Here is a 55978-nt window from a genome sequence, read left to right on the forward strand (position 1 = left end):
AGCCGGCCTGGATAGTACGCGACTGATGATGATCGGCTGGCTATCTGCTTATTGGCTAGATCCGTTCCTGAACTTTCTACGGCCGATGTTCACATACAACGCCTACGCCTTTAACTACGGATGTTGGTGCGAATTTATTCCTGGCTGGCAGACCCCTAACGGTTCTCGCATTGCAGAACCGCTGCTGATTGACGCTCCATCCTACTTTTACTCATTCGCGGGAACAGCGCTGATTGGCCTAGCAGTCATGAAGAAAGCCAAAGCTCGCTTTCCTGGTATTGGCGTCGTCGGACTCACGCTCGCTGGCTTCGTGGGTGTATGGATCTCAATGGGGCTGCTAGACATCGTCGCCACTCGTTATCTTCACTTCGATGCTTGGCCTGGCGCCTTCCAGCAGTGGTCGTTCTGGGGCGGTCACTTCTACCAGTTCCCAATCTACGAATTCGTGCTCTTCCCTTCTACCTTCATCGCTTGCGCTTTCTTGCTCATGCATGCGGACTCCAATGGTCACACGGCTATAGAACGAGGAATCGAGAGCTTTTCGTCGGCACCTTGGCTCGGCACCCTGCTGAGAATCCTCGCCTACATCGCCTTCTGCAATTTGCTGAACCTGGCCTACACGAGCGCCATGGGCGTTCATGCGCTCTACGTCGATGCCTGGCCGGTGGACATGCCCAGCTGGCTGAGCAATGAACAGGTGCCCATCGGCGCCCAATGAACCCCGAGCATGCTTGTCACCTTTACCGGTGATCTTTCCGCCGCCTGTCGCAAACCAGGCGGCTTTTTTTTAGGAGTGCCGGCCATGAAAACGCAACCTTCCCTCGCATTCGACGAAGCGACGCAGGCGGTCCTGCCGGAACTTCGCCCGTCCATCACCTTTCCGGTGCGCTGGTTGTCGCTGCGCCCTTTGAATCCACGCAAGGTGCGCGCTATGCGCCTGCTGGACTCCCTGGCGGCCCTGCCGACCCGTCTGCGCGCCACGCGCCGACGCATCCCGGGCCTCCCCGGCCGCCCAGAGGTGAACATCCACCTGATCGACCGCCGGCCAGGCCGGCCACAAGCCACGCCGGCTTTGCTGTACCTGCACGGCGGCGGCTACGTGATGGGCTCGGCGGCGATGCGCGCCGAAAGCCTGGCGCAACTATCTGCCCGGCTCGGCTGCCTGGTCGTTTCGGTCGACTACCGCCTGGCCCCGGAGACGCCCTTCCCAGGCGCCCTCGACGACAACTACGCGGCACTGCGCTGGCTACTGCTGAGCGCCGACGAGTTGGGGGTCGATCCGGCGCGCGTCGCAGTGATGGGCGACAGCGCTGGTGGCGGACATGCCGCTGTCCTGGCCCTGGCGGTTCGCGACCGCGGCGATGCGCAGCTGTGCTGCCAGGTGCTGATTTACCCGATGCTGGACGACCGGACTGCCTCGGACGCTGGGCCGGAATGGTCCGGGCACTTCGCCTGGAACGCCGCTTCGAACCGCTTCGGCTGGGCTGCTCTGCTGGGCTGCCCGCCTGGCTCGGCAAACGTGCCGGCGGGCGCAGTGGCGGCGCGCGCCGAACGTCTCGACGGCTTGCCGCCCACCTGGATCGGCGTCGGCAGCCTCGATCTGTTTCAAGCCGAAGACCTTGCCTATGCAGCGCGTCTGGAGCAGGCGGGAATACCGGTACGGCTGCATGTCCAGCAGGGTGCCTACCACGGCTTCGATTACTTCGCCCCACACAGCGATGCGGCGCGTGAATTCACCCAATCCTGGATGCAGGCGCTGAGCGAGGCTTTCGCAGCCGGCTGATCAGCGCCACCTGGTAAAACCCTCAAAATATCGCCACAACCCCCGCCCCGCCTGGGCTTTGACAATGTTTAGCTACCTAACAGAATCTTCGCTGCGCACTTGACCGAAGCTGTCGAGCGTTTATATTATCGACCGTCGTTCAAAAAAATGCATGGAGATAAGATGAACAAGCACCTCCGCAGCTCGGACTATCTGCTGTTCAATGTCGAGAACCGGGTTGCCCGCATTACTCTGAACCGCCCGGACAAGCGTAATGCGTTGCACCCTGCCCTGCTGGCCGAATTGCGCGATGCGCTGCTCGAAGCCGATGACCGTAATGACGTCAACGTAGTGATCCTGGAGGGCGCCGGCAAGGACTTCTGCGCGGGCTACGACCTTGCCGGGGCCTACGCCGGTTTCAAGGATGGCACCCCGCCGTGGGACGAGTCCCGCTACCGCACTATCAACAAGTCGGTCGACGATGACTGCTGGAACATGGAACAGACCCAGAAGCTGAACATGGTTCTGTTCGACATGCACAAGCCGGTCATCGCCAAGGTCCAGGGCAACTGCCTGGCCGGCGGCACCGATCTGGCGCTGATGTGTGACTTCATCATCTGTGCCGAGAACGCGAAGATCGGCTTCCCTGCCGCCCGCGCCAATGGCACCCCGCCGATCCAGATGTGGATGTACCACGTCGGTCCGCAGTGGGCCAAACGTATGATGATGACCGGTGACAACCTTTGGGGCCACGAAGCCGTGCGCATCGGCCTGGTGCTCGACGCGGTACCGGTCGAGCAGCTCGACGACGCGGTCAACGAGCTGGCTCGGCGGATCAGCTTCGTCGACGCCGAGCTGCTCTCCTCGCACAAGCGCATCATCAACGCCGCGCTGGAACTGCAAGGCGCCCGCACCCTGCAACGCTTCGCCGTCGAGATGGACGCCCGCGCTCACCTCAGCCAGGGCCCCCGCCGCACCCAGTTCAAGGCCGACATGGCGGAGATGGGTCTGAAGGACGCGCTGCGCAAGCGCGACGAACCCTACGGCGACGGCATGGTCAAGGCGCACTGGCTCAACGGCGAGAAAGGAGCGGAATGATGAGCGAGAATTTTCTGATCGATGAACCGATCGAGGGCGTCAAACGCATCACCATTAATCGTCCGGAGTCGACCAACTCCTTCCAGTTCGAGATGTACACCGAGCTGGCCGACCTGTTCAAACAGATCAAGTACGACCCGAAGACCCGCGTGGTTATCCTGACCGCCGCGGGGAACAGGCACTTCTGCACCGGCCATGACCTGAAGAACCCGGGCAAGGCCGATTGGATTGCCGAAGGCCTGGGCAAGCCCTTCTTCTCGCGCTACTCGATCGATGTCATCGCTTCGCTTCCGGTACTGATGCGCAACCTGCCGCAGCCGGTGATCTGCGCCGTCAATGGCACAGTCGCGGGGATGGCGCTGGCCTTTCCGCTGGCGGCGGACATTACCCTCGCGGCGAAGTCTGCCAAGTTCGTCAACGCGATCCACAACGCCGGCTCTGGCGCCGAGCTGGGCATCAGCTACCTGCTGCCTCGCGCCGTGGGCGCGCAGCGCGCCGCCGAGATCCTCTACACCTCGCGCCCGGTGCTGGCGGACGAAGCCGAGCGCATCGGCATGGTGCTCAAGGCCGTGCCGGACGAGGAACTGCAGGACGCCTGCCTGGAAATCGCCAGGAACATCGTGGCTAACGTGCCGATGGGCATCTGGGTCACCAAGCAGTCGCTGTGGCAGAACATGAACGCCGGCAGCCTGGAGCAGGCCATCGAGTTCGAGAGCCGTGGCGTGTACGTGGCGCAGTCCACCGAGGACAAGGTCGAGAAACAGAAGGCGTTCTTCGAAAAGCGCGCCCCGAACTTCTCCTTCAAGTAACCGGCCCGTACCGGGGCCCGCATGTGGGCCCCTTCCCCAACGCAGTCAGGCAGTGACGACGGATCGCTGCCCAGGAGACGATCCCGTGAATTTCGAGACGATTCGCTACGAGGTCAAGGACCGCATCGCGACGGTGACCCTCAACCGTCCTGAAGTCTTCAACGCTATGAACCCGCTGATGATGAACGAGCTCATCGCTGTGTTCGACGAGACCGACCGCGACGACAATGTCCGCGTCGTCGTCGTGACCGGTGAAGGCAAAGGCTTCTGCGGCGGAGCCGACCTGACCAAGGGCGCCGACATTTTCGACAAGAACAAGAACGGCAGCGCGGAAACGGACAGCCCGATTCGCGCCGACGGCAGCTTCGACTACAGCAAGGAATCGGCGCGTGACGGCGGTGGCAAGCTTGCCCTGCGCATCTTCGACAGCCTCAAGCCTGTGATCGGCGCCATCAACGGCGCCGGCGTCGGCATCGGTGCCTCGATGCTGCTGCCCATGGACATCCGCATCGCCAGCGAAAAGGCCCGCCTGGGCTTCGTCTACGCCCGTCGCGGAATCGTCTTCGAATGCTGTTCGTCCTGGTTCCTGCCGCGCCTGGTCGGCATCACCAAGGCGCTGGAGTGGAGCTTCAGCGGCCGCGTCATGCCTGCCGAGGAACTCAAGGCCGGCGGCCTGGTGAGCGAAGTAGTCCCCCATGAGCAGCTGCTGCCTCGCGCCTACGAGATCGCCCGCGAAATCGCCGACAACACCGCGCCGGTGTCTATCGCGCTGATGCGCCAGATGGCCTGGCGCGGCCTGGGCATGTCCCATCCGATGGAAGCGCATCGTATCGAGAGCCGTGGCATCTGCACCCGTGGACGCAGCCCGGACGCGAAGGAAGGCGTGAAGTCCTTCGTCGAGAAGCGCCTGCCGGAGTTCGCCTGCAGCGTGTCGCAGGACATGCCTGACTATTTCCCCTGGTGGGAACAGCCGACCTACTCTTGACCCCTTAATAACAAGACCGGCCCGCGCGCCGGCGCCCAAGGACTCAGCGCATGAACACATCGATTACCGAATTGTTTGGCATCCAGTACCCGATCCTCAACGCGGGCATGGGCCGGGTGGCCTTTCCCAACATGGTCGCGGCGGTGTCGAACGCCGGAGGCCTGGGCGTCTACGGCGCCGGTTCGAACCCGCCGGAAGTCACCCGCGCGGCGATCCGTGAGATCCGCTCTCTGACCGACAAACCTTTCGGCGCCAACGCCCCTCTGGCGCTGCCCAACGGCATGGCCAACGCCAAGGTCCTGCTCGAGGAAAAGGTCCCGGTAATCAACTACTCGATGGGCAAGGGCGACTGGATCGTCAAGGCCGCCCATGCTTACGGCGGCAAGGTGGTTGCCTCGGTCAACGACGTGAAGCTGGCCCTGCGTGCCGAAGCCCACGGTTGCGATGCGGTGATCGCTGCGGGCCACGAGGCGGCGGGACACGCTGGCGAGGTCACAACCTTCGTGCTGATCCCGCGCCTGGCCGAACTCCTGAAGATTCCGGTGATAGCCGCCGGCGGCGTGGCCAATGGCGCCGGACTGGTCGCCGCGCTCGCCCTGGGCGCCGGCGGTGTGTCGATGGGCACCCGTTTCTGGACCACCCAGGAAGGCCCGATGCATGAGAACTTCAAGAATAAGGCAGTCGAGCTGGACGTGCAGGACACCATTTTCTCCGACCGCTTCGACGGTATTCCATGCCGGCAGATGAAGACCGCGGCGGCCGAGCGAATGGTCAACGCAAAGATGCTCAACGTTCTGGAAATCTTCCTCAACTCGTTCACCATCGCCAAGGAACTGAATATCCCCTGGCTGAAACTGGCGACCTCCACTCTGTCGATGGGACCGCGGCACGTCGAGTCGATGATGCGCATGTCGCAGATGCTCAAGATGCACGGCCTGACCATGTCCAGCGGCGACCTGGACAAGGGCATGACCGCCTCCGGCCAGTCAGTAGGGCTGGTGCACGATCTGCCGAGCATCGCGCAACTGATGCAGGCCATAATCGCAGAGGCGGAAGCCGTGCAGCGCCGCCTAGCCGGCCAGGTACCGACTCCCGTTCAGGGAGGCTCGGCAGACAGCCGCGTACACATGAGCAGTCAGCACCAGGCGTAATGGTGCCGACAAACCAAGGGGAGGCATGGCCTCCCCTTTCTATTTCCACGTAAATGCTCAGCCACGCCTCGCCGTGCTTCAGCCCGCGAGATAGCCGCCATCGGCGTACAACACCTGGGCGGTGATATAGCTCGCGGCCGGGCTCGCCAGGAACAGCACCGCACGGGCGATTTCGTCCGGATCAGCGGGCTCGTCCCTCAGAGGAACCCGGGAGAACCACTCCTCCCCCAGTTTGCGCAGCGCCTCAGGCGATAAGCCGTTCTGGGTAACGCCAGGTGTTCCCGGTGTACGGGTGCCGCCGGGGCCAACAGCGTTGACGCGGATCTGGTGCGGCCCCAGCTCCACAGCCAGCGATTGGGTCATCATGGCTACGCCCGCTTTGGCGGTGTTGTAGTCGACCTTGAAGCGCACCGGATGTGCCGCCGCTGTGGAAGCGATATTGACGATGGCGCCGCCGCGTTTCTGCGCGATCATCTGCCGGGCCACCGCCTGGGACAGAAAGAACACGGCTTTGGTGTTCACCGACATGAATCGGTCCCAGTCGGATTCAGTAAGGGTTTCCCAGGTCGCCCAACCACGCAGGGCGGCGTTGTTCACCAAGATGTCGATCCCGCCGTAGGCCCCCAAGGTTCGCTCGACAATAAGCCGTATGCCAGCGGCATCGGCCACGTCCGCACCCACGGTGGTGCAACGCCCGCCCCGCCGGTGAATCAGCTCCAGGGTTTCGGCGCAGCCGTCGTCCATGAGATCGACGGCGACGACACTGGCACCGGCATCGGCCAGGCGCTGAGCGATGGCTTGGCCGATGCCCCGCGCCGCGCCGGTTACGACGGCAACTTGGCCGGAAAGATCGAACAGCTGGGTAGTTGGCACGAAACTCATTCACCCTCCTCTTTCGATTTACCGTGCGTTGGATTCGCAGCGGACCGGCGACCCGCCCTGCTCCCAGCCTTCAGGCCAGCAGCGACAAGGTGTCGTGGCACAGCGCGGCATCGGCGAAACGCGCGCAATAGGCGGTATTCACTGCCTCGGTCTGGAAGCGGGTCTCGTTGATGATGAAAACGAACAGCCCCCAAGCAATTTCCTTGCGATAACAGTCCCACGCCTCGTCGAAATCCGGCGCCGCCACACCTTCGGCAGCCAGACAGTCGAGGTAGTACTGCAAAAGCGGACGCTCCCACTCGCGGCGGTCCATGAGATCCAGGGCGCAGATCAGGTGATAGGTGACGTCGGCGAACCAGGGCGCACGGTTGACCTGCATGTCGAAGAAGCCCGGGGTACCGTCGGCCTCTTCGTAAAGGTTGCCCAGGTGAGTATCGCCGTGGCTCAGAGTAAGAGGATGATTGCCATGCAGCTCGGCGAGCTTGCCGAAGGCGGCGCGCATCCAGTCGAGGTCGTGCAGGCGGCGGGAGATCGCCGCACCACGCGGAGAACCGATGTAGTGCTGCCAGGTTTCCGGTTGCAGATAGCGGTCAGCATACATCAGCGTGTCGCCGGTCATCCGCGGCTCGATCCAGGCGAGCACCCCGCCCTCCTCGAACGCCTGGTGCCGCCACATCTGTGCGTGGTACCTGGCCATAGCCTGCAGACGACGCTTCACTTGCGCGAAGCCCTGCGGCATTTGCGCATGGCAGAAACTCGCCCCGCGAGCGACGAGATCTTCCATGAGGATGATCGACTGGTAGCCGTGTTCGTCACTACCGGCGAAATAGCACCGGGGAGTGCGGATATCCCAGAGCGGCAAGACTTCACCGTAGGTACGCGCTTCCTTGGCGTACATGAAACCCATGCCCGGACTGTGCGCCTCGAAGCCACCCTTGACGATCATCGTTCGTGGCAGCTCCAGGGCCTGTCCGCCGCGGTCGTAATTCAGCTCAATGCGGATCTTGGTCGAGGTACCGAGCATCACGTCAGCGACCCGGCAACCCTCGACAATGATATTCGGGAAGCGGACCCTTAGGGCCTGCTGTACCCATTCGGCGGTGATCTCTTCGACTTTCAGGGGCAATTGCATGAGCAACTCCTGGAAGTGAGGTGCCCGCCCCGGAACGGGTCAGGCACCAGGTCGCGTCAGCGGATGCCTGCGCCGGCCATAGCCGTAGGAGACAGGGCGTTAGGCGAGAAGGCCTCGCTAGCGAACCAGCTGCTGCGCGTGCCGCCGGCCATGGACGCAAGCGCGTAGTTGCCCTTGGAATGGTCATACATAATCACCGCCTCGGAGCGCATCTGAGGCACGTTCTCGTACGCCACGAACGTCACAAAGTTCTGCGAGCGATGAAGCTTGTTGGCGGCGTCGTAGGAGTCGTAGAGCGCCATGCTCCAGCTGTCTTCGTCGAGGTAGAACATCTTGCGCGGGTTGGCGTGGCGTTGGCCCGGCTTCAAGGACGCCTCGACTACCCACACACGGTGCAGCTCCCAGCGAACCAGGTCGGGATTGGCGTACCCCTGGCGGATCAGCTGATCGGTGGGTGCGCCGGAGGTGCGGTAGGTGTTGTAGGGAATGTACATCTCCCGCTTACCCACCAGTTTGAAGTCGAAGCGGTCCATCTTGCCGTCGAACCCGTTGATCTCGTCGAAGGTGATGAGGCCGCCATACTGAGCCGAGACAGTGTCGTACTTGAACTCTGGCGCCAGCCGTACGCGGCGCTGACCCGGTGTGTAGGACCAGGCACTGTCCGACTTCTGGTCCAGGCGCAGCGGGGTGTAGCGCATGTCCTTTGACCCTGACTTCGCGGCCGGCGCCTTGTTGGTATTCAGCAGGCGGTTGCTGAACTCGGAGCTCGACTTGCTGTTATCCCAGTACTCATGTTCGTAGATGACCGAAGAATCAGTCACCAGCGTTTTCTGGCCGGCGGTGTCGATCAGGTAGGTGGCGAAGTTCCCCGACTCGTAGGGGCGGAAGAAACGCGTATTGAAGTTCCACATCGCCTCGGCGCCGGACTTCGGGATTGGGAACGGCACCTGAGCATGGGCGTCTGCCAACCCCAGACCATTGGTCTCAAGGCGTGGTTTGGCGATGTTGTTCAGAGTGTTGTCGCGCGCCCACTGCGGCAGCGGCGGCGCGCTACGGTGCGTCGGATAGACGTCGATGCGGTACTCCGGGTAGCGCGTCAGCAGGGCCTTGTTGCCGTCGTCCAGCTTGTCGGCGTACTGCGCCATGTTGCTGGATGTAATCGAGAACAGAGGTTTCTCACCGGCATACGGGTCCACGTAGGGGAACCCGCCGCGCGGGTCCTGCGGCGCGTAACCGGCCGGCGCCTTGGTCAGCGCCTTGGCCGGATCGTAGGCCGGGATGCTGCCATCGGCGTTGCCGGCGACGGTGGCACCGAACTCGGTGAGGGTCTTGCCGAGCTGGGCTGCTTCCTCCGCGCTGGGTGCCGCCAGGGCCTGACCAGCCAGAACAGTGCTTACTGCAAGAGGCAGCAGGTACTTCACGTGCATCATCGATCTCTCCTGAGCTTCACATTGATGCCGACCGCGTCGAGATCACCTGCCGGCTCTGCGGCACGCAATTCGGCGCTGGGCACCGACAACGTCGCCACTCGCATGGCGTCTTTCGGAACAACGGATGCCTCCTTCTGGACGGGCGTCTCGGCTTGCGCCGAATCGCCCAAGCCGCGCAAGAGGAAATAGGACAAGGCGGGAATCAGGATCAGCGCACCGATCATGTTGCCGATGAACATGAAGGTCAGCAGGATGCCCATGTCGGCCTGGAACTTGATCGGCGACCAAACCCAGGTGACCACCCCGGCGGCCAGAGTCATGCCGACCAGCGCTACCACTCGGCCGGTAAAGCGCAGGGCGTAGCGGTAGGCCTCACCCAGGCTGCGCCCAGCCTTCTGCTGCTGTAATTGCACGCTGAGCAGGTAAAGCGCATAGTCGACGCCGATGCCGACGCCCAAAGTAATGGCCGGCAAGGTGGCGACTTTCATACCAATGCCCAGCAACACCATTAACGCCTCGCACAGCACCGTACTGATGAACAGTGGCAGCACCGCGATGAAGGTCGCACGCCAGTTGCGGAACGCCACGAAACACAGCAGGGTCACGGCGCCGTAGAGCGCCAGCAGCATCTTGCCATTGGCACTCTCCACCACGATGTTGGTTACCGCCTCGATACCAGCGCTGCCGGCCGCCAGGAGAAAATGCCGATTTTCATCGTTGTGCGCCGCCGCGAAGGTCTCGGCCGCTTTCACCACATGGCTGAGGGTGTCGGCCTTGTGGTCCTCCAGATAGGCGACGATAGGTGTCACCGAACAGGTACGATCCACCAACTCAGGCTTGTCGACCTGCACCTGCTCGATCGCCGAGTTGAGGTTGCTGGCGTTACGCGGCACCGACATCCACTTCGGGTTTCCCTCGTTCTGCCCAGCGAAGACCATGCGCACCGAGTCCGGCGCGGAGACCGTCATCTGCACGCCCGGTACCTGGCGCAGCTGATTGCTCAGGCGATCGGCCTCGACCAGCGAGGGGTATTCCAGGCAACCGCCTTCGGCGGTCTTCATCATCACGACGAACAGGTCACTGGAGAGCGCGTAGTGGCCGGTGAGATAGGCGATGTCGCGGTTGTACCTAGAGTCTGAGCGCAGCTCCGGCGCACCGGCGTCGAGGTCGCCGATCTTCACGTGGGAACCGACCAGCACGCCGCCCACGGTGACCGCCGCCGCCACTGCCACGGCGATGCTTGCCCGACCGCGCTGGGTGAAGCTGGCGAAGAACTCCCAGAGGCGCCCGGCTGCCTGCCCCTTTTCCTGGGCAATGCTACGCTGCGCCGCCTTGGCGCTGACGCCGACATAGGAGAGGGACACCGGCACAAGAACGAGGATGGTGAAGATCAGGATGCCGACGCCGATGGACATGCTGACGGCCATCTCCTTGATCACCGGAATGTCGATGATGATCAGCACGGCGAAGCCGACCACGTTGGCCAGAAGCGCGGTGATGCCGGCGCGGAATAGACGGCGGAAGGTGTAGCGCGCGGCGACGTACTTGTGCGTCCCGCGGCCGACGTCCTGCATGATCCCGTTCATCTTCTGCGCGCCATGGGATAAGCCAATGGCGAAGATCAGGAACGGCACCAGGATCAGGTAGGGGTCGAGCACATAGCCGATCAGACTGAGGATGCCCAGCAGCCAGACCACCCCGAGCGCCGCGTAAAAGACCAGCAGCAGGGTGCTGCGGATGCAGCGGGTATAAAGGAACACGAAGAGCGCGGCGATCGCGGCGGCGATCGCGAAGAACTCTGCGACCTGCCACAGGCCATCGATCAGATCACCCACAAGCTTGGCGAAACCGACGATGTGAATTTTGATCTTCGGCGTTTCCAGCGAGCGCACCTTGCTTTCCAGCTGGTGCGAGAAGTCGCGGTAGTCCAGCGCCTGGCCGGTGTCCTGGTTCCGCTCCATCAGGGGCACGACGATCAGGCTGGACTTGAAGTCCGAGGCCACGAAACTGCCGACAATACCGGCCTGGAGAATGTTGTTGCGCAGGGCCCCCATGGCCGCTTGTGACCAGTCGAAGGGATCCGGCATCACCGGACCGCCGCGGTAGCCTTCTTCGGTGACCTCGGTCCAACGCAGGCTGGAGGTCCAAAGGCTGCGCAGCGCCGAGCGATCCACCCCGGGCATTAGGAACAGGGTGTCGTTGGCCTTTTGCAGGACCTCCAGAGCGTCCTTGTCGAAGATGCTACCCTGGGTATTTTCCACCACCACCCGAACCGAGTTACCCATCCCACGGAGGGCGTCCTTATTCTGGAAGTAGTTCTGAATGTAGGGATGTGATTGCGGGATCATCTTCTCGAAGCTGGCGTTGACCGGCAGCTTCGCCGCCTGCCACGCCCAGAAGAAGGTGCTCAACAGGCAGATGAGCAGGATCGCCAGGCGATGGTTGAAGATGAACCGCTCGAGCCAGACACCGCTGTTTCGATCAAAGTCCTTGGGATCGCGGATGACCTGCATGTCATCCTGTTCGCCGACAGGAATAGCCATAAATGTCTTCTCGATTGTTATTGTTCAGACGGGATTGCACGCACTGGCCAGTGCGGTCGTTCAACTCATTGCGCCGGGGCTATTTGCACCCCCGACATGCCGACGATCGCCACCCTATCGCCATCCACTTGGCTCAACCCAGCGAATAGGTAGGGGCGCACCGACTCGAGAGCACTGAAACTCCGGCCCAGATCATCGCTGCGCAGGACAGCGCCGGCCTGGCTGGCCACCAGCAGGGTACCCTTGTCGCTGATTGCGCTGGCCACCAGCCCCGCCGCGTTTCCGGTCTCCACACGACTCCAGGTCTGGCCGCCGTCGGTAGAGCGGAAGGCGTTGCCGCGGAGCCCGTGCGCCAGAATGAACCGCTGGTCCCCCACGACGCCGAAGAAGCTGCCGGCATAGCCGGTGCTCAGGGGGACAAAGCGCTGCTGGTTACGGTCGAGCTTGAACACCGTTCCCTGTTCACTGGCGATGTACAGCTCGCCGGCGATACCGGTAATGGCGTTGAGATGGAAACTGTTGGGGTTGTCGATCTTCTCGATCCACGACTCCCAGCTCTTGCCGCCATCGTGGGTGGCCATGAGAGTACCGAAGGCGCCTACAGCGAACCCGTCGCGCTCGTTCTCGAACCAAACCCCCAGAAAAGGTTGCTCGGGACCGTTGCCGAAATTCAGCTTGACCAGGTCCAGGTACTGGCTGGCCCGCTCGTCGCCCTTTTCCGCCTGCGCTTGGAAGTGCGCGGTCAATAACTTGAGCAGATCGCGCCCGTCGAGCTGCTTGCTCCAGCTCTCCCCGCCGTCGGCACTGTGCAGGATAACGCCATCATGGCCCACGGCCCATCCGAGCGAGGCGTCCGGAAATTGCACGGCCACCAGGTCCGAACTCACCGGCACTTTAGCCTGCTTCCAATGCTGGCCGGCATCATCCGACAGCAGCACGACACCGCGAGCGCCCACCGCGACCAATCGAGCTCCTGCCTGGGTAATGGCAGTCAGCTGGGACTGGGCCGCCAGCCGATTGATTTCGGCCGGGGCATCGAGGGGGTCCGCGTAGGGTTGCGCCATCGCCACAGAAATCGGCAACAGGCCGGCCAGCAGAACGGCGGTGAAGGATAGACGCGGCAAGAGAACCTCCAGAACTACGGTCGCCGGTAAATAGATGCCATCGGCAGGTGCCGGGCTTCGTTGCGGAAGCCCGGCGCGCTCAGGCGGTTCCTAGCGAATACCCGCGCCAGCCATCGCCGAGGGCGACAGGAGGTTCGGGGAGAAAGGTGGTACTGCGTACCAGCCCGTGCGGGTGTCAAACGGCAGCGACGCCAGTGCGTAGTTACGCTTGGAGTGGTCGTAGATCAGCACGCCCTCGCTGCGCATCATCGGCACATCGTCATAGCCAACGAACAGGACGAAGTTCTGCGAGTGGTGGAGTTTGCCCGCCGCGTCGTAGGAGTTGTACATGGCCATGTTCCAACTGTCCTCGTCCAGATAGAAGCGCTTCTTCGGGTTGGTATGGCGCTGCCCGGACTTCAGGGTCGCCTCCACTTCCCATACGCGGTGAAGCTCCCAGCGGACCTTGTCCGGGTTGACGAAGCCGCTCTTCACCAGCTCATCCAGCTTCGCCGAAGCCGTACGGTAGGTGTTGTACGGAACGTACATTTCCTTCTTGCCGATCAGCTTGAATTCGAACCGATCCTGCTTGCCATCGAAACCGGTGATTTCGTCGAAGGTGATCAAGCCGCCGTATTGCGCGGAAACGGTGTCGTACTTGAACTCAGGTGCAAGGCGCACGCGACGTTGACCAGGCGAGTAGGACCAGGCGCTGTCGCTTTTGATGTCAAGTCGCAGCGGCGTGTAGCGCATGTCCTTGGAACCCGACTTGGCCGCCGGCGCCTTGTTGTTGTTGACCAGGCGGTTGGCGTAGTCGGAGCTGGTCTTGGACGGGTCCCAGTACTCATGCTCGTAGAAGACCGTCGAGTCGGTCACCAGAGTCTTCTCGCCGGCGCTGTCGATCAGGTAGGTGGCGAAGTTGCCGGACTCGTACGGCCGGAAGAAGCGCACAACAAAGTTCCACATGGCCTCGTTGCCGGTCTTGGGTATCGGGAACGGTACTTGCGCGTGGGCATCAGCCAGGCCGGTACCCTCGCCTTCCAGGTGCGGCTTGGCGATGTTATTGAGGGTGTTGTCGTGAGCAAACTTCGGCAGCGGCGGCGCGCTGCGATGAGTCGGGTACACGTCCAGGCGGTAGTCCGGATACTGCGCCAGCAGCGCCTTGTTGCCGTCATCTACCTTGTCCGCGTACTGCGCCAGGTTTTTCGAGGTAATGGAGAACAGCGGCTTCTCGCCGGCATACGGATCCACGTAAGGGAAGCCGCCTGCGGCCTGCCGCGGCGAATACCCGGCCGGCGGTTTGGTGAGCGCCTTGGCCGGATCGTAGGCCGGAATGCTGCCATCGCTGTTGCCGGCGATGGTGGCACCGAACTCGGTTAGGGTACTGCCGATCTGCTTGATTTCATCAGCGGAGGGGGCAGCGAAGCCCTGTCCGGCGAAGGCATAGGAAACAGCGATGGAAAGTAGGTATTTCTTGTAATTCATTTTTTCACCCATCCATTCGTGCAGTTTGCGTTAGTCAGAAGGCGGTCTTCAAGCTCAGCGAGAGCCAACCGTGATCGTTCTGCCACCAGGTGCCGCCACCGGTCACGCCCTGCGCCCCGGTTGAGGTGTAAGTGTTGTGGTTAGGCGACCAGCTGTCGTTCCAAGCGAGCTTGACGGTGTGGGTCTGATAGATATCGGCCTGAACGCCGAACGAATAGCTGACCTGATCCTCCGCGCCGATCAGGCCGCCGGTGGCAGCATTGCCCTGCACACCCCAGGAAACGAACACCGGCGCGCTCAGGTCGACACCCGGTAGCACCTGCAGCCAACGAGGGGTGAAGTTGGTGGAAAAGACCGTCGAGTTTCGCGTAGCACAACCATATGACTCATCACCGCTACCCGGCTGGTGGCTACCATCGCTGCAAAGAGGCGAGCTGGACCCTTTCATTGGGAAGTTGTTGCCGCCCAATGCGGTGAAGTCGCCATTAATGGAATAGCCGAAGGCGGGGTCGTAGGTAACCTTGTCTAGGTGCTGGAAAGCCAGCTCCGCTGCAATCTCACCGGCATCCCACAGAGGCGTCTCAGGTAACAACTTCACAGCGTTGAGTACGATGCCGTAAACATCGCCGCGCGGAGCATTTTGCGAGTCGAAGCCTACAATTGCCGGCCCGACTTGTTGCAGGCGGCCAGTAACCGTTGTGTAAAGCTGAGCGTTTTTGCGATAGGTCAGCTCTAGGCCCCAGTTGACACTGGCAATGTTCTGCTCCATGGCAAAGCCGAACAGCTGGTTCTTCTTCGGGTTGTAGACTCTGTCCAGCAGGCCGTCGTCAGCGGTGGCGAAGGGGTTGGGGGTCTTCTCGCGGAACTCGCGGAATACCAGGCTCATGTTCCCGCCGTCCATGAAGTCCGGCTGCCACTTGGCCATGACGCCCCAGTCGTGCTGGCCGCTGCCAGGCTTGTTCTTGGTTTCGCCGATGATCGGACCGTCGGCGCCGTAGAAGGCCGGGCCGGCGTATTCGAAGAAGGTACCACCTTCCGGGTAACGATCGCGGCGCCACTCCAGGGAGTACTGCCAAGCCAGCGAAAATTCGGGGTTCAGTTGAAGGGTGCCGGTAAACTGGGTCTGCGGCAGGAACAGCTCCTTGGCCTCCAGGCCCGGACTGTAGGCTGCCTTCTGCAGGTCCAGGGCGGCCTGGCTGTATGCGATGGACGCCTGCTTGGACTGCGGGAACAGCGAGTTGCCCCAGTAGATGTTGTGGCGACCGAACTTCAGCGAGGTAGTGGTGGTACCGACATCGAAGGTTCCGAAGACGAAACCGTCCAGCAACTCGGCGTAGGGACCGGTGGTGTAGTTGCGGGTGTAGTCGGAATACTTGCCATTCTTGAAGAACTCGCGAGAGATGGCATCGCCATAGCTGGGGTCGTCCACGCCACCGTCGTAGGTGGGGTCGTACCAGGCAGCGGCGCTCATGCGGAAACCGTAGTTGTCGCGGAAAATGAAGTCGAATTCCGAGAGAATGTCGAGGCGGTTGAGGATCACGTCCCCCTTGTCGAAGCGGTTGTTCCCCAGCGCGACGGCATTGTTGTTTGGGTCGGGAGTCCCCGCCGGTCCCATCTTCAGTCGGGAGTCGGTGTTTTCACCACGAATGCCGATGTTGTAGCGCACGGTGGTGTCCAGACGACTCTGGATGTCTGAATTGCCGAAGTCCAGATCCACGGCGTATGCGTTACCCGCTGCAGCGGCCACCGCCATGGCCAGCAGGGACGCTTGTGCGTGCAGGCGCTTGGAGGAGGCGAAGCGAGGCTGAGTGAAGCGAGGCATCATTATTGTTTTTCTCCATCTCTTATGCCGAGCCGGTTAAGGCCACAGGGAGGTTCAGGTGAGGTGTATCAGCTCCCGACGTGTTTTCCGAGCGCTCCAGATCAGGCAAAGGTGAGCGTCGGTCGTTTACATTTTGGTGAACGACGTTCGTATAGTTGTACATGGTTCAGGGCTTGTCAATCGCTAATCTGACGCTACCTGCAACGAATTTTTGCGACCATGCCAATGCCAGAAACGGCTCTACGGCGGCCATTGCGAATGGCCACCGTGAGTTCGAAATCAGCAAATACGGAGGGGATCAGTCGTACAGGATGTCTTCGCTCACCTTGCGCCAAGTATCCAGTTGTTCCAGAGTCTGCTGCAGTACTGACCGATAGGTGTTCCAAGCGCTGGGGTGAACCGGCAGGTGCAAGGGCGGCTGCTCCGCATCCACTGCGGCGATGATCGCCAGCGCCGCCTTCGCCGGGTCGCCATCCTGATGACCATCCATTTGTTCCAGCCCGCCGCGCACCGCGCCGGCGGTCTTCTGGTAGTCCTCGATTACGCGCTCGGAGCGCACGATGGCGTTGCTTGACGCCCAGCGAGTACGCAGCGCACCGGGCTCAACATTAGTAACTCGAATGCCCAGTGCCCCGCCTTCAGCGGCCAAGGCCGCGCCCAGCCCTTCCAGGGCGAACTTGGAAGCGCTGTAGATCGGCATGCCGGGAATGCCCATGAAACCGGCCATCGAGGTGATGTTCACGACATGCCCCCAACGTTTGGCGCGCATCGACGGAAGCACCGCCTGGGTCGCGGCTAGGGCACCGAAGAAGTTGGTTTCCATCTGGTCGCGGGCCTCGCGCTCGCTGACCTCTTCCAAGGCGCCGGCCAGGCCGTAGCCGGCGTTGTTCACCAGCACGTCGATGCCGCCATGCCGTTGCGCTGCGGCGGTCACCACGTCGAGCACCCGCGGGTAGTCGCGCAGGTCCAGCTCCAGCGCGTGGGCACGCCCCGGTGCCAGCGCCTCGAAAGCGGCCAGTTGCTCGGGCTTGCGCAACGTGCCGATCACCACTTCACCGCGCGACAGCACGGCCTTGGCCAGCGCTTCGCCGAGGCCACTGGAAACACCGGTGATCAACCACTTTCGTACTGCTGCAGACATCGGGAACCTCCTTCTTGTTGTTGGGAACTGGCTCCGCTATCGCTCGCAAGTCCACCTCGCGGGGGGTAGCGCTTTCCCGGATAGCCGACAGCTGACCAGTGCGGCTCCGAGAGAAAACACCATACACAAAAAGGAACGTCATTCACAATAGCGCACACAATATAGGTCTCTTCGAGCCAGGTGGCGGCTTTCTCCACCTTGCATCGAACAGCCGGCACACGTCTGGGAGCGGACTCAACGGTAGGCGACACGCAAGCGAGCGATGAAGTTGTCCAATTCCGACGTGGGCAGGTGGTTGATCCCGGCCGCCGCCGCGCGCCCACCCCCAGTCAGGAACTGCCGGCACAAGTCTGCCGCGCCGACCTTGTTCGCGAGCGGTGCGCGCACGCTAACCACATAGCCGCCATCCACATTCGGGGTCAGTACAGCGTGGGCTCTTTCGGGATAGCGGTTGCTCAGTTGGTTGCCGTACACACCACTGACGCGCCGCGCCCAGGGTTGATCGGGAAGTATGTAAACGGCCGTTCGCCCGTCAGAGGACAGCGGCACCAGCGCTTCGACGCAACGCATGTCCTCATGGTAACCATCGTGCAGACGTTCGAAGTGTTCGCGGTCGTCGCGGATGAAGTCGAGCGGGTCTGCGTAATGACTGACCCTCAAGAAGAGCTCATCCGGTGCGTAATGCAGGTCCTCCACCCGTTCGCCATAACCGTTGTAGTTGATGCAGGTGCCAAGCTCCTCCAGCAAGGCCAGCTCCGCCGACGTCAGGTCGAGTTGCCGAGCCGCCGCCTGCGCGCTTTGCCGGAGGTTGTCGCCGTAGGCGCCGACCACCGCCCAGCGCGCGAAGCGCCCCTGCAGGTGGCCATTGACCAGAAGGCTGGTGCAGACATCCGGCGCCTCGTTGATCAATGTGCGCAGGCGCGGCGCCGCAGGTATCTCGCCAGCGAAATGATGATCGACGTAGAACACCTCGGCTCCAGCCGCGAGCTGCCGGTCGAGTGAGGCACGATTCTTGTCCATGGAGACATCGAGCACCGTGACCTGATCGCCGGCTGCGGCCCACACCCGGTCAAGCAACTGGATGTCGCGCTTGACGCCAGTGACCAGAACCGCCTCGCGCGGCGAGGCCAGACGCAGCTGGGTGAGTGCGCAGATGCCATCGGCGTCCCCGTTGAAGACATCGAAACTCGTCATGTGCCAGATCCATCTATTGAAGGGCGCGGGTGACCCGTCGAGCGGGCCACCCGCAGTAGCGGCAAGTCCATCGCCTGGGCTCAGATGATTCCCAGCGCCTTAAGCTCCGCGATCACCCGCTGGGCCGCGTCCTCGGCGGAAAGCCCTACGGTATCGAGCCGCAATTCGGGACTTTGCGGCGCCTCGTAGGGCGAATCGATGCCCGTGAAATGCTTCAGCTCGCCACGCCTGGCCTTCTTGTACAGCCCCTTCGGATCGCGCTCCTCGGCAATCGCCAGCGGGGTATCGACGAAGATCTCGATGAACTCGTCCCCTTCCAGCAGTTCGCGCGCCATCCTCCGCTCCGCGCAGAACGGAGAGATGAAAGCGGTAATGACGAGCAGACCGGCATCGACCATCAGTTTGGCCACCTCAGCAACTCGCCGGATGTTCTCGACGCGATCGGCCTCGGTAAAGCCCAGGTCCCGGTTGAGCCCGTGCCGGACGTTATCGCCATCGAGCAGGTAGGTGTGTCGCCCCATGGCATCGAGCGTCTTCTCCACCAGGTTGGCGATGGTCGACTTGCCCGCCCCCGACAGGCCGGTGAACCACAGAACGCAAGGTTTCTGGCTCTTGAGACGGGCGCGCGCGGCCTTGTCCACATCCAGGGACTGCAAGTGGATATTGTGGGCGCGCCGCAAGGCGAAGTGCAGCATCCCGGCGCCTACCGTGTTGTTGGTCAGGCGGTCGATGACGACGAAGCTGCCCAGGTCGCGGTTGTCACGGTAGGCGTCGAAGGCCAGCGGCCGGTCCAGCGCCAGGTTGACGATGCCAATCTCGTTGAGCTCCAGGGCCTTGGCCGCCAGGTGTTCCAGCGTGTTCACATTGACCTTGTGCTTGAGCTGGCTGACCTGGACGTTCGCGGTACGCGTGCCGCATTTCAGCAGGTAGGGGCGCCCAGGGAACAGAGGCTCCTCGGTCATCCAGACCAGGGTTGCCTCGAACTGATCCGCCACTTCCGCAGGGTTCTCGGCGATGGAAATGACGTCCCCCCGGGAGATATCTATCTCGTCCCGCAATGTGAGCGTTATCGACTGGCCCGCCACGGCTAGCGGCAGGTCACCGTCACGGGTGACGATGCGTTCGACGCCGCTTTCCTTGCCCGAGGGTTGTACGCGAATGCGATCGCCAGGGCGAACCTCTCCAGAAGCGATGGTGCCGGCGAAGCCACGGAAATCCAGGCTGGGCCGATTCACCCACTGCACAGGCAACCGGAACGGCTGGCGCTGCATCCGCTCGTCGTCGATCTCGACGGACTCCAGGTGGGCCATCAGAGTGGTGCCCTGGTACCAGGGCATGGCCGCGCCGGGGGCGACGATGTTGTCCCCCTTGAAGGCCGACATTGGTATGAAGGTCACGTTTTCCAGGCCGATTCGCCTGGCGAACTCGCGGTAGTCCTCCACGATGCGGCGGAACACCTGCTCCGAGTAGTCGACCAGGTCCATTTTGTTGATCGCCACCACGATGTGCTGGATGCCGAGGAGCTTCACCAGGTAGCTGTGGCGCCGGGTCTGGGTCAGCAGGCCCTTGCGCGCGTCGACCATCAGCACGGCTGCATCCGCGGTCGAGGCGCCGGTGACCATGTTACGGGTGTATTGCTCGTGGCCCGGGGTGTCGGCAACGATGAACTTGCGCCTGTCGGTGGAAAAGAAGCGGTAGGCTACGTCGATGGTGATGCCCTGCTCGCGCTCGGCGGCCAGCCCGTCGACCAGCAGGGCGAAGTCGATCTGGTCACCCTGCGTGCCCCATTTCTTCGAGTCCGCCTTGACGGCGGCGAGTTGGTCCTCGAAGAGCATCTTCGATTCGTAGAGCAGGCGCCCGATGAGCGTGCTCTTGCCGTCATCCACGCTACCGCAGGTGATGAAGCGCAGCAGGCTCTTGTGCTGGTGGTTCCTGAGGTACTGCTCGATGTCCGTGGCGATGAGGTCGGAAACATGTGCCATCAGAAGTACCCCTCTTGCTTCTTGAGTTCCATGGAGGCGGCGGAGTCATGGTCGATGACCCGCCCCTGGCGCTCCGAGGTACGCGTCAGCAGCATTTCCTGGATGATCGCCTGCAGTGTGTCGGCTTCGGACTCGATGGCGCCGGTCAGGGGGTAGCACCCCAGAGTACGGAAGCGCACATTCTTCATCATCGGCGTCTCGCCCTGGCGCAAGGGCATGCGCTCGTCGTCGACCATGATCAAGGTGCCGTCGCGCTCCACCACCGGGCGGAGCGCCGCGTAGTAGAGAGGCACGATGGGGATGTTCTCGAGGTAGATGTATTGCCAGATGTCGAGCTCGGTCCAGTTCGACAGCGGAAACACGCGAATCGACTCCCCCTTGCGCTTTCGGGCGTTGTACAGCTTCCACAGTTCCGGGCGCTGGCTCTTCGGGTCCCAGCGGTGCTGGTCGGAGCGGAAGGAAAATACCCGTTCCTTGGCGCGTGACTTCTCTTCGTCGCGTCGCGCGCCACCGAAGGCGGCGTCGAAACCGTACTTGTCCAGGGCCTGTTTCAGGCCCTGGGTTTTCATGACGTCGGTATGGATGGCCGAGCCATGGGTGAAGGGGTTGATGTCCTTCTCGACGCCCTCGGGGTTGATGTGGACCAGCAGTTCCATGCCCGTCTCGCGAACCATGCGCTCGCGAAAGTCGTACATATCGCGGAATTTCCAGCGCGTGTCGACATGCAGCAGTGGGAAAGGCGGAATGGCGGGATAGAAGGCTTTCATCGCCAGGTGCAGCATCACCGCGCTGTCCTTGCCGATGGAATAGAGCATCACCGGGTTCTCCGCCTCGGCGACCACCTCCCGCAGAATCTGGATGCTCTCTGCTTCGAGCCGCTGCAGATGGGTAAGCGTCATGAACCTGCCCTCCATCTAGTTGCGCGGCGCCTGGTTGAGAAACTCCAGACCGACGGGAGTGCAATGGATGTACTCCAGGTAATGCCCGAGCACGTCGCGGGTATCGATGTACACGGCCTTCAGGACACCCCCCATTCCACCCTCGTAGGCAATAGCCTGGCCCTTTCGCGTAGCAAGCTGCACGGCCTGCTTCAAATCTTCTTCGCGCTGGAACAGGTGCCCCATGTGATGGTGGCGAATGGCGAAGTCGCCATCTTGGGGCAGCAACAGCTCATAGATACTGCCGCCCTCCCCCTTGGGTTCGATGAGCTCGATCATCACGTCGCCGGCATAGGCGGTGGCGATGGAAACACGGGTGCGCTCGTCATAGGCGACATCGCGCAGTTCGAAGTAGCGCTTCACGCCGTATTGCTCGTCGAAGGTACGCATGGCCTGCTCCAGGTCGGTGGTGACGTAGGCGATCTGGAAGAACCCCGGTAGGAAATGGCAGCCGTTGTGCAGCGAAGCAGTATTCATGGCCTTGTCCTCGTTTTTGTTGTTCTGATGCTGTTCTTCGCGGCGTCACCAGCGGCGGCGCAATTGCGCCCCGCGACGCCGATCCGCGAGCGCGGTCCGCCGCTGCTCTGCTGTCAGCATTGAAGTACTCGCCGGCAACCGCTCGCGCAGGGCGCTCAGCGGGACGCGGGTCAGGGTCGGCAGCGGATGGGAACTGGCTTCGTACCAGCGGCCGATCAGGGTGCCCTGGGAATAGCCGCCGGTATCCAACCAGTTGGCGACGCCAGGGTCGCGCTGTGCAATCACAGCGCGGAAGCAACCATCCGCATCGACGCTCACCTGGCTCCCATTCAAGCTGCTTTGATGACGCAAGTAGTCGATGGCGTTGAACAGCGGATCGTTGAGCTGAACGTTCCAGTAGCGACACGTCTCTGGCAACCGGACCTCAAGAATCAGGGCATCGTCGGGCCCCACCTCGAAGACCGACTGCCAGTAGGACTGACCGCTGACGGCGCCACCGAAGGTCGTCAGCTCCAGGCGGTTGACCTGGCCACGGTCGCGCAGGCCATTCTGGTGCCGCAGCCACATCCGCGTCAGCCGCTGGGTGAAGCCGCCAAGCAGCTCGCGCATGCGTCGATCCACTTCGGCCGGCTCCAGGCGGGCGTCGGCCGCCGGCGCGTCCAGGCGCTCGATGGCGAGCCGCGCGTCCCGTTCGACGCCCCACCGGTAGGAGCGCTGGCGGACCATGACGTAGGTGGCCTCGGGGTCCAGCGCCCACCAGTCCCCCGCATGGCCGTCGGGGCGCTCGCGGCTCAGGAGCACCTCGAAGGCGCCCCCTTCGGCCAGGCTCAGAGTTTCGGCATCGTGGTTGGCGAAGGTCGCCCCCGGCTGCTCGCTTAGACCCATCATGTCCTTGCCGATGGAGAACAGCAGCAGGTGTACGCTGCCCCGCTCCCCACTGATCCGGTAGGTGCCCTCGCCGCAGATCGGCGCCAGGTAGTAAGTGTCGTCCGGGTTTGGCTGCAGCAGGAACACCGAGTTTAGGAACGGCGCCCAGTCCGGATGGGCAGGGTCGGCCTGGAAGTACAGGAAGTACCCAAGCGCCAGATTCATCAACTGCTGGCGGTACAGGTCCGCGCGCATCTGCTCGTCGCCCGGCGCCCAAGTCAGTTCGAGGAGTTCCTCGGCCGGCTGCAGCAATTCCAGGTAGTGGTTCCACGAAAGCAACGTCATGCCTGCACTTCCCCTTCTCGAGTGTCATCGGTGACGCCGGCCAGGCCAAATCGGCGGGAATAGCCGCCGAACTCGCGGCGGATCGCCTCTTGCTCCAAGCCGAAGCGTTGCGGCGTGTAGCGATGCTCGCCGTGCCGAGTAGTGGGGCTCTCGGCGATCCAGCGATCCATTCGCTGTTCCACCTCGGCGTCTAGGGTGAACCCGAAGTGGCCGTACAGCGCCTTGACTACCCCCAGCGGGTCACTGTGGAAGCGCCGGTGATCGACATCGAAAACCCGCCCGCCGAGCGACTCGCGCAGTTCCACGGCGCGATCGAGAGCCTGCCGCCAATAGGCGCTTTCGCGGCCACCAATCCCGAGGAGCTGCACGCCCTCGCCTTCCACCACGCGCCGGGCCATGCTCAGGACGCTGCACAGTGACGGCAGCGCCTGCGCCGGATCGCGATGGGTCTGCACCACGCAGGCGTCCGGGAATACCTGGAGAAGCGCCTCGAGCTGGGCGATATGCCCTGGGTTCTTCAGCAGCCAAGGCTTGTCCGGTTCGTCCGCGCCGATCAAACGCAGAACATCGGCGTAGCGGCGGTAGGAAGGCAGCTCCGACTGGCCAAGGAACCAGGCGTCATAGCTCGGCACGCCGAGGCTGCCGACGAACCAGTTGCTGACGAAGGACTGCTTGAGAATCTCAAGGCATTCGTCCACCTCATCCACCACGATCTCGTGGCCAGCGCGCAGCTCCGGAACTATCGCGAAGAACTGCTCGAGGTTCCTCCGGGAACGCTGGAAGTGGATATTGCCCTCCCAGCTCGCCCGTGGCGGCCGCACCATGGGCGTCTCGCTGAGCCAGTGCTCCAGCCCCTGGAACTGCGTGTCCAAGGCCAGCAACTTGTGCAGGGCGGTGGTGCCGCTGCGAGGCATGCCTGTGATGACCAGCGGGCGGCGTATGTGATGGCCAAGGCAGTCCGGGCGACGGCGCCAGCCTTCCTGGGTATGCAGGCGGGCGCTCATAACCCCGACCAGCATGCCCCAGGCGATTTCCCGCCCCATCGCGGTCGGTTGCAGGTCGGTATCCAGGGCTTTCAAAAGGACACCGAGGCCGTCCAGGTAGTCGTCGCGGCCGAAATCCTCCAGGCCGGTGGCGAGCGAAGCCGATTCATGCAGAAGGGCCTCGCTGCCGGTGAAGCGCGCGGGTGCTGCCACAATATTCTCCTCAGGGTCAGCTGGTGATAGCGATTCGCGTGGGTTCGACGCTCAGCGCCAGGGGTCGAGCAGGACCTTGCATTGCGCGGTGCGTTCGCGGAGCGCCTCGAAGGTGGCCGGCAGGGCCTGCAGGCCGACGGTGTCGGTGACCATCGCACGCGGCTCCAGATGGCCGGCATCGAGCGTCCGCGCCACGTGCTCGAACTGCGCCACGCTGTAGGTGTTGGCGAACTGCAGTCGGACCTCCTTGAATAGGCCCGCTGCCGGGACGAAGGTGTCCGGCACGCTGCAGCAACCGAGTACGACCACCGTTCCCCGACTGCGCACGGCGCCGACTGCCTGGGCGATCAGCCCGGGGGCGCCTGCGCACTCGAACACAAGGTCCGGCGCGCCGCCGAGTGCCGCCTGCGCGGCCTGCTCCGGTGCTAGCTCGGGATCGAGGAAAGCGTCCGCGCCCATCTCCCTGGCCAGAGGCTCGCGGCGCCGGGAAGCGGCACTGACGGCGATGGCTCCGGCGCCCAAGCGGCGCGCCCAGAACACGGTCGCCAGCCCGATCGGCCCCGCCCCCAGCACCAGCACTCGCGCGCCGGGTGCCATCTGTGCCAAAGCCACGCCATGCAGCCCCACAGCGAGCGGCTCCACTAAGGCGCCGTCGGCCAGGCTCAGGCTGGTGGGCAGCTTCACACTCTCACGCTCGGTCGCTAGGGTGTACTGCGCGAAGGCCCCCGGAAGCCCGCGCATGCTTTGGCTGCAGAAGAACGGCGTACCCTCCTGGCAAGCGATGCATGCCCCGCACCCAGTCATCGGCAGGGACGCGACCCTGTCGCCCACCTTGAGCTTGCGCACCCCCCCGCCGATCGCCACCACCTCGCCCGCGAACTCGTGGCCGGGGGTGGTTCCCGCCGGATAGGTGTAACCATGACCACTGGTCATGTGCAGATCGGTGCCGCAAATGCCACAACGCCCCACCTGCACCACGATCTCGCCTGGCCCCGGAGTCGGGTCGGGAACGTCCTCAACTGCCAGGGGTTGTCCTGCCTGCCTGAAGATTGCTGCTTTCATGGAACGCGTGCCTCCCGGTTATTGTTCTGCAGGCGGCCTTTGGCTACCTTTTTGTTTAGGAATTCGCATCTCGTTCCGAATAATGAACTCACGCAGCGTGCAAACCCATTCCCATTTGGGGAGAGAGTTATGATTTCGAGAGTCGCCACCCCGCCCGCGCCACAATCGCCTGCCGACGGCGCGCAGCGGGTCACCGACGACGCCCTGCTGCAGTCGCTCTACGAAGGGCCGATCGAGGCGGCGCCCTGGCGCGGTTTCCTGCGCGCGCTGCGGGACCGGCTGGATAGCGGTTATGCGAATCTCGCCTTCCATGGCCTGGCCGGAGCGCCGCAACACAGGCAGGCCATCCAGGACGCCGACTGGGATTGCGGGCGGCACGAACGTCCCTATCGCGATACCTACGCCCGGCTCGACCCCATCGACTACTTGGATATGCAGCCCGGCACGCTTTACCGGCTGGATGACATCCTGGCCCAGGCCGGCCCGGAGGGGCGGCGCTTCCATCGCGAGTTCCTCAGGCCGGCGGGAATGGACCAGTTGGTGATCCTGCACGTTGCCGAACCCGGCGGCCTGCGCGCCTGGCTCACCCTCGCCCGGCGCCATCCAGCGCGCGCATACGAACCCGCGGAGCTGGCCCTGATGCGGGCGCTAGCACCGCATCTGTCCAGCGCGCTGAAAGTGTTCGCCGTGCTCGCCAAGGGCAGCGTCCAGCAGAGCGTCTATCGCGACGCACTGGGGCACTACGGTATCGGCAGCCTGCTGCTCGACGGCCGCTGCGAAGTGCTAGAAATAGATGAATCGGCGCGACGCATCATCGCCGAGCACCCAGCCTTGGGCATTCATGGCAACCGGTTGAAACTGACCGCTGCCGCGGACGACAGCGCCCTGCAAGCGCTGCTCGAAGACGCCCTGGGCGACGAATCAGCGTCCGGCTGCCACGCCATGCGCGTAGCCGGGATGACACCCCTCGAGTTGCTGGCGCGGGCGCTGCACAGTCCCCTGCGACATGTCTGCCAGAGCAGCCCGGCATTGGTCCTCCACCTCAGGAGCGAAGCCCGGGTGTCGGAGGCCCTCGACTATGAGAACCCCTTGATGAAGCTCCTCGGATTAACCGCGACCGAGGCATCGCTGGCACTTCGTCTGGCACAGGGAAGCAGCCTGGTCGAAGCGGCCCAATTCCTGGGGCTGACCGAGCAGACCGTGCGCACCTACTCCAAGCAGATCTTCGCCAAGACGGCCACTCGGGGCCAGGCCGACCTGGTGCGCCTGGTCCTGAGCAGCGTCGCCCGCCTCGGTGCGGGCTGAGACCGCCGAGCCCGTCAGGCAACGGCGGCGGACGAAGTCAGTACCTGCTCTACCACCCACTGCGCATGCACGGCTTCAGCGAAGCTCGGCGAGGCCGGCTCTTCGCCTCGGATGGCCGCCAGCATATGCTGGAACATCCAGGCCATGGGGAGCATGACCGGCGGGGCGTTGTTCACATCGAACGTTGTTCCCGGCACCGCGAACAGCTCGTCCGGCACTTCCAACCATTCCCCCGCGCTGCTGCCGAAGGCGACCGGTCGGGCGTCGCTGCCGTACAGCTGCGCTGAAATCCCGTCTCCAAAAGACGGATCGACTAGCAGCAGGCGCCCGCGATCCCCCCACACTTCCAGGCGCAAACCCTGGGCGTCGGGTACGCACCAACCGGCCTGCAGACTGCCGATGGCGCCATTGTCGAGGCGCAAGGTGGCGACGCCGAGGTCTTCGTTGCCCGCCTGCAGTGTCGTTCCGTCCGGCAGCTCCCAACGCGGCACGCCGATGTCGACACAACCGCTTGCCTGGGCGACCGGCCCCAACAGGTGCGTCAGCAGCAGTACCGAGTGGGTCGCAAAGTTGCGCCAGCCACTGCCGCCGCTGGCCCGGTCAGCGAGCCATTTGTAGGGCATCAGACCGCCGCCTGGGTAGGCGCAATGCGGATAGACGAAGCCACCGTCACGGAACAGCGGCAGCAGCAACTGCACGTTGAACCCCAGCGGACGCCCGAGGAAGCCCTGTTCGATCAGCTGCTTCATCCGAATCGCCGCGGGAATCCAGCGGAACTGCGCGTCGACCACGCCAACCACGTGGTTGCGTCCGCGCGCAGCCTCCATCGCCTGGGCATGCGCGAGGTCAGTGGCGAAGGGCAAGGCGCTGTAGACATGCTTACCAGCGTTCAGCGCATCGAGCACCATCGACTGTCGAATGGACGGCCGGGTGCCAATGTCGATGATCTCCAGCTCGGGGTCATCGAGCATCCGTCGATGGTCCCAGTACGCCTTGCCGATGCCAAATTCGCGCGCCGCCGCCTCAGCCGTCTCGCGGTGCGCCGTGCAGATGGCAGCCACCTCTACACCCGGTAGAGTGCGCCAAGCCGCGCCATGCACCTTCAGGCTCCAGTTCGCGCTGATGATTCCCACTCTGACCTTGCTAGCCATATCGCCACCTCGCTTAATTGAACGATGTCGTTCGATTAGTATTCACGGTAACGATGAAAGAGCACAAGAACTTTAGGAACGCCATTCATAATATGAAACGAGAAAGAACCGCGACGACCACCCCGCGTGGCCGCCCAAATCGCCAACAGGCCGAGCAGCGTCACGTCCATCTGCTGACTCTGGCGCGGGAGCACTTTCTTGCGGAAGGCTTCGGCGCAGCCACCATAGACCGAATCGCGGCGGCCAGCGGTGTCAGCAAAAGCACCATCTACGCGCACTTCGGTGGCAAGGAAGGGCTGTTTCGCGCGGTGACCAAACGCTCCTGCCATGCCCCCGGAGCCGCCTTGCAGCAGGTGCGCATCGATGGCCGTCGTCCAGCGGAAGTCATCGGCGAATTCATCCGGGTTCTAATCGACGAAGCGCGCGATCCGGACAGCCTCGCCCTCCTACGCCTGGCAATCTTCGAAAGCCCACGCTTCCCTGATGTCGCCCAGGCCATCCACCAGGCGAGCCTCGAAACCTTGGAGCCGCTGCGCGCCTACCTGAGCCATCTGCAACAGACCGGCGAACTGGGCGCCGGCGATATGGACCTAGCCGCACAGGACCTGGCCAGCCTATGCACCGGCGGTTATGGCTTCCTGCTGCTGAATGATCGGGGTGGAGAGTCGGAGCAAGAAGCCGCGCGCATCCTCGGGCTGTTCCTGCGCGGCATGGGGTTGCCGGAATAGAACGGAGCAAAAATCGTGGACACATATAAGAACATCGTTCAATAATTCGATGTAATAAAAACAACAATGCGAGCGAATCCCGATGCCCCACCTGCCTCTCATGCGTCGACGATGAATGCCCTGCCGAGCGCCGCTAACAGCGCTCACGCAGCCCTGGGCGTCGATTCCCCGCAGCGAACGTCACCCAGGCCTTCCTAGGCTCGGCTCGCTCCGGGCCGCCGACCACAGGCACTCTTCTCATGCGTTCATTTTCGATCAAGGCCAAGCTGGCCATCATCGCCCTGTTCTCTTCCCTGATGTTGTTGCTGGTGGGCGCGAGCGGCTGGTATGGCGTCCAGCAACTGGGCGACCAACTGGAGCTCATCAGCAACCAGCGGGCTCCTGCAGTGGAGCAGTTGCTGAGCCTTCGCCTCGGCCAGCTGACAACGGTGAACGCCACCCGCGAGATGATCGCCTGGAACCTCGACCAGTTCGAGAGCGTCGACGACAAGGGGCCGATCCTGGAAGAGGCGCGAGGCTTCTACGAATCGGTAGCGCAGGACAAGCAGCATGCCGAGGCGCTAGCGCAGTCGGCCTTCGACAGTTACTCGGCGCTGCCCAAGGGCGAGCAAGAGGAAGCCGCATGGCAGAAGGTCCAACAGGAATGGGCCAACTTCCAGGACACCAATGGACAAATCAACGCGGTGCTGGGGCAGCTTCGACAAATCCGGGAATGGGCGCCTTTGCGCCAGGGCATGAGTCAGATCGTCGGCCTCGACCAGACCTCCCAGGGCGCGATCAACAACCTGGCCCGAGAACTTGATCGGCTGATTGAGCTGAACAAGACCGCCGCGCTCGAAGCCAGGCAGCAAGGCTTCGCCCAGCAGCAGCGGGCACTGACTCTGATCGTCTCGATCTTCTGCGTCGCCCTCGGCGGCCTGCTGATTTCCGCCTGGATGATCGCCCGTGGAATCGTCGGCGCGCTGCGAGGGATGCGTGAGACCATCGTGGCCGTTGCCCGCGATAACGACTTCACGCTACGCGCCAGAGTAAGCGGGCGCGACGAGGCCAGCCAGACCACCGCGGCATTCAATAGCCTGCTGGAGAAACTGCAGCAGTCCATGCGCGATGTGCTGGGCAACGCCGAGCAGCTCGGGGAAATGGCCGAGCACGCGCGCCAGGCCTCGCAGCGAGTGCGCGACTCGTCCGCTGGGCAGAGTGAGTCCGCAACGGCGATCGCCGCCGCCATCGAACAGATGAGCGTCAGCATCGGCCATATCAGCACCAACACCGATGACGCTCGGCAACGCGCGCAGGATGCCGGCGACACCGCAGCTCAGGGAACCCACATCATCGCCCGCAGCAACGACGAGATGGACGCCATATCGTCCACCGTGCAGGGCGCGGAGAGTCTGATCGAAGCGCTGGGCCAGCACTCAAACCGGATCTCCCTGGTCATGCAGGTGATCAAGGATGTCGCCGAGCAGACCAACCTGCTGGCGCTCAACGCCGCAATCGAAGCAGCCCGCGCCGGCGAGCAGGGACGCGGCTTTGCCGTAGTGGCCGACGAGGTCCGGCAACTGGCGGCGCGCACCAGCGGCTCCTCGGAGGAAATCGCCGGCATGGTGCAGGCAATGCAGAGCGCGGCGCGAGATGCCATGAGCGGCATGCACAGCGTCAGCGCGCAGGTCGGCACCGGCAAGTCCCTTTCTGATCAGGCCTCCGAGCGGATGAGCGCCATTCGCGCCTCGTCCCTGCAGGTCGCCGATGCAGTGGGCCTGATCGCCACCTCGATCGGCCAACAGAGCGCGGCGACCCAAGATATGGCGCAACGTATCGAGTCCGTGGCCCACATGAGCGAAACCAACCGCATAGCGGCCGAGGAAACCTCCGAACTCTCCACCGACCTCAGCCAGCTCGCCCAGCGGCTCCGGGAAGCGGTGGGACAGTTCCGCATATGAGCTAACGAGGGGATCGCAGCATGAAGTTCATCACCACGTTGAAGTGGCACAACCCCGAGGCGCCCGCCCTGCCTCGCTCGTTGCAGTGGTGCCTGGCCGAAGGCTGCAGGGTCAGCCAGCCACTCGAGCGGCGGGACGCCGGCTACGATCTTCTCCTGGAGCAGGCGGGCGACTCGCCGAAGGTACTCGATGTTCTGTATCGCCAATTCGCCGACCAGGCGACCCTGGCGAGTTATCTGGTGGAGGAATGCGTGGAGAAGGACTCCCCGACGCTGCCCGCCGACACCGGACCGAACGGCAGGAAACTGGTCACCTGCTGGCGGGCCCGCGCCGACCTGACCTCGGCCCAGACACGTCAGCGGTGGGATGAGCATGTGCCCCTGGCCAAGCGCATCCATGTCGGTTGCCAGCGCTACGAGCGCAACTGGGTGCAGGCACTGGTCCGCGCTTCAGGCGACTTTCCCCCGATCTACGCCGGGTTCGCGTTTCAGTATTTCGCCTCGGCCCAAGACCTCGCCGAGCGCCTGTTTGACACGCCGGAAAACGCCGGCGTGATCCAGCGAGATGTCGACGCCTTCATCGCAGCCTTCGAGGTGCAGGTCTGCACCGATTGGCTACATGGCGCAACACAGGTATCAGGAGGTAATGGCGGATGATCGAGGCAGACGAATTCCCTCAGGTCGAGCTGAATCCCAACTACGGCAACGGCTGCTTCCGCCGCCGGATACGCCTGCATGGCAGCGCCAACGCCGTACGCGCTGAGATGGAGGATGACTACCACGCCTTCCGCCTGCAGATCGAACATTCGGGTGGGCGCCTCACCGCGGTCACCGGCGAGAGCCTGCGCGCCCCCACCGACGCCTGCCCAGAGGCCCCTGCCCTGCTACGGAAGTTCGTCGGCATTCCGATCGATGGCGATCGCCAGCGCTTCCGCGCCCACGCTAATCCGCGCCTGCACTGCACGCACCTGCACGATCTGCTCTGGCTCGCCGTGAGCCACGCCTGCCGAGGCCATGGCGCGCGCCAATATGACGTGGAGGTGGGAGACGCTCGTGCGGGCATCAGCGTTTTGAAAGTAGAGCTGGATGAACGGCCCCTGCTCTTCTGGGCCTGCGGGGACGGCGTGCTAGTCGCCCCCGTCGAATACAGCGGGCAATCCATCCGCGAAGGTTTCTCCCGCTGGGCAGCACAGACACTGTCGGGGGACCTGCTGGAAGCCGCATACATCGTACAGATCTGCGCGCTGATCGCTACGGCGCGGCGCTTCGATGTCAATCAGATGCGCGCGGGGCGCCGCGAGCCCGCGCGAGCGCTGCGCGGTGCCTGCCACGCGTTCCAGCCAGAGGTGGCACCCCGCGCGACGCCACGCATCGGCAACACCCGGGACTTCACCCAGGTTCCGGACGAACTGCTGCTGTTCCGTCAGTGACGACGTCGGGGAGCCAGGCTCCCCGAAGCCTTCGGGTTGTTATACGACGCCCCGCTCGCGCAAGGCCTGGACCGCCGACGCGTCCATGCCCAGGAGTTCGCCTAGCACCCCTTCGGTGTGTTCGCCCTGCACCGGCGGCGCCTTGTAGTCACTGATAGGTGTCGCCGAGAACTTCACCGGGTTGGCCACCAGCCTGACCTTGCCGTCGGCCGCCAGCGGGTGGCTGCTTTCGACGCACATGCCTCGAGCCTGGACGTGCGGATCGGCGAAGACCTGCTGCATGTCGTTGATCGGCCCGGCGGGTACCCCTGCCGCGTCGAGCGCTTCCAACAGGTCGTGCAGCTTCCAGGAAGCCACCAGGGGTTCGAAGACTTCGCCAAGGGCGCGGCGGTTGACCACCCGCAGGGCGATCTCGGCGAAGCGCTCGTCGGTGGCCAGCTCGGGATGGCCGAGCACGGCACAGAAACGGGCGTACTGTTCGTTGTTGCCAGCGACGATCATGATGCCACCGTCGGCGCACTGGAACATCCGCGAAGGCATGCCGCCGTTGCCCTCGGTACCCCGGCGCACTGGCACGTCGCCGGACACTAGGTACTGGCTGGCATAGTGCGAGGTCGATGCAATCAGCGCGTCCAGCAAGGCCACGTCGATATGCTGGCCGGGCGCCCCGTTGACGTCGCGCGCATAGAGCGCTGCCTGAATGGCGTAAGCGGCGTACTGTCCGGCCAGGATATCGGCCAGGCTCGGGCCGGTCTTCATTGGGCCGCCCCCCGGCACGTCGTCCGGAAGGCCGGTGATGCTCATCAGTCCGCCCATCGCCTGGAAGATCGAGTCATAGCCGGGCCGTGGGGAATACGGGCCGGTCTGGCCGAAGCCGGTGAGCGAGCAGTAGACCAGGCGCGGGTTGACCTCACGCAGGCTCGCGTAGTCGAGCCCATAGCGCTGCAGGTCGCCGACCTTGTAGTTCTCCAGCAAGACATCGCACTGCGCCACCAGGCTGCGGATTAGCGCCTGCCCTTCAGCCTTGGCGATGTCGCAGGTGATGGACTTCTTGTTTCGGTTGGTACTGATGTAAAAGGAGGACTCGCGGGTGTTGCGTCCTTCGGCATCCTTGAGGAACGGCGGGCCGAACTGGCGAGAGTCGTCGCCCTTACCCGGGCGCTCCACCTTGATCACCTCGGCGCCCAGGTCGGCGAGCATTTGCGCGGCCCAGGGGCCGGCGAGAATTCGACTCATGTCGAGAACACGGATGTTGCTGAGTGGGCCTTTAGCCATCTTGTTGTCGTCTCCCGGGCTCAACGCCCGACAAAGCGCGCGGCGCGCTTCTCGATGAAGGACTGCACCCCTTCCTTGGCGTCCTCGGTGTTGTAGAGGAATTTCTGCGTCGCCTGGATTTTCGAGTACGCCGCAAGCCACCCCTGCCCCAGGGACAGGCGCGCGTTTTCGCGAGTGGCCTGGACCGCCAGCGGCGCCTGGGCAGCGATCTTCAGCGCGTATTCCATGGCCTTGTCGAACTCACTGCCTGCCGGCACGACTTCCTGGACGAAGTTCATATGGTAAGCCTCGGCGGCACTGAACTCGTCGCCGGTGAGCAGGATCTTCATGGCGTTGCCCCAGCCGGCGCGCTCGACCATGCGGATGGTAGCCCCACAGCCGGCCATGATGCCGCGCTTGACCTCCAGTTGGGAGAAGCGGCAGTTGTCCGCGGCGATGGCGATGTCCGATGCCAGCATCAGCTCCACCGCCACGGTGAAGCAGATCCCCTTGAGGGCGATCACCACCGGCTTCTTGCGCAGTGGCTCGCGCAGGTTGAAGGGGTCCGCCTCGCTGGCCGGGAACAGCGGCAGGCCGGCCTGCCGCAGCGGCGCGATCTTCGGCATGTCGAGCCCTGCGGTGAAATGCTCGCCGGCGGCGTAGAGCAGGCCGCAGAACAGGTCGGGCGACTCCTCCAGGTGGGTGAAGGCCTTGGCCAGTTCCTCGAACATCTTCGGCGTGAAGCCGTTGCGCTTTTCCGGGCGGTCGATGCAGATCAGCAGGATCTGCCCTTCCTGGCGGGTGCTGACTTGTCCATCCGAATCGCGGGTATCGGTCATTCTGCAACTCCCCTTGGCATCGCGAGCATCGCTCGACGGTAGGCCTACTCGCCCGACGCTGGTGGCGGGCCGAGAAGCCGATTGACAGCCCCACAGGGCATATTCAAAATGCTAAACGCCGTTCATAAAATTGACAATAGGCGATAGCGCCAAGGGATCAGCCAGATGCCGTCCGGTGGACAGACTACCTTGACACGGGAACCGCCCACCAGCCTGCCGCCGCTGGGCTATCCGCTGTTCCGCGCGGTATGGTGCGCGGCGCTCACAGCGAACATCTGTGTGTGGATGCAGAACGTCGCCGCAGCCTGGCTCATGGTGAAATTCGACCCAGCGCCGCTGATGGTGGCGCTGGTGCAGACTGCCATTGCCCTCCCCGCCTTTCTGTTCGGCTTGCCGGCCGGCGTCTATGCCGACTTGCTCGATCGCCGGCGCATGCTGATCCTCACCCACGCCTTTATGCTGGCTGCCACCTTGGCGCTGTATCTGATGCAGCTGAGCTCCCTTCTGGGGCCCTGGAGCCTGTTGACGCTGACCTTTTTGCTGGGCACCGGTAGCGCGATCAGCGTGCCCGCCTGGCAGGCTTCCACCTCCGACGCGGTGCCTCGCGCCGCGTTGGGCGCGGCGATCAACCTCAACGGTATCGCCTACAACGCCGCTCGCGCCGTTGGGCCGGCCCTCGCCGGCGCGGTCATTGCCGCAAGCGGGATCAACTGGGTATTCGCCCTGAATATCGTTCTGCTGTTGCTCGTTCTGTTCATCTTTGTCTTTCTATACCGGCCCGCCACGTTGTCGCCGCCCACTCCGGAACCCCTGCTTGCAGCCATGCGCGGCGGCATACGTTACGTTCGCCACGCGCGCCAGCTGCACGGGCAGTTGTTCCGTACGTTGACTTTCATCAGCTGCGCCAGCGGACTCTGGGCACTGCTCCCCCTGGTCGCGCATAACGGCTACGGGCTACTGCTGGGCAGCCTGGGGGCTGGCGCCGTACTGGGCGGCCTGCTGCTCAATCGCCTGCGCCCGCGTATTCGCAGCTACGCGCACCTGGCGACGGCGGCCAACCTGATCTTCGTAGCTGCCATGCTGACCGCGGCCTGGGCACCCAATGTCCACCTGATCAGCCCGTCGCTGGTACTCGGCGGCGCCGCCTGGATCAGCTTCAACTCGACCACCAGCGCCGCCTTCCAGACCACCCTTCCAGCCTGGGTACGCGCTCGCGCGCTGGCGATCTTCATGCTCAGCTTCCAGGGGTCCATGGCAGTAGGGGGCATCCTGTGGGGCGCGGTAGCTAATCGGCTCGGCGTCTCCTGGACACTGACCCTGTCGGCCGGCCTCATCCTCCTCGGCCTACTCGTCACTCGTCGCTATCCGTTGCGCATGGGCAACGAGGCGGAGGTCACGCCTTCCGCGCACTGGGGCGAACTGCCGCTGGCCCAGGAACCCGACGCGCTTGAGGGACCGGTCGCCGTGCAGATCATCTATCAGGTCGCCAACGAATACCGGGACGCCTTCTGTCGCGACATCCACGATCTGGGCCGGACCCGCCGCCGCGACGGCGCCAGCCATTGGCTGCTGTACCGCGACCTGTCCCATCCGGACCAATTCAGCGAACGCTTCATCGTCGCGTCCTGGGGCGAATACCTGCGCCAGCGAGGGCGCAGCACCCTGGCCGACCGTGACCAGGAAAATGACTTGCGGCGCTTCCTGCAACCGGGGACGAGCCCGACGATCTCGCATTTTCTGGTCGTCGCCCCTCTCACCGCCACCCCCTGATGAACGCCGCCCAGCCGTGGCGAAGGAGTTAATCGTTGTCTGATCGTGAGTACATGGAATTCGACGTCGTCATCGTCGGCGCGGGCCCTGCCGGTCTGTCCGCCGCATGCCGACTGAAACAGAAGGCCGCCGACGCCGATCAGGAAATCAGCGTCTGTGTGGTCGAGAAGGGTTCCGAAGTGGGCGCCCACATCCTCTCGGGCGCCGTGTTCGAGCCCCGCGCGCTGAACGAGCTGTTCCCCAACTGGAAGGAACTCGAAGCGCCGCTCAACACCCCCGTCAAGCGCGACGACATCTATGTGCTGAAGAGCCCGGAAGCAGCGGCCAAGGTGCCGAACTTCTTCGTGCCCAAGACCATGCACAACGAAGGCAACTACATCATCTCCCTGGGCAACCTGTGCCGCTGGCTGGCCCAGCAGGCCGAAGGCCTGGGCGTCGAGATATACCCGGGCTTCGCCGCCCAGGAAGCGCTGATCGACGAGAATGGCGTGGTGCGCGGCATTGTCACCGGTGACCTGGGTGTCGACCGCGAAGGCAATCCGAAAGAGGGTTACTACACCCCCGGCATGGAACTGCGCGCCAAGTACACCCTGTTCGCCGAAGGCTGCCGTGGCCACATCGGCAAACAGCTGATCAAGAAGTACAAGCTCGACAGCGAAGCCGACGCCCAGCACTACGGCATCGGCATCAAGGAAATCTGGGACATCGATCCGTCCAAGCACGAGCAGGGCCTGGTGGTGCACACCGCCGGCTGGCCGCTGAACGACGACAACCCGGGCGGCTCCTTCCTCTATCACCTGGAGAACAACCAGGTCGTCGTGGGCCTGATCATCGACCTGTCCTACACCAACCCGCACCTGTCGCCGTTCGACGAATTCCAGCGCTACAAGCACCACCCGGTGATCAAGCAGTACTTGGAGGGCGGCAAGCGCGTGGCCTACGGCGCTCGCGCCATCTGCAAGGGCGGCCTGAACTCGCTGCCGAAGATGGTCTTCCCCGGCGGCGCGCTGATCGGTTGCGACCTGGGTACCCTGAACTTCGCCAAGATCAAGGGCAGCCACACCGCCATGAAGTCCGGCATGCTGGCCGCCGACTCGGTGGCCGAAGCCCTGTTCGCCGGCCGTGAAGGCGGCGACGAGCTGACCAACTACGTCGAGGCCTTCAAGGGTAGCTGGCTGTACGACGAACTGTTCGCCAGCCGCAACTTCGGCCCGGCGATGCACAAGTTCGGCGCCATCGGCGGCGGTGCGTTCAACTTCATCGACCAGAACATCTTCGGCGGCAAGCTTCCGTTCACCCTGCACGATACGACGCCGGACTACGCGACCCTGAAGAAGGCCAGCGAAGCGCCGAAGATCGACTATCCGAAGCCGGACGGCAAACTCAGCTTCGACAAGCTCTCCTCGGTGTTCCTGTCCAACACCAACCACGAGGAAGACCAGCCGATCCACCTGAAGCTGGCTGACCCGAGCATCCCGGTTGGCAAGAACCTGCCGCTCTACGACGAGCCCGCGCAGCGTTACTGCCCGGCCGGCGTGTACGAAGTGGTGAGCAACGACGACGGCAGCAAGCGCTTCCAGATCAACGCCCAGAACTGCGTGCACTGCAAGACCTGCGACATCAAGGACCCGGCCCAGAACATCACCTGGGTAGCCCCCGAGGGCACCGGCGGGCCCAACTATCCCAACATGTAAAACAGCCCAACCTGTAATCGACCTGGGCGCCCCTGGCGCCCCGTTAGGAGCGTGGCACATGACTTTCGAAACTCTGATTCTCGAAAAGCACGACAACGTCGGCTTGGTCCGGCTCAACCGCCCAGAGGCCTACAACGCCCTCAACGACCAGTTGATGGATGAACTGACGGCAGCCCTGGACGCTCTGGAGGCTGACGACAGCATCGGCGCCATCGTCCTGGCAGGCAGCGACAAGGCCTTCGCCGCCGGCGCCGACATCAAGATGATGCGCGAATGGGGCATGATGGATGTCTTCAAGCGACAGTTCATTACCGCCAACTGGGAGCGCGCCTCGCGCTGCCGTAAGCCGGTGATCGCCGCCGTCAGCGGCCTGGCGCTGGGCGGTGGCTGCGAGCTGGCGATGATGTGCGACATCATCCTCGCCGCCGAGAACGCCCGCTTCGCCCTCCCAGAAATCACCCTGGCGACCATTCCGGGGGCCGGCGGCACCCAGCGCCTGACCCGCGCCGTCGGGAAATCCAAGGCCATGGAAATGATCCTCAGCGGCCGCCCGATGTTCGCCGAGGAAGCGGAGCGCTGCGGGCTGGTCAGCCGTATCGTGCCGCTTGCCGACCTCGTCCAGGAGGCGGTAACCCTCGCGAGCCGCGTCGCTGGCTTCTCTCAGCCAGTGGTGGCTCTGGCCAAGGAGTGCGTGAACCGTGCGTTCGAAAGCGGCCTTAGCGAAGGCGTGCTCTACGAGCGGCGTATGGCCTACATCACCTTCGGTACCGAAGACCAGAGCGAAGGGCTTGCCGCGTTCGTGGAGAAGCGCCCCCCGCAGTTCATACATCGCTGAACTTCGACGGAGCCCACCATGTCGACGAATTCGCCCACGCCCGGCAAAGCCATCCGCTATGCGGACTACCGTATCGAAGTGCCCTTTCTCGACCACCTGGACGTATTGGTGGAGCCCCACCCGGACTCGCCAACCTTGGTAGTCGAACTGCAACGCAAGCACCTCAACGGCGGCGAACAGGCCCATGGCGGCCTAATGATGACCCTGCTGGACATGGCTATGGCCGCGGCGGCACGCAATTCCAGCAAGGACGGAGGCTTCTGCGTCACCGTGGAAATGAAGAGCAACTTCCTTCGCCCCGGTGGCGGCATCGGCGGGCGACTCGCCGCACGCGGCAAGCTGCGCCACGCCAGCAAGAGCCTGGCTTTCTGCGACGGTGAACTGCTGGATGCCGAAGGACGCCTGATCGCCACCGCCAGCGGCACCTTCAAGTTCGTTAATCGATCGGCGGGCGACGCGCCCTGAACCGGCTCGTTTCCCCACTCCAGAGGCGCCAGGGAAGGCGCCTCTTTTTTTGCCGGGACGAATTGATATTGATCTGCAGCGCTCCATTTTATAACGTATAGATTATATAAATAAGGAGCGAAATTGCTCATGACCCCGGATATCCGCATACAACTGCGCGAACGACGCCGCGCGCTTAAACTCTCACAACGCGAACTTGCCCAACGCTGCAACCTGCATCAGCCGCAGATCGCCCGTTTGGAAAACGGCGGCGAAGTCCAGCTGTCGACACTCGAGTCGGCCGCTTCCGCCCTCGGCCTGAAACTCGGCCTAGTCCCCTCCGCGGAAGCCCTGGAATCGCCGAGCGAGCCCGAAGCACACGACCTGTTGGCCAGCACCGAGCACTCCTGGCAGCGAGAGTGGCCAAGCAGCCGACCGAACGTTTTCATCCTCGCCGCCAGGATCTTGCGCGCCGCCCAGTTCATTCGCCAGGGTCTCGATGAAGTTGCCCAACGCCACGACCTGCACGGCGGCGAGCTGGTGGTGCTGGGCGCATTGCGCAGAAAGGGCGCGCCTTACGAGAGCACCCCAAAACAATTGCGCGACGAGTTCTGGATCACGTTGCCCGGCATGACCAAGCGCCTGGAGCGCCTCGAGTCTCTGGGATTAGTCGAGCGCCGCGCTGCCTCGCCGGGGCGCGGCAGCATCATCCGCCTGAGCGCAACCGGGCACGCCCTGCTGGACGAACACGTGGCGGGGGACATGTCGCTGGAATACCAGGTCATCAACGCCCAGCCGGAAGCGATGCGCTCCTTGCTTTCCCATGCACTGGGCGACCTGCTGGAACAAATGGAGCAGCGCCGCTCCTGGGAGGCAACGAAATAGCCTTGACGTTCTGAACGGCGTTCAATAAATTCAGGTAACTGGTTAACCAACAACAACAAGACTCGGCTTCGGCCGAATCACCAGGAGACTGAAAGATGAACGCGTTGCAAACCCTGTCCGCTCTGATCGACAGCGACGATCCACACGGCTCGGCACCGGACAATCTGGCCGAACTGCACCTGGAAGTCCTGCGTCAGCGTTTCGCCGAAAAGCGCCAGCAGATTCGCGTGCTCGACAAGCGCGCAGTCGACACAGGTACCGACACCCTCAGCCACCTGGCCGACGCCATCCCCCTGCTCTTCGCCGACCAAACCTACAAGAGCTACCCGGAAAGCTTCATCGAGAAGGGCCGCTGGGATCACATGAATCTCTGGCTGCAAACCCTCTCCGCCCAACCGGTGAAGGTTCCCACTGACGGAGTGGAGAACGTCGACCAGTGGATGCTGCGCCTGCGCGAGCACGGCCACATGGTCTTCAGTTCCAGCGGCACGTCCGGCAAGTGCACCTTTATGAACCACACCCGCGACGACATGCCTTTGAGCCACAGTGCCGGGGTGAATAGCATCCGAGCCGGCAATCCCATGCTGCGCGGCGCCCGGCGCAAGCAGTTCGTGCTGTTCCCGCGATATGGCAGTCACCGCATGATCGACATGGTCAGCATGCTGACCCAAGTGATCGGCGAGCCCGGCAACGTCCACTACCTCTCCGACGAGCCCGTGCTCGCCGCTGACTCTATGTACATGGGCAGCATGCGCCGAGCCATAGCTGACGGCACCGCTAAGCCCAGCGACATCGAGCAGTTCCAGCGCCAGGGACTGGAGCGCCAACAGAAGATGCAGCAGGCCATGGCCGACCTCGCTGGCAAGGTCTACGCCGCCCGTCACGAACCCATCTACATACAGTGCCTGTGGTCCACCCTCTACGGCCTGGTACAGGCGCTGCGCGACCAGGGCGTTAAGCCCGGACAGTTCCACCCCGACACCCTCATCACTCTCGGCGGCGGCCTCAAGGGTGTGAGCCTGCCCGAGGATCACCGCGAGCAGATCCGCAGCTTCTTTGGCATCGCCGATGAGAACTTCGTCGACACCTACGGTATGACCGAGATGTCAGGTACCTGTCCTTGGAACTACGAAGTTAAGGGTTTCATGCTGCCGCCGTGGGTGGTTCCCCTGATCCTCGACAAGAGCGGCGAAAAGCTGCTCAACCCCGCTGATGGCAAAGGCGTGGTGGAGGGCCGCTTCGCCTTCTTCGATCCCCTGATCGACGGACGCTGGGGCGGCCTGATCACCGGCGACAAGGTGGTGGTCGACTTTTCCCCCGGCCACGGTCTCAAGGTGCCGGTGGTGAAGTCAGTCGCCCGTTACGCCGACCTGCCCGAGGGGGACGACAAGCTGTCCTGCGCCGGGACCATGAACTCCTATGTGCGCGGCATGATCGAGGTATAACACCATGACCCAGACCCTTCTCGTACCCCATATGATCCAGGGCCGGCTTTTAGACGCGGCCGCCGTCGAGCATGCATCGCGTGATCGCGGCCAGAGCTTCAGCACACCGACACTGGATCTCGACCAACTGATCTGGCCACGCGGCAGCGAACCGCCGGCGGCCAACCTGCCCATCGACCAGATAATTGATTTCCTGGTGGCGGTCGGCGAGCGCCTCGACCTCGACAACAACCCCTATCTGCGCCAAGCCTTGGATGACATGGCGCAGGTCAGCGAGCTTGGTCCGCGCGTCCTAGAGAACTGCTATCGCGACCTGCGCCACATGTTCCAGCGCTCGGTGCTGGAAGCGGAGCTCCAGTGCAACCTGGGCAGCAAGGAGGTAGTCGACGGCTGGCAGGCGCTGGACCTGCATGGCCAGAAAAACCGACGCCGCGCTTACCCACCACGCCTTGTCCACGTGCTGGCTGGCAACTCGCCCATGGTCGCCGCCATGACGGTCATCCGCGGCGCCCTGACCAAGGGCGTGCATCTGCTGAAGATGCCCTCGAACGACCTCTACACCGCCACCGCCATCCTTCGCACCATGGCCGAACTGGACCCGGAACACCCTGTCACCCGTTCCTTCTCCGCAGTGTACTGGCGTGGCGGCGACGCAGCCGTCGAGTCAATTCTCTACCGTGCGCAGTACTTCGACAAACTGGTGGTCTGGGGCGGCGAATCGGCGGTCCGCCACGCCCAGCGCTACATCGGCCCGGGCTTCGACCTGGTGTCCTTCGACCCCAAGGTGTCCATGTCCATGGTCGGTCGCGAGGCATTCTCCGACGAGGCCACTCTGCGCGAAGTGGCGGCGCGTGCAGCGGCCGATGTGCTGTCATTCAACCAGGACGCCTGCAACGCCTCGCGCTACCAGTTCGTCGAGGGCGACAGCGAATCGGTGGACCTGTACTGCCAGTTCCTAGCCCAAGCGTTGCAGAACGACGTGCGCTACGGCAACGGCCAGGGAGCGCCGACGCCGAAGGACATCCGTGAAGAGGTCGAGTCACTGGAGTTGCTCGAACCCGTCTACCGGGTGTTCGGCAGCTATGACGGCAAAGGGCTGGTGGTGCGCTCGGAGGAACCCGTGGACTTCCACCCCAACGGCAAGACCGTCAATGTCGTGCCGGTGGCCAGTCTTCTCGACGCTTGCCGTTTCGCCACCGTGGCCACCCAAACGGTCGGAATTTGGCCGGCGCAACGGCGCGCGGAAGTGCGCAACTCTCTAGCCAGCGCCGGCGTGCAGCGCATCGTCACCCTGGGCGCGGTCAACGGCATTGGCGGCTTCGGCGGCATGCCACATGACGCGTCCTACCCCATTCACCGGTTCATGCGCTGGGTCTCCGACGAAGGCGAAGACTGACAGTCATATTGATATTTGAACATCGTTCATTTATATAACCTCTCAGTCCATCGAGAGGTTACCCCCTGTCCGCTTTCCGGCCATTACGGACAAGTGCCTCGAGCCTTCGACTCAGGAGCCCTGAATGTTGCAGAACCGTATCACCCGCCTCTTCGGAATCCGTCACCCGATCGTCCAGGGCGGCATGCGCTGGGTCGCCCGCGCCCCACTGGTCGCAGCTGTTGGAAACGCTGGCGGTATCGGCTTTCTCTCGGCGCACACCCAGCCCAGCGCCGACGACCTGCGACGCGAGATCGACCATGTTCGCGCGCTCAGCGACCAACCATTCGGCGTCAACCTGACGGTGTTACCTAATGCCAGCGGCTTCGACTATGACGGCTACGTCAAGGCGATCTGCGAAAGCGGAGTCCGCTTCGTCGAAACTGCCGGCAGCAATCCTGCGAAGTACATTGGCCTGTTCAAGGAAGCCGGTGTCTCGGTGATCCACAAATGCGTGGCCGTGCGCCATGCGCTCAAGGCGCAGAGCCTAGGCGCCGATGCTGTCAGCATCGATGGCTTCGAATGCGCCGGCCATCCCGGCGAAGAAGACATACCCGGTCTGATCCTGATTCCAGCGGCCGCGGCCAAGCTGGACATCCCGATCCTCGCGTCCGGCGGGTTCGCGGACGGTCGCGGCCTAATCGCCGCCCTCGCGTTGGGCGCCGAAGGAGTGAACATGGGCACCCGCTTCATGCTGACCCAAGAATCGCCCGCACATCCGGCGATCAAGCAGCACCTACTCGCCGCCAGCGAGCGCGACACGCTTTTGGTCGGCCGCAGCTTGGGCGACTCCTCGCGCGTGCTGCGCAACAAAGTTAGCAGTGCCGCCGTTGACCTAGAGAAGACCACCGGCGCCAGCCATGAGCAGTTGCAGAACCTGACCGGCGCCGCCCAATGGATGAAGGCGTTCGAGACTGGCGAACTGGAAGGCGGCGCCTTCCCGGTGGGCATGGTGGTGGGCCTGATCAATGACGTGCCCAGCTGCGCCGAACTGATCGACGGCATCATGCGCCAGGCCCGAGAGATTCTCACTTCCCGCCTGCCGAGCCTGATCGATGGCTGAGATCGCGCCGACTCTGGAGCAACTGCGGGCCGTGGTGGCGGCTAACCCGTTCAACAGTTGGCTGCAACTGAGCGTGGAGCGCTTGAGCGAGCAGGAGATCGTGTTGCGCGTACCCGGGCGCGCGGAGTTCATCGGTACGCAGGCACTGAATCGCGTGCATGGCGGCGTGATCAGCAGCCTGATCGACGCCGGCTGCGGTTATGCGGTACTCGCCGCCACGGGCCATGGCGTCAGTACCATCAACCTACATACCGACTTCCACCGAGCCGCCAGCCTGGGTGAGCTTCGCGTTACCGGTCACCTACTGCACCAGGGTGGCCGAATCTGCAGCGCAGAGGCGTTCATACACGACGCCGAAGGCACCCTGCTGGCCAGCGGACGAGGCACATTCTACAAAGCGCGGCATCCCCACCCGGTTCTTTCCAGCGGCACCCCGGACGCCCGCCAAGGAGAACTGATCGAAGAAGAGCTGGAAATCCCCCATGCGTGAAGCACTGTTCAAGACCAGGATCACCGAGCTGCTCGGCATCCGCCACCCCATACTCTGCGGCGGTATGGGCCCCCGCGTATCCGACGCCGACTACGTCGCGGCCGTCGTAAACGCCGGAGGCATGGGCTTCATCGTCGCCGCCGGCTTCCCCGATCCGGACGAGTTCCGCGAACAACTGCGCCGCTGCCGTCAACTCACCGCGGGCAAGGGCTTCGGCGTTAATCTGTACATTTCTCGACAGGCCGGCGGCGCCGAGCGGCTGCAACGGCAGCTGGAAATCCTTACCGAAGAGGGTGTGCATTGCGTCGAAACAGCGGGAGCCAGTCCGGATTCAGTTATTCCGGTCCTGCGCGACGCTGGCATAAAGGTCCTGCACAAGGTTCCGGCAGTACGTTATGCGCGCTCGGCCGCGCGCCTGGGCGTGGATGCGGTCATTGTGGTTGGCAACGACTGCGGTGGGCACCCCGGCATCTATGGCATCAGCAGCATGGTGCAGGCAGCCCTGGCACCCAGCGAGATTACCTTGCCGATAGTCATCGGCGGCGGCATCGGCACCGGTCGGCAACTGGCGGCGACCATGGCAATGGGTGCGGACGCTGTCCTGATGGGCTCTCGTATGCTGGTGTGCGAGGAGCTGTCGATTCATAGGGACTACAAGGAACAAGTGGTGCAGGGTGACGGTACCGAAAGCGTGGTGGTCAAGACCGGGCTGCGCGACCATCACCGCGTGCTGAACAACGACAGTGCCAAGGCTGTCGCCGCCTTGGATGCTTCCGGTGCGAGCGAATTCGAACAGTACAAGCCGCATGTGATCGGCGCGCTGGCAACCCAGGCCTACCAGACCGGTGACAGCTCGCTGGGAATGCTCGATTACGGACCGGCGGTGGCCTTCGCGGACGCCATCAAACCGGTCGAGGCGATCTTCGACGAAATGCTCGACGACGCCCAGCGCGCCCTGCAGCGCCTCAGCCAGCTGCGAAGCTGCGTCTAGGCTCCCCATGAAACTCTCGGGCCTGCAGGTTGTGGATTTTTCCCAGTTCATGCCGGGCCCGACGCTGACCTCGGTGCTAGCGGACCATGGCGCCCGGGTGATCAAGGTGGAGCCGCCAGCTGGCGATCCTACCCGCCACGACCCGGAGAGCCCCGAGGATTTCTACGCGGCCTGCAACCGCGGCAAGCAGAGCCTGTGCTTGGACCTGAAGCGCCCCGAAGGCCTGCAGGTGGCCTTGAGCCTGGCGGCCCGCGCTGATGTGCTAGTCGAATCGTTCCGCCCGGGCGTGGCTGAGCGCCTCGGCCTAGGCTACGAAGCACTAAGGGCCCTGAATCCCCGTCTGGTCTACTGCTCACTGAGCGCCTTCGGCCAGACCGGCCCCTTACGCGAACTAGCGGGGCACGACAGCGTCGTCCAGGCACTGGGAGGCACCCTGCCCAGGGAGCGCGATGGCACCCCGGTAACCGGCGGCGCGCCGGTCTCGGCGTTGCTAGGGTCACTAACCGGACTGGCTGCCGTGCTGATGGCGCTGCTGCGCGTGCGGGACAGCGGCATCGGTGACTACCTCGACATCGCCATGCACGACTGCCTGCTCAACGCTCGCCCCTACGCCATTCGCCACGCACTCACATCCAATGGCGCCTCTCATCGTGATGAACTGGCCATGCTGTCCGCCTATCGCTGCGCCGACGGCGAGTGGCTATGCCTGGGAGGCCGCGAGCCACGCTTCTGCCAGCAACTACTGACACCACTGGGACGAGCAGATCTCATTCCCGCCGCACAAGGGCCTGGCGGTCAGGCTCAACAGGAACTGCGCGACTTCCTCGCCAGCACCTTCGCCAGCGATACCCGGCAGCATTGGCTGGCTTGGCTGGAGGCGCGGCAGGTCAGCGCGGCCCCCGTGCTCGACCTGCCACATGCACTGCGCCACCCGCAGAGCGAAGCCCGGCAGATGCTGACCGAGGACGCTCAGGGCGCCCTGCATTACGCGGGGGCGCTGAAATTCCGCAACGAGCCGGCCAGGCCCGACCTGCGCTCCGCTCGGCTGGGCGAACACAACGATGTTCTCCTCGCCGAACTGGGCTTCGACGAACATGCCCGCGCTGCCTTGTACCGAAGCGGCGCGGTCGTCGGCACGAACTAAAGCGCCAACACATCGCCCAACCGAGACTTTCTCGCCAAGGCTACTTGGCAGCGCCAGGCCACAACTATAATATGAACGCCGTTCACAATTAAGAACGAAATCATGGCCAAGCTCTTGTCGCAAGAAACGCTGGACCTGACCTCGCTGATCCGCCCCGGCGATACCGTGCTCTGGGGCCAGGCCAATGCGGAACCCCTGCCGCTAACCAAAGCCCTAATGGAGCAGCGTCACGATCTGGGGCGCATACGCGTCCTGCTCGGCATCCCCAACAGCGATAGCTGTCGGCCCGAGCATGCGGACAAAATCGACTTCCTTTCCTACTGTGGAAGCGGCGCCAACCGGCAACTGGCCAAGGCCGGAGCGCTGGACATATTGCCCTGCCACTACTCCGAATTCCCGCAAATGATCCGCAGCGGCTTGCTGCGCGTAGACGTGCTGCTGCTCCAGCTCGCCCCGGCGGACGAACAGGGTCGCTACAGCCTGGGTCTGGCCCACGAATACCTGCTACCCGCCCTGGAGACGGCCCGCGTGGTCATCGCCGAGGTGAATCAGGCCTGCCCCTGGACCTATGGCGAACGTTACCTATACGAGGACGACCTTGACGCGATCCTGCATAGCGACCGCGCGCCCCTGGAAAGCCCACTGCTCCAGCCCGGTCCGATGGAGCGCTCGATCGCCGAGCGCGTCGCCGGCCTGATCGAGGACGGCTCGACCCTGCAGCTCGGCATAGGTGCGATTCCCGAAGCCGTGGTCCAGGCACTTGAAGGCCACCGCGAGCTCGGCATCCATTCCGGAACTATCGGCGACGGCGTCGCCGATCTCATTCGCCAGGGTGTCATCACCAATTCGCGCAAAACGCTGGACACAGGCCTGACCGTCGCCGGCGTGCTGATGGGCAGCCGTGCGCTGCATCGCTTCGCACACCGCAACCCGCAGATCCACATGCGCTCGACCGACTACACGCACAACCCGGAGATTCTCGCCGGGCAGGACCGCCTGGTGGCGATCAACTCGGCTATCGAGGTGGACCTTAGCGGTCAGATCAATGCGGAGACCGCCGCCGGCAACTACGTAGGCGCCCTGGGCGGTGCGGTCGACTTCCTGCGCGGCGCGCGGCGCTCCCATGGCGGCCTGCCGATCATCGCCCTGCCCTCGACCGCCGGGCCCAACAGCCGGATCGTCGCCCGCCTGAGCGGGCCGGTCAGCACCCCCCGCTGCGACGCGGGCCTGATTGTCAGCGAATACGGCATCGCCGATCTTCGCGGTCTGAGCCTGCGCCAGCGGGTCCGCCGCATGATCGACATCGCCCACCCCCAGTTCCGCGAACAGCTGGAACGTGACGCCGCCAGCCTCTGAGCCGGCCAGTTGGAGATCACCATGAGACGAGCAGCAATTGTCGCCCCACTGCGCACCCCAGTGGGTACCTTCGGCGGCAGCCTGCGCCCCCTGGCCGTGGAGGCACTGGGAGCGCACGTGGTCAACGCGATCCTGCAGAAAACCGGCCTGGACCCTTTACGGATCGACGACATCGTATTCGCCCAGTCCTACGCCAACAGTGAGACCCCCTGTGTCGGCCGCTGGATCGGCCTGCAAGCCGGCCTCCCGGTGTCGGTACCGGGCATGCAGCTGGATCGGCGCTGCGGTGGCGGCCTGCAGGCAGTAGTCAGCGCAGCGATGATGGTGCAGACCGGCGCCGCAGACGTGGTTATCGCCGGCGGCGTCGAGAGCATGAGCAACATCGAGTACTACAGCACCGACATGCGCTGGGGCTCACGCTCGGGCAGCGTCAAGCTGCACGATCGCCTCGAGCGTGGCCGCGAGCGTTCGCAACCCGAGGAACGCTTCGGGCACATCTCTGGCATGATCGAGACGGCGGAGAACCTGGCGCGCGACTATGGGATCTCCCGCGAGGACGCAGACGCCTATGCGCTGCGCAGCCATCAACGCGCCGCCTCGGCTTGGGCCGAGGGACGCTTCGATGCCGAAGTCGTGCCGATCAGCGTCCCTCAGCGCAAGGGCGATCCCCTGCTGTTCAGCCGCGACGAAGGCATTCGCGCTGACGCGAGCCTGGACAGCCTCAGCAAGCTGCGTCCGCTGATGCGTGATGGCACGGTCACGGCGGGCAACTCCAGCCAGCAGAATGATGCGGCGGCTGCATGCCTGATCGTCGCCGAGGACAAGCTCGCCGAACTGGGTCTGGAACCCATGGGTTACCTAGTCGGTTGGGCCGCCGCTGGCTGCGAGCCTTCGCGCATGGGTATCGGCCCCGTTCCCGCAGTGCGCAAGCTGCTGGCCAGGACCGGCCTGAGCCTCGAACAGATGGACCTTATGGAAATCAACGAGGCCTTTGCCTGCCAAGTGCTCGCCGTGCTCAAGGGACTCGAATGGGATGCCGCCGAGCGCCTCAACGTCAACGGTTCCGGCATTTCCCTCGGCCATCCGATCGGCGCCACCGGCGTGCGCATGCTGACCACGCTGCTGCATGAGCTCCAGCGTCGCCAGGGCCGCTATGGCCTGGAAACCATGTGCATCGGAGGCGGCCAGGGCCTGGCTGCGATCTTCGAACGTTTTTGAGCGTATCCCGGCCTCCGGCTCCAGGGCCGGTACGCCGGGATTTTTTTATCCCCGGGCGACACCGGCGCGCCAAGTAGCGCCGGTGGTGGCGTCCTGGCTACCGGCCGCCTTCGCGCTTGCGCTTGGCGGCCGCCAGTGCCTCGGCGAACTCCGGATTGATCGAGGCGATGCCCGCCGACAACCGGGCGCCAGACTGATCGGAGTTCGACGGCACGGCATAGCCAGCCTCCTCGAGGATACGCGGCAGGTCCTCGTACAGTTTTTCCGGGGACATGTTGTCCAGCGTGTAGACAGTGCCGGGCGTCTCTCCGACGAACACCCGGGAGACGAACCCGCCGCCACAATGGAACATCTCGCCATTGACCGGGCATGCGGTATGGGCGAGCAGCGTGACCAGGTGACTGACCATGATCGGCGGCGCAAAGCGCTCCATGATCGAAGGGATGCCCTGTGCGCTGGACTGTTCGGTGAACGCCACTGGCCCCACTAGGTTGACCATGATGTCCTGCCGCTCCCCCTCGGCGGCAAGTACTTTGGTGAGGCCGATCAACGCACTCTTCGCCACACTGTAGGCTTGGTCACGACGACGTCCGAACATGCCAGCCCCGGAGCCGGTTATCACGATGCGCCCCTGGCCCTGGAGCTGCATGTACGGCCAGACAGCCTGGGCAACGTTCCAGCCGCCGGTCACGTTGACCCGCATGATGCGCTCCAGGTCGTTCACACGTGCCGATTCGAAGGGCCCCAGATCGGCGTAGGTGCTCGCGTTGTGTATCAGCGCATCGACCCCGTCCCATTGTTCGACGGCCTCAGCCACCATCCGCTTAACCTGTTCGCTATCGCCGATATCACAGCAGACGGCGATCGCCTGTCCACCAGCAGCGCAAATCTCAGCGGCTACTGCCTCGGCAGGACCGGGATTGCCACCCTGCTCACCACGCCCGTCGCCACCGAAATCGTTGACCACGACACGGGCGCCACGTTGCGCCAGGAATAACGCGTGTTGCCGACCGATTCCACGCCCGGCGCCAGTTATCAGAACGACTTTCCCCATGAAACTCATCATTCCAGACTCTCCTCTGCAGACGGCCGCGAGGCGACCCGGCACGTTCGGCCGGGACCACCATGGACAAAAAAAAGAGCCTGCCGAAGCAGGCTCACGAGGACGCCACAAGGGGCTGTTAGGCCCGTGAGGCTGTAACCAGCGACTGCAGGCGTAGCCTGCAGTCTGGCAAGCGTCATTCAGCGACCCTTGAACACTGGCTTGCGCTTTTCCCGGAAGGCGTTGACCGCCTCCTGATGATCTTCGGTCTGGTTCGACAGCGCTTCATAGGCCAACGAGGCATCGATCACCGAGGTGACCACCTGCTTCAGCGCGATGTTGATGGAGGCCTTGGTCCACTGAATGGCGTTGGCGGCACCGTTGGCCAGCCGACTTGCCACTTCCTGCACACGACCGTCCAGCTCTTCGGGGGCCACCGCGTAGTTGATCAGGCCGATGCGCTCGGCCTGATCTGCCGTCAGCAGGTCACCGGTGAGCAGGTATTCCTTGGCCCTGGCGAAACCAACCAGTTGTGGCCAGATCGCCGCCCCGCCGTCACCAGCGACGAAGCCAACGGCAACATGGGGATCACCGATCTTCGCCGGAAGCGCCGCATAGGAAATGTCACTGAACAGGGCCAGCGTAGCCCCCAGGCCGATGGCGTGGCCGTTGATCTTGGCGATGATCGGCTTCTGGCAATCGAGCATCGAGAACACGATCTGCTTGCCGCGCCGCATGCTGTCAACGAAGCGTTGCGGCTCGTCGATGACCCTCTGCATTTCCTCGATGTCGCCGCCAGCGCTGAATGCGCGACCGGCGCCGGTGAAGATGATCACCCGGGTCTGCGGGTCATGGCCGGCCTCGATGAAGACACGGGCCAGTTCCTTGTCCATATCGTCGTCGATAGCATTGAGTGTCTCGGGACGATTGAGGGTGATGGTGAGAACGCCATTGTCGCGTTCGAGTTTGAGCGCCTGGTAGCTGGAGAAATCCATTGAATGCCTCGTTCCACGGCTGATGAGGTTATGGCTGTCGTCGCCGATCAGATCTCGACCATCTGGAAATCACTCTTGGCCGCGCCGCATTCGGGGCACATCCAGTCCTCGGGGATGTCCTCCCAGCGAGTCCCGGCGGCGATGCCCTCATCAGGCCAGCCCGCAGCTTCGTCATATATGAAACCGCAGAAAAAACATTGCCATTTCTTCATCACTTATATCCCCAGGCGCCTCACGCCACTTTCCATTGCAATGGCAGGTAAAGCATGCCGTTGACCATGCCCGAGGCACAGCGCGGCTGCTCACCAGCCTTGATCTCGAACTCGGGAATCCGCTTCAGCCATTCCTGCAGAAATACTTTGATCTCGGTACGCGCCAGGAACGAACCCGGGCAACGATGCGCCCCATTGCCAAAGGCCGCGTGCACGACAGGCTTGCGCGCCAGATCGATCTCCATCGGATTGGCGAAGCGGCGCTCATCCAGCCCGAACAGCGCGTTGGGTACCTGGATCTGATCGCCTTTCTTCAGCTGAACGCCCTTGAACTCGATGTCCTCGACCACCACGCGTGCGGTGTTGGTCACGCCATGGCGGCGGATCAGCTCATCAACGGCGGTTAGAATCAGCTCGGGCTCCTCAGCCAGGCGCCGACGTTCAGCGGGATGCTCGGCAAGGAAACGGCAGATGAAACTCATCATCGCGGCTACGGTATCCAGGCCGCCGAATAGAACGACGATCATCATTCCAAACATGCGTTCGGGCGATATCGGCTGACCATCGATCTTGGCATTTACGATCAGGCTGATCAGGTCATTCCCCGGATTGCTGGCGCGCTCCTGGACCCACTTACCGATGTAGCCCATCAGCATGCCCTGCGAGCGCTGGCGCTCCTCCAGGTCTCCGCGCACGGATAGCTCGGCCATTTCCAGAAGATGCAAGCGATCTTCCTGGGGCAAATCGACCAGGCGCAGGAAGATGACGATCGGCAGCATCTTGGCGAACTCGCCGACAAACTCGCACTCACCCTTATTCTTGAATCCTTCGATGAGTTCGATGGTCAGCGCGCGTACGTCACTCTCCATCGAGGCGATGGCCTGCGGCAGGAACGACGGGGTAATCAGGGTGCGATAAGCGGTATGCTCCGGCGGGTCCAGTTCCAGCGGCACCAGCGTGACGTCATCACTGCGGGGTATGGTCACCCGGGCATGGGAGAAGCGCAGGTTGTCCTTCTGGATGGTCTCGATATCTTCCGCGCGGGTGGCGATCCAGTGACCGCCGTTGTAGGGCGACCAGACTATGTCCGGCCCTCGGTGCAGGGCCTTCCACGCGGCATGCACATCGCTTTCGGCACCCGGCGGGTGCATGAAGTCGAAGTCCACTACGCGGTCTTCGGGTACGTGTTCGGGTACGGTCCAAGTTGCCGGTTGGCTCATTGCAAGCTCCACGGGAAGGAATGCCATCCCTGCTTTTGTTATTTTATGAACATCGTTCGCATATTTATACGACAGCCAGGTATTCGAATCAACCAGGCACGGTCAATCGCACACCTCGCTAATGGCACCCTCCTCGGCGCCACCATGCTGAAGCCATTCCCGCAGCTGCAGCTTCTGCAGCTTGCCGTTGAAGGTGACAGGCATGCGATGCAGGATCACTATCCGCGAGGGACGCTTGTATGGCGCGAGCTCGCGAACGAGGTAGGCCTGCAGGTCGGCCATCGCCAACCGTTGCCCAGCCTGGAGTTCTACGAAGGCGACGACGTCCTCGTCGCCGCCGCTACGAGCGTGCCCCACCACCGCTGAAAGCTGGATTCCCGGCCACGCGTTGAGCACCGATTCGACTTCCACCGGGTACACGTTGAATCCCGAGCGGATGATCAGGTCTTTGGTCCGACCGGAGATGAATAGCGCACCATCGGGCTCGAGCCTCCCCAGATCGCCTGTGGCCAGCCAACCCTCGGCGGACACAGTCTCGCGAGTGGCCTGTGGATTGCGGTAGTAACCGCGCATAACACCAGGCCCGCGAATCTGGATCGCACCCACTTGTCCCGGAGCGACTTCGTTGCCGTCGTCGTCCATCAGGCGGATCTCGACTCCGTCATTGGGATAGCCGGAGGAATCGTCGTCCCTCGGCGCGGCGGTGCGGGTAATGAACATTGAGCCAGCGTACTCGGTCATGCCGTAACCCTGATGCAAAGGCAGGCCGAAAACGGCCTCCACTTCACGCTTCACTGCCAGGTCCAGCGAGGCCCCTCCCGAATACAGGTAACGCAGGCTCGTGCTAGGAAGGCGCGTGCCGTTTAGCTTCAGGTGCTCGACCACCCTGGTGAACAAGGTCGGCACTCCTTGGAAGGTGGTGATGCCTTCACGAAGCAGGGTTTCCAGCAGTCGTTCGGGCGTGAACTTGCGCTCCAGCACCAAGCAGGCGCCGGCGTACAGGGTGGTCAACAGGATTGTGGCGAAGCCGAAGATGTGCGGCAGCGGTAACACGCCGTAAACCCTGTCAGAGGCCCCCAGCGAGCGGGAGGCACAGGAAACTCTGGCGAAGTGCAGCAACCCCTGATGCCTGACCATCACCCCTTTGGGCGCGCCGGTCGTACCGGAGGTATACACCAGCGCGGCCACGTCCCTGGCCAACTCATCTTCTTCCGGAGGCACCTCACCGAGCGCGGCAATCATAGAGAAGCCATCGAACAGCTCGTCCCCGCGCCAAGGCAAGGCGCCCTGCCTGGCGGCATGCGCCTCGGCATCCGCTGACAGTGCCGAACTGAACACCATCAGGCGTGGCCGACAATGCGTACGAATACTCTCAATCTCGCGCGCGCTGAGACGCGCATTGACGTTCACCGGCCAAGCGCCCAGGACCACGCAAGAGAAGGTCAGGACTACTTGAGCTATGCAGTTTTCCGCGACCAGCATCACCCGATCGCCACGGCTCACACCCTCGATAGTCAGGCGCCTTGCGGCGCCCTCAATGGCATACCACAGCTGGGCATAGCTCAACTCGCGTCCTGGCTCTCGCAACGCCGGGGCGTCGCCGGCGCACTCCGCCCAGATCCGGACCAAGTCACCGATATTAGTGGCCAACGCCAAGCGTGTCTGCACGTCCACAAGCAGCCCCTCCCCAGAAAATCAGACCGGGTCCCAGGTGAAGACTTCGCCCGAGCGCTCAACCGGAATGAAGGAGCCCTTCAGCGCCGGCATGCCGTGCTCGGCCAGGCTTTCAGGGGTCCAGCCTTCGGAGCGTTGCACCGAACGAATCGGTCGTGGCTGGCTCATTAGGAATATCTCGTTGTTGCGCACTGCGAAGACCTGGGCGTTGACTTCGGCGGCCTGATCGCTGGCCAGGTAGACGCAGATTGGCGCGATCTTGGCGGGTGTCATCTGCTTGATCTTCTCGACCCTGGCCTGCTGTTCCGGCGTATCGGTCGGAATGGCGCCGATCATCCGGCTGTAGGCGAAAGGAGCCACGCAGTTCGAACGGACGTTAAATTTCTCCATGTCCAGGGCGATGGATTTGGAGAGCGCCATGATGCCGAGCTTGGCTGCGTTGTAATTCGCCTGGCCAAGGTTGCCGATCAGACCCGAGGTTGAAGTCATGTGCACGAAGCAACCGGACTCCTGCTCCTTGAAGTAGTTCGCAGCGGCCCGACTGACATAGAAGGAGCCGTACAGATGGACTTTGAGTACGGCGTCGAACTCTTCGGCGGTCATCTTATGGAAGAAGCGATCCCGCAGGATGCCGGCGTTATTCACCACACAATCGATGCGCCCGTACTGCTGTACCGCCTGTTCCACCATGCGTGCGGCTGCGGCCGGATCGGAAACGCTGTCGGTGTTGGCCACCGCCTCACCGCCGGCAGAGACGATCTCGTCGACAACCTTCTGGGCAGGGCCGACGTCGGCCCCTTCCCCCGAGACGGATGCCCCCACATCGTTGACCACAACCCTGGCGCCGTGGCGCGCCATCAGCAGGGCGATGTCGCGCCCGATGCCGCCACCGGCGCCAGTGACCAGCACCACCTTGCCTTCAACCATCGATCCCATAACGAACTCCTCGAACCAAGCTGCACCGTCCGAATGGACGACGTTCAGTCCACAGACCCATCGATAGTCTGGTGGCCAGGCGACACGCCCAAATGCATATTAATGAACACTGTTCGACTATGCAAACAGGTGCTAGCATGGAAATCGTTGCAGGAGCGCTGAAGAAGTAGTGCGAATCAGCTGAGAGCCTGATGGGAATCAATGAAAACGTGGGCAGCACTAAGCCTTGAGGAGATTGTACTTACTAGACGAAAAATTCTAAACGCCATTTGATATACTGCACGGCATTCGCGCCGCAAGAGGGCGCGGCCCTTTATCCCCGCCCACTAAACATTGGGATACTTCATGAAAAACAGGGAAAACGACGTGGACGCCGTAGAAACACCGACTTCGATGGGCCCTCGCTCAGTTACCCGCATTCTCGGGCTGTTCGAGGTCCTGGCCAAGGCCGGCGACGGCATGTCGCTCGCAGAACTGAGCGGTATTCTGGAAACCCCTAAGAGCAGTCTGTTGACGTTGCTGCGGCCGCTGGTCGCTGAGGGCTATCTCAGCCACGGGAATAATCGCTACCGCCTTGGCCCGTTCATCTATCGGCTTGCCGGCAACATCCTGGCGACACGCAACTTCCCCAAGCTGATGCGTCCTTACCTGGAAGAGCTCGCGGTCAAGACAGGCGAAAGCGTGTACTTGTCTGTAATCGACATCGAATCCCAGATGGTGACGCACATCGACGGGATCGACTCGCAGAATCCTGTGCGCTACGTTTCGCCGCTTGGTGCGCCTCGTCCGTTGCACTGCACCGCTCCTGGCCGACTCCTGCTCGCCTATCAGGACGAGAGGACTCAGGAACACTACCTAAAGACTGCAAAGCTCAAAGCGATGACTTGGCGCACTGTCACGGACCGCTCGACGCTGAAAAAGCAGCTCAAGGAAATCCGCGAAACTGGTGTCTCAATCAGCATCAGTGAGCTCAGCGAAGGCGCCGCTGGTATTGCCGCTCCAGTGTTCGATACTGATGGCTCGGTTGCAGCAGCGATCGTCATTGCTGCACCTGCTGAGCGCATGCAGTCTTTAGGTAG

48 protein-coding genes and 2 pseudogenes are annotated in these 55978 nt (G+C 63.3%); 26 read left to right on the forward strand and 24 right to left on the reverse strand.

Translation table 11 applies throughout. The features are described 5' to 3' along the window. The 6 genes from FAS41_RS27240 to FAS41_RS27265 form a co-directional block, all read left to right on the forward strand. Nucleotides 1-718, forward strand: a 718-nt coding sequence (locus tag FAS41_RS27240) for a spirocyclase AveC family protein (RefSeq protein WP_138526453.1), incomplete at its 5' end; no start/stop codon positions are given. A gap of 9 nt (nucleotides 719-727) precedes the next feature. Then, a complete protein-coding gene (locus tag FAS41_RS27245; protein ID WP_138526454.1) occupies nucleotides 728-1783 on the forward strand; it encodes an alpha/beta hydrolase in 1056 nt (351 codons plus the stop codon). A gap of 162 nt (nucleotides 1784-1945) precedes the next feature. Then, nucleotides 1946-2860: a crotonase/enoyl-CoA hydratase family protein gene (locus FAS41_RS27250; RefSeq protein ID WP_138526455.1), complete on the forward strand. Its 915-nt coding sequence runs from the start codon at nucleotides 1946-1948 to the stop codon at nucleotides 2858-2860. Then, nucleotides 2860-3669 carry an enoyl-CoA hydratase-related protein gene (locus FAS41_RS27255; RefSeq protein ID WP_138526456.1) on the forward strand — a complete coding sequence of 270 codons (810 nt, stop codon included), beginning with the start codon at nucleotides 2860-2862 and terminating at the stop codon, nucleotides 3667-3669. Before FAS41_RS27250 ends, FAS41_RS27255 begins: the two co-directional genes overlap by 1 nt. Nucleotides 3670-3754: 85 nt before the next feature. Then, on the forward strand, nucleotides 3755-4654 hold the full coding sequence (locus FAS41_RS27260; protein WP_138526457.1) for a crotonase/enoyl-CoA hydratase family protein: 900 nt from the start codon (nucleotides 3755-3757) through the stop codon (nucleotides 4652-4654). Between the two features lie 50 nt (nucleotides 4655-4704). Next, complete coding sequence (locus tag FAS41_RS27265) at nucleotides 4705-5805, forward strand: NAD(P)H-dependent flavin oxidoreductase (protein WP_138526458.1); 1101 nt, start codon at nucleotides 4705-4707, stop codon at nucleotides 5803-5805. Between the two features lie 78 nt (nucleotides 5806-5883). Here FAS41_RS27265 and FAS41_RS27270 read toward each other — a convergent pair whose 3' ends face one another. From FAS41_RS27270 to FAS41_RS27340, 15 genes are all read right to left on the reverse strand, one after another. Next, nucleotides 5884-6687 carry an SDR family NAD(P)-dependent oxidoreductase gene (locus tag FAS41_RS27270; protein ID WP_138526459.1) on the reverse strand — a complete coding sequence of 268 codons (804 nt, stop codon included), beginning with the start codon at nucleotides 6685-6687 and terminating at the stop codon, nucleotides 5884-5886. Nucleotides 6688-6757: 70 nt separating this feature from the next. Further along, nucleotides 6758-7819, reverse strand: a complete 1062-nt coding sequence (locus FAS41_RS27275; RefSeq protein ID WP_138526460.1) for a protein kinase family protein — start codon at nucleotides 7817-7819, stop codon at nucleotides 6758-6760. A gap of 56 nt (nucleotides 7820-7875) precedes the next feature. Then, nucleotides 7876-9249 (reverse strand): DUF1329 domain-containing protein, encoded by a 1374-nt coding sequence (locus tag FAS41_RS27280; RefSeq protein WP_138526461.1) that lies wholly within the window; start codon nucleotides 9247-9249, stop codon nucleotides 7876-7878. Next, a complete protein-coding gene (locus tag FAS41_RS27285) occupies nucleotides 9246-11792 on the reverse strand; it encodes an efflux RND transporter permease subunit (protein ID WP_218939135.1) in 2547 nt (848 codons plus the stop codon). The genes FAS41_RS27280 and FAS41_RS27285 overlap by 4 nt, the downstream gene beginning before the upstream one ends. Nucleotides 11793-11857: 65 nt before the next feature. After that, nucleotides 11858-12916: a WD40/YVTN/BNR-like repeat-containing protein gene (locus FAS41_RS27290; RefSeq protein WP_246084951.1), complete on the reverse strand. Its 1059-nt coding sequence runs from the start codon at nucleotides 12914-12916 to the stop codon at nucleotides 11858-11860. Between the two features lie 90 nt (nucleotides 12917-13006). After that, nucleotides 13007-14380: a DUF1329 domain-containing protein gene (locus FAS41_RS27295; RefSeq protein WP_171049562.1), complete on the reverse strand. Its 1374-nt coding sequence runs from the start codon at nucleotides 14378-14380 to the stop codon at nucleotides 13007-13009. A gap of 34 nt (nucleotides 14381-14414) precedes the next feature. Continuing rightward, entirely contained in the window at nucleotides 14415-16202 is a 1788-nt protein-coding gene (locus tag FAS41_RS27300) for a DUF1302 domain-containing protein (protein WP_171049563.1), read from the reverse strand. Between the two features lie 298 nt (nucleotides 16203-16500). Then, nucleotides 16501-17343, reverse strand: a complete 843-nt coding sequence (locus FAS41_RS27305) for an oxidoreductase (RefSeq protein ID WP_138526464.1) — start codon at nucleotides 17341-17343, stop codon at nucleotides 16501-16503. A gap of 234 nt (nucleotides 17344-17577) precedes the next feature. After that, complete coding sequence (locus tag FAS41_RS27310) at nucleotides 17578-18537, reverse strand: DHHA1 domain-containing protein (RefSeq protein ID WP_138526465.1); 960 nt, start codon at nucleotides 18535-18537, stop codon at nucleotides 17578-17580. 80 nt (nucleotides 18538-18617) lie between these two features. Further along, nucleotides 18618-20519, reverse strand: coding sequence for a sulfate adenylyltransferase subunit CysN (cysN, locus tag FAS41_RS27315; protein ID WP_138526466.1), 1902 nt, complete (start codon nucleotides 20517-20519; stop codon nucleotides 18618-18620). Continuing rightward, a complete protein-coding gene (gene cysD, locus FAS41_RS27320) occupies nucleotides 20519-21418 on the reverse strand; it encodes a sulfate adenylyltransferase subunit CysD (RefSeq protein WP_138526467.1) in 900 nt (299 codons plus the stop codon). The genes cysN and cysD overlap by 1 nt, the downstream gene beginning before the upstream one ends. Nucleotides 21419-21433: 15 nt before the next feature. Further along, nucleotides 21434-21934 carry a VOC family protein gene (locus FAS41_RS27325; RefSeq protein ID WP_138526468.1) on the reverse strand — a complete coding sequence of 167 codons (501 nt, stop codon included), beginning with the start codon at nucleotides 21932-21934 and terminating at the stop codon, nucleotides 21434-21436. A gap of 45 nt (nucleotides 21935-21979) precedes the next feature. Continuing rightward, nucleotides 21980-23146, reverse strand: a complete 1167-nt coding sequence (locus FAS41_RS27330) for a DUF1214 domain-containing protein (protein WP_138526469.1) — start codon at nucleotides 23144-23146, stop codon at nucleotides 21980-21982. Continuing rightward, nucleotides 23143-24342 carry a sulfotransferase family protein gene (locus FAS41_RS27335; protein ID WP_138526470.1) on the reverse strand — a complete coding sequence of 400 codons (1200 nt, stop codon included), beginning with the start codon at nucleotides 24340-24342 and terminating at the stop codon, nucleotides 23143-23145. The genes FAS41_RS27330 and FAS41_RS27335 overlap by 4 nt, the downstream gene beginning before the upstream one ends. Before the next feature lie 51 nt (nucleotides 24343-24393). Further along, entirely contained in the window at nucleotides 24394-25404 is a 1011-nt protein-coding gene (locus tag FAS41_RS27340; protein WP_138526471.1) for an alcohol dehydrogenase catalytic domain-containing protein, read from the reverse strand. 129 nt (nucleotides 25405-25533) lie between these two features. Between FAS41_RS27340 and FAS41_RS27345 the strand changes: the two genes are divergently transcribed. Continuing rightward, a complete protein-coding gene (locus FAS41_RS27345; protein WP_138526472.1) occupies nucleotides 25534-26709 on the forward strand; it encodes a helix-turn-helix transcriptional regulator in 1176 nt (391 codons plus the stop codon). A 14-nt stretch (nucleotides 26710-26723) separates the two neighbouring features. On the opposite strand, the gene FAS41_RS27350 is transcribed toward FAS41_RS27345, so the two are convergent. Then, nucleotides 26724-27860 (reverse strand): Gfo/Idh/MocA family protein, encoded by a 1137-nt coding sequence (locus FAS41_RS27350; RefSeq protein WP_138526473.1) that lies wholly within the window; start codon nucleotides 27858-27860, stop codon nucleotides 26724-26726. Nucleotides 27861-27913: 53 nt separating this feature from the next. On the opposite strand from FAS41_RS27350, the gene FAS41_RS27355 reads away from it, so the two are divergent. From FAS41_RS27355 to FAS41_RS27370, 5 genes and pseudogenes are all read left to right on the forward strand, one after another. Beyond that, nucleotides 27914-28588, forward strand: coding sequence for a TetR/AcrR family transcriptional regulator (locus FAS41_RS27355; RefSeq protein ID WP_138526474.1), 675 nt, complete (start codon nucleotides 27914-27916; stop codon nucleotides 28586-28588). 239 nt (nucleotides 28589-28827) lie between these two features. Then, nucleotides 28828-29673: pseudogene (locus FAS41_RS31540) on the forward strand (Tar ligand binding domain-containing protein); the annotation flags it as partial. Between the two features lie 261 nt (nucleotides 29674-29934). Then, nucleotides 29935-30528: pseudogene (locus tag FAS41_RS31545) on the forward strand (methyl-accepting chemotaxis protein); the annotation flags it as partial. A gap of 20 nt (nucleotides 30529-30548) precedes the next feature. Continuing rightward, nucleotides 30549-31184: an EthD domain-containing protein gene (locus tag FAS41_RS27365; protein WP_138526476.1), complete on the forward strand. Its 636-nt coding sequence runs from the start codon at nucleotides 30549-30551 to the stop codon at nucleotides 31182-31184. Further along, nucleotides 31181-31957, forward strand: coding sequence for a DUF2889 domain-containing protein (locus FAS41_RS27370; RefSeq protein WP_138526477.1), 777 nt, complete (start codon nucleotides 31181-31183; stop codon nucleotides 31955-31957). The genes FAS41_RS27365 and FAS41_RS27370 overlap by 4 nt, the downstream gene beginning before the upstream one ends. Before the next feature lie 39 nt (nucleotides 31958-31996). Here FAS41_RS27370 and FAS41_RS27375 read toward each other — a convergent pair whose 3' ends face one another. After that, on the reverse strand, nucleotides 31997-33232 hold the full coding sequence (locus tag FAS41_RS27375) for a CaiB/BaiF CoA transferase family protein (protein ID WP_138526478.1): 1236 nt from the start codon (nucleotides 33230-33232) through the stop codon (nucleotides 31997-31999). Between the two features lie 20 nt (nucleotides 33233-33252). After that, the gene (locus tag FAS41_RS27380) at nucleotides 33253-34050 is read right to left on the reverse strand and encodes a crotonase/enoyl-CoA hydratase family protein (protein ID WP_138526479.1); all 798 of its coding nucleotides are present in this window, start codon (nucleotides 34048-34050) and stop codon (nucleotides 33253-33255) included. 189 nt (nucleotides 34051-34239) lie between these two features. On the opposite strand from FAS41_RS27380, the gene FAS41_RS27385 reads away from it, so the two are divergent. The 13 genes from FAS41_RS27385 to FAS41_RS27445 all read left to right on the forward strand — a co-directional run bounded on the left by FAS41_RS27385 (nucleotide 34240) and on the right by FAS41_RS27445 (nucleotide 48820). Then, on the forward strand, nucleotides 34240-35820 hold the full coding sequence (locus FAS41_RS27385) for an MFS transporter (protein WP_171049564.1): 1581 nt from the start codon (nucleotides 34240-34242) through the stop codon (nucleotides 35818-35820). 53 nt (nucleotides 35821-35873) lie between these two features. Then, a complete protein-coding gene (locus tag FAS41_RS27390) occupies nucleotides 35874-37514 on the forward strand; it encodes an electron transfer flavoprotein-ubiquinone oxidoreductase (protein WP_138526498.1) in 1641 nt (546 codons plus the stop codon). A 58-nt stretch (nucleotides 37515-37572) separates the two neighbouring features. Continuing rightward, complete coding sequence (locus FAS41_RS27395; RefSeq protein ID WP_138526481.1) at nucleotides 37573-38349, forward strand: enoyl-CoA hydratase; 777 nt, start codon at nucleotides 37573-37575, stop codon at nucleotides 38347-38349. An 18-nt stretch (nucleotides 38350-38367) separates the two neighbouring features. Further along, nucleotides 38368-38814 carry a PaaI family thioesterase gene (locus tag FAS41_RS27400; RefSeq protein WP_138526482.1) on the forward strand — a complete coding sequence of 149 codons (447 nt, stop codon included), beginning with the start codon at nucleotides 38368-38370 and terminating at the stop codon, nucleotides 38812-38814. A 129-nt stretch (nucleotides 38815-38943) separates the two neighbouring features. Next, a complete protein-coding gene (locus FAS41_RS27405) occupies nucleotides 38944-39678 on the forward strand; it encodes a helix-turn-helix domain-containing protein (RefSeq protein ID WP_138526483.1) in 735 nt (244 codons plus the stop codon). Nucleotides 39679-39773: 95 nt separating this feature from the next. Beyond that, nucleotides 39774-41123 (forward strand): hypothetical protein, encoded by a 1350-nt coding sequence (locus FAS41_RS27410; RefSeq protein ID WP_138526484.1) that lies wholly within the window; start codon nucleotides 39774-39776, stop codon nucleotides 41121-41123. A gap of 4 nt (nucleotides 41124-41127) precedes the next feature. Next, nucleotides 41128-42519, forward strand: a complete 1392-nt coding sequence (locus FAS41_RS27415) for an acyl-CoA reductase (protein ID WP_138526485.1) — start codon at nucleotides 41128-41130, stop codon at nucleotides 42517-42519. 124 nt (nucleotides 42520-42643) lie between these two features. After that, entirely contained in the window at nucleotides 42644-43621 is a 978-nt protein-coding gene (locus FAS41_RS27420; RefSeq protein WP_138526486.1) for an NAD(P)H-dependent flavin oxidoreductase, read from the forward strand. After that, nucleotides 43614-44111 carry a PaaI family thioesterase gene (locus FAS41_RS27425; protein WP_138526487.1) on the forward strand — a complete coding sequence of 166 codons (498 nt, stop codon included), beginning with the start codon at nucleotides 43614-43616 and terminating at the stop codon, nucleotides 44109-44111. The genes FAS41_RS27420 and FAS41_RS27425 overlap by 8 nt, the downstream gene beginning before the upstream one ends. Next, nucleotides 44104-45102 carry an NAD(P)H-dependent flavin oxidoreductase gene (locus FAS41_RS27430; protein WP_138526488.1) on the forward strand — a complete coding sequence of 333 codons (999 nt, stop codon included), beginning with the start codon at nucleotides 44104-44106 and terminating at the stop codon, nucleotides 45100-45102. Before FAS41_RS27425 ends, FAS41_RS27430 begins: the two co-directional genes overlap by 8 nt. Before the next feature lie 7 nt (nucleotides 45103-45109). Then, nucleotides 45110-46246 (forward strand): CaiB/BaiF CoA transferase family protein, encoded by a 1137-nt coding sequence (locus tag FAS41_RS27435; RefSeq protein WP_138526489.1) that lies wholly within the window; start codon nucleotides 45110-45112, stop codon nucleotides 46244-46246. 102 nt (nucleotides 46247-46348) lie between these two features. Beyond that, nucleotides 46349-47602 carry an acetyl-CoA hydrolase/transferase family protein gene (locus tag FAS41_RS27440; RefSeq protein ID WP_138526490.1) on the forward strand — a complete coding sequence of 418 codons (1254 nt, stop codon included), beginning with the start codon at nucleotides 46349-46351 and terminating at the stop codon, nucleotides 47600-47602. 21 nt (nucleotides 47603-47623) lie between these two features. Further along, nucleotides 47624-48820 carry an acetyl-CoA C-acetyltransferase gene (locus tag FAS41_RS27445; RefSeq protein WP_138526491.1) on the forward strand — a complete coding sequence of 399 codons (1197 nt, stop codon included), beginning with the start codon at nucleotides 47624-47626 and terminating at the stop codon, nucleotides 48818-48820. 97 nt (nucleotides 48821-48917) lie between these two features. Here the strand turns inward: FAS41_RS27445 and FAS41_RS27450 are convergent, their stop codons facing one another. The 6 genes from FAS41_RS27450 to FAS41_RS27475 all read right to left on the reverse strand — a co-directional run bounded on the left by FAS41_RS27450 (nucleotide 48918) and on the right by FAS41_RS27475 (nucleotide 54899). Beyond that, nucleotides 48918-49886, reverse strand: coding sequence for an SDR family NAD(P)-dependent oxidoreductase (locus FAS41_RS27450; RefSeq protein WP_138526492.1), 969 nt, complete (start codon nucleotides 49884-49886; stop codon nucleotides 48918-48920). A 176-nt stretch (nucleotides 49887-50062) separates the two neighbouring features. Further along, on the reverse strand, nucleotides 50063-50857 hold the full coding sequence (locus FAS41_RS27455) for an enoyl-CoA hydratase/isomerase family protein (RefSeq protein ID WP_138526493.1): 795 nt from the start codon (nucleotides 50855-50857) through the stop codon (nucleotides 50063-50065). Between the two features lie 47 nt (nucleotides 50858-50904). Next, nucleotides 50905-51069 (reverse strand): rubredoxin, encoded by a 165-nt coding sequence (locus FAS41_RS27460; protein WP_138526494.1) that lies wholly within the window; start codon nucleotides 51067-51069, stop codon nucleotides 50905-50907. 20 nt (nucleotides 51070-51089) lie between these two features. Beyond that, the gene (locus FAS41_RS27465) at nucleotides 51090-52235 is read right to left on the reverse strand and encodes a cytochrome P450 (protein ID WP_218939136.1); all 1146 of its coding nucleotides are present in this window, start codon (nucleotides 52233-52235) and stop codon (nucleotides 51090-51092) included. A 156-nt stretch (nucleotides 52236-52391) separates the two neighbouring features. Next, entirely contained in the window at nucleotides 52392-53963 is a 1572-nt protein-coding gene (locus FAS41_RS27470; RefSeq protein WP_218939137.1) for a class I adenylate-forming enzyme family protein, read from the reverse strand. A 21-nt stretch (nucleotides 53964-53984) separates the two neighbouring features. After that, a complete protein-coding gene (locus FAS41_RS27475; RefSeq protein WP_218939138.1) occupies nucleotides 53985-54899 on the reverse strand; it encodes an SDR family NAD(P)-dependent oxidoreductase in 915 nt (304 codons plus the stop codon). Nucleotides 54900-55244: 345 nt separating this feature from the next. Between FAS41_RS27475 and FAS41_RS27480 the strand changes: the two genes are divergently transcribed. Next, a partial coding sequence (locus FAS41_RS27480) for an IclR family transcriptional regulator (RefSeq protein WP_138526495.1) occupies nucleotides 55245-55978 on the forward strand: 734 nt, incomplete at its 3' end.

The organism is Pseudomonas nicosulfuronedens (genome assembly GCF_005877905.1).
GTDB classification, from domain to species: domain Bacteria; phylum Pseudomonadota; class Gammaproteobacteria; order Pseudomonadales; family Pseudomonadaceae; genus Pseudomonas; species Pseudomonas nicosulfuronedens.

Excerpts from the sequence above, each read along its gene's own strand:
- FAS41_RS27245 (WP_138526454.1), top strand. The coding sequence starts at position 728 with ATGCTTGTCACCTTTACCGGTGATCTTTCCGCCGCCTGTCGCAAACCA.
- FAS41_RS27250 (WP_138526455.1), top strand. The coding sequence starts at position 1,946 with ATGAACAAGCACCTCCGCAGCTCGGACTATCTGCTGTTCAATGTCGAG.
- FAS41_RS27255 (WP_138526456.1), top strand. The coding sequence starts at position 2,860 with ATGAGCGAGAATTTTCTGATCGATGAACCGATCGAGGGCGTCAAACGC.
- FAS41_RS27265 (WP_138526458.1), top strand. The coding sequence starts at position 4,705 with ATGAACACATCGATTACCGAATTGTTTGGCATCCAGTACCCGATCCTC.
- FAS41_RS27270 (WP_138526459.1), bottom strand. The coding sequence starts at position 6,687 with ATGAGTTTCGTGCCAACTACCCAGCTGTTCGATCTTTCCGGCCAAGTT.
- FAS41_RS27275 (WP_138526460.1), bottom strand. The coding sequence starts at position 7,819 with ATGCAATTGCCCCTGAAAGTCGAAGAGATCACCGCCGAATGGGTACAG.
- FAS41_RS27280 (WP_138526461.1), bottom strand. The coding sequence starts at position 9,249 with ATGATGCACGTGAAGTACCTGCTGCCTCTTGCAGTAAGCACTGTTCTG.
- FAS41_RS27285 (WP_218939135.1), bottom strand. The coding sequence starts at position 11,792 with ATGGCTATTCCTGTCGGCGAACAGGATGACATGCAGGTCATCCGCGAT.
- FAS41_RS27295 (WP_171049562.1), bottom strand. The coding sequence starts at position 14,380 with ATGAATTACAAGAAATACCTACTTTCCATCGCTGTTTCCTATGCCTTC.
- FAS41_RS27300 (WP_171049563.1), bottom strand. The coding sequence starts at position 16,202 with ATGCCTCGCTTCACTCAGCCTCGCTTCGCCTCCTCCAAGCGCCTGCAC.
- FAS41_RS27305 (WP_138526464.1), bottom strand. The coding sequence starts at position 17,343 with ATGTCTGCAGCAGTACGAAAGTGGTTGATCACCGGTGTTTCCAGTGGC.
- FAS41_RS27310 (WP_138526465.1), bottom strand. The coding sequence starts at position 18,537 with ATGACGAGTTTCGATGTCTTCAACGGGGACGCCGATGGCATCTGCGCA.
- cysN (WP_138526466.1), bottom strand. The coding sequence starts at position 20,519 with ATGGCACATGTTTCCGACCTCATCGCCACGGACATCGAGCAGTACCTC.
- cysD (WP_138526467.1), bottom strand. The coding sequence starts at position 21,418 with ATGACGCTTACCCATCTGCAGCGGCTCGAAGCAGAGAGCATCCAGATT.
- FAS41_RS27325 (WP_138526468.1), bottom strand. The coding sequence starts at position 21,934 with ATGAATACTGCTTCGCTGCACAACGGCTGCCATTTCCTACCGGGGTTC.
- FAS41_RS27330 (WP_138526469.1), bottom strand. The coding sequence starts at position 23,146 with ATGACGTTGCTTTCGTGGAACCACTACCTGGAATTGCTGCAGCCGGCC.
- FAS41_RS27340 (WP_138526471.1), bottom strand. The coding sequence starts at position 25,404 with ATGAAAGCAGCAATCTTCAGGCAGGCAGGACAACCCCTGGCAGTTGAG.
- FAS41_RS27345 (WP_138526472.1), top strand. The coding sequence starts at position 25,534 with ATGATTTCGAGAGTCGCCACCCCGCCCGCGCCACAATCGCCTGCCGAC.
- FAS41_RS27350 (WP_138526473.1), bottom strand. The coding sequence starts at position 27,860 with ATGGCTAGCAAGGTCAGAGTGGGAATCATCAGCGCGAACTGGAGCCTG.
- FAS41_RS27355 (WP_138526474.1), top strand. The coding sequence starts at position 27,914 with ATGAAAGAGCACAAGAACTTTAGGAACGCCATTCATAATATGAAACGA.
- FAS41_RS27365 (WP_138526476.1), top strand. The coding sequence starts at position 30,549 with ATGAAGTTCATCACCACGTTGAAGTGGCACAACCCCGAGGCGCCCGCC.
- FAS41_RS27370 (WP_138526477.1), top strand. The coding sequence starts at position 31,181 with ATGATCGAGGCAGACGAATTCCCTCAGGTCGAGCTGAATCCCAACTAC.
- FAS41_RS27375 (WP_138526478.1), bottom strand. The coding sequence starts at position 33,232 with ATGGCTAAAGGCCCACTCAGCAACATCCGTGTTCTCGACATGAGTCGA.
- FAS41_RS27380 (WP_138526479.1), bottom strand. The coding sequence starts at position 34,050 with ATGACCGATACCCGCGATTCGGATGGACAAGTCAGCACCCGCCAGGAA.
- FAS41_RS27390 (WP_138526498.1), top strand. The coding sequence starts at position 35,874 with ATGGAATTCGACGTCGTCATCGTCGGCGCGGGCCCTGCCGGTCTGTCC.
- FAS41_RS27395 (WP_138526481.1), top strand. The coding sequence starts at position 37,573 with ATGACTTTCGAAACTCTGATTCTCGAAAAGCACGACAACGTCGGCTTG.
- FAS41_RS27400 (WP_138526482.1), top strand. The coding sequence starts at position 38,368 with ATGTCGACGAATTCGCCCACGCCCGGCAAAGCCATCCGCTATGCGGAC.
- FAS41_RS27405 (WP_138526483.1), top strand. The coding sequence starts at position 38,944 with ATGACCCCGGATATCCGCATACAACTGCGCGAACGACGCCGCGCGCTT.
- FAS41_RS27410 (WP_138526484.1), top strand. The coding sequence starts at position 39,774 with ATGAACGCGTTGCAAACCCTGTCCGCTCTGATCGACAGCGACGATCCA.
- FAS41_RS27415 (WP_138526485.1), top strand. The coding sequence starts at position 41,128 with ATGACCCAGACCCTTCTCGTACCCCATATGATCCAGGGCCGGCTTTTA.
- FAS41_RS27420 (WP_138526486.1), top strand. The coding sequence starts at position 42,644 with ATGTTGCAGAACCGTATCACCCGCCTCTTCGGAATCCGTCACCCGATC.
- FAS41_RS27425 (WP_138526487.1), top strand. The coding sequence starts at position 43,614 with ATGGCTGAGATCGCGCCGACTCTGGAGCAACTGCGGGCCGTGGTGGCG.
- FAS41_RS27430 (WP_138526488.1), top strand. The coding sequence starts at position 44,104 with ATGCGTGAAGCACTGTTCAAGACCAGGATCACCGAGCTGCTCGGCATC.
- FAS41_RS27435 (WP_138526489.1), top strand. The coding sequence starts at position 45,110 with ATGAAACTCTCGGGCCTGCAGGTTGTGGATTTTTCCCAGTTCATGCCG.
- FAS41_RS27440 (WP_138526490.1), top strand. The coding sequence starts at position 46,349 with ATGGCCAAGCTCTTGTCGCAAGAAACGCTGGACCTGACCTCGCTGATC.
- FAS41_RS27445 (WP_138526491.1), top strand. The coding sequence starts at position 47,624 with ATGAGACGAGCAGCAATTGTCGCCCCACTGCGCACCCCAGTGGGTACC.
- FAS41_RS27450 (WP_138526492.1), bottom strand. The coding sequence starts at position 49,886 with ATGATGAGTTTCATGGGGAAAGTCGTTCTGATAACTGGCGCCGGGCGT.
- FAS41_RS27455 (WP_138526493.1), bottom strand. The coding sequence starts at position 50,857 with ATGGATTTCTCCAGCTACCAGGCGCTCAAACTCGAACGCGACAATGGC.
- FAS41_RS27460 (WP_138526494.1), bottom strand. The coding sequence starts at position 51,069 with ATGAAGAAATGGCAATGTTTTTTCTGCGGTTTCATATATGACGAAGCT.
- FAS41_RS27475 (WP_218939138.1), bottom strand. The coding sequence starts at position 54,899 with ATGGGATCGATGGTTGAAGGCAAGGTGGTGCTGGTCACTGGCGCCGGT.